Consider the following 57,361-nt stretch of genomic DNA (forward strand, 5'->3'; position numbering starts at 1 on the left):
GCGGTGGCGGTGTGAACCGGCTCGTCGGGATCGGGTTCCTCGTCGTCACGATGAGCCTGCCGCTGGTGCTCGACGACACGCGGCTCTCGATCTACGTCCTCATGGGCCTGGCGGTGCTCGCCGTCACCGGCATCAGCCTCCTGATGGGATACGCCGGGCAGGTCTCGCTGGGGCAGGCCGCGTTCTACGGGATCGGCGCGTACACCGCCGCGGTCCCGGCCGTGCACGGGTGGCCACCGATCGTCGGCCTGCTCGCCGCCCCGCTGGTCGCCGCCGGAGCCGCGGCGCTGCTCGGCGCGCTGCTGCTCCGGCTGCGGGGCCACTACCTCGCGTTCGCGACGCTCGCGCTGCAGCTGATCATCCTGTCGGTGGCCGCCGAGATCGAGTTCTTCGGCGGCGCGATCGGCCTGCAGGGCATCCCGCAGTTCGGAATCGGTTCGGTGACGCTCGACGAGCCCCGTGAGTACGCCTGGCTCACCTGGGCCGCGGTCGCGCTCGTGCTGCTGCTCACCGCCAACATCGTCGCCAGCCGCCCCGGCCGGGCGTTGCGTGCTCTCGCCGGCAGCGAGCAGGCCGCCGCGGCCAGCGGAGTGCCGGTGATCCGTTACAAGGTCACCGTGTTCGCGCTGTCGGCGGCGTTCGCCGGTCTGGCCGGCGGTATCTACGCGTTCTTCCTCGGCTACATCGCGCCGGGCTCGTTCACGATCGCGATGTCCGTCGAGTGGGTGGTGATGGCCGTGTTCGGCGGGCTGGGTACCCGCTGGGGCCCGGTCGTCGGCACGGTCGCGGTCACGCTCGTCGTCCAGGTGCTCAACGACCTGAGCACCCGGCCGGGCGCGCCCAGCTACGCGCCGACCGTCCTCGGGTACGCCGCGTACGCCGTCCTGCTCATCGGCGTACTGCTGTTCATGCCGGCCGGGGTGGTGCCGTGGATCGGCAATCGCCTGCGCCGGCGCCGGAAAACCCCCGACGAGCCGATTCGTATGATCCCGGAGTGGCCACCTCGACGAGAGCAGACGTCGCGGGCCACCACACCTCCATGACGACGGTCCAGCTGCCCCGCCGGCAGGCCGGGACGTCGCCCCAGCACCTCCTGGTGACCCTCCTCGGCGACTACTGGAACGGCCGCCGGGAGCACTTGCCGTCGGCGGCGCTCGTCGCGCTGGTCGAGGAGTTCGACGTCGGCGAGGTGAGCGCCCGGGCCGCGCTGCGCCGGCTGGCCCGGCGGGGCGTGCTGGAGTCCAGCAAGGTGGGGCGCAACACCTACTACGGCCTGTCCGCGTCGGCGACACGCACGATCGTCCAGAGCTCGAAGCGCATCGTCCACCTGGGAACCCGCGAGGAGTCGTGGGACGGCGTCTGGACCGTCGCGACGTTCTCGCTCCCGGAGGAGCAGCGCGACCTGCGCCACCTGCTGCGCAGCCGACTGCGGTGGCTGGGGTTCGCCCCGCTGTTCGACGGGGTGTGGGTCTCGCCGCGCGCGGCGACCGCCGAGGTGCGTGAGTTCCTCGACGAGCTCGCGATCAGCACGGCCGCGGTCATGCGGGCCGAGGAAGCGGTCGGCACCCCGCTCATCTCGGCCTGGGACCTCGACGAGATCCGGCACGCCTACGAGTCGTTCCTCGCCGACACGCTCCCGCTGCGTGAACGGCTCGACGGCGGCGACGTGGGGTCGGCCGAGGCGCTGATCGCGCGCACCCGGCTGATGGACGTCTGGCGGACGTTCCCCGCGCTCGACCCCGACCTACCCGAGCGGGTGCTGCCTGCCGACTGGCCCCGGCGGCGGGCCCGGGTGGTGTTCGGCGACCTCTACGACGCGCTCGGGCCGCTCGCCGAGGCGCGGGTGCGTCAGGTGCTCGCCCGGTTCGACGCGGCCCTGGCCCCGCTGGTGCGCCATCACACCACTACCGAGCTGACCATCTGAGCGTGCCGTTCGCGGTGTCGCGGGCCAGCTCCCGGGAGAGGGCCAGCGCGGCCGTGCGGACCGCGGGCGCGAGCCGCTCCAGGTCGAGGTGCTGCGCCCACCCGGTGATCGAGATCGCCGCGATCACCGAACGCTGGTGGTCGAACACCGGCGCGCCCACGGCCGAGACGCCGACCTCGGCCTCTTCCCGGTTGACGCCGTAGCCCCGCTCGAGCGTGCGGGCGAGCTCCTGGCGCAGCAGGCCCGGCATCACGATCGTGCGTGGCGTCAGCCGGGTCAGGCCCGCCTCCACGACCTGGCGCAGCCGGTCGGGTGACCCGTAGGCGAGGAACACCTTCCCGGTGGCCGTGCAGTGCGCGGGGAGCCGCCCGCCGACCCGCGACACGATCGGCGTCGAGCGGCGTCCACTCACCTTCTCCAGGAACAGCGTGTCGTTGCCGGCCGGCACGGTGAGGTGGATGTTCTCGTGAGTGGCCTCGTAGAGGTCCTCCAGGTACGGCAGCGCGGCCTCGCGGAGCTCGCGGTGGCGGGGCACGCGCTGGCCCAGCACGAACAGGCTCATGCCGAGCCGGTAGCCGCGGGTCGTGCGCTCCAGACCGCCCCAGGTGACCAGCTCGTTGAGCAGCCGGTACGCGGTCGGCTTCGGCAGGCCGGTGCGTTCGGACAGCTCGGAGAGGCTCAGGTCGACGTCGTCGGGCCCGAACGCGTCGAGCAGCCGCAGCCCGCGTGCCAGCACCGACTTCGGGACGACGTCACTGCCGTCCCCGCGCCCGGGTTCCATCCGCTGATCGTGGCGGCGGGCGTACCGCGCCGCAATCGTCTTCAGGTCGCCTCTGCGCTGGACCGACCGCTGGCTGCGGTGAACGCGTGCGTGGTCACCGGAACCTCGACGAGCAGGGGCTGGGTCCGGTCGCCGGCCCCGGCGACGAGGGCGCGCAACTCGTCGGTGTGGCCGACCCGCGTCGACGCCAGACCGAAGAGTCGCGCGGCGGCCTGCCAGTCGAGTCCGGGCAGGTCGAGACCCAGGTAGGTGTCCTGCTCGGTGGAGCGGCTCTTCGTGCCGTCGAGCGTGTCCTTCAGCGTGCGGTACTCGCCGTTGTTCACGACCACGAACGTCACCGGGGTGTCGTAGCGCGCGGCGCTCCACAGTCCTTGCAACCCGAACATCGCCGAACCGTCGCCGAGCACCGCGACGACCGGGCGGGCCGGATCGCCGAGGCTGCTGCCGACCGCGGCGCCGATGCCCCAGCCCAGGCCGCCGCCGACGGTGTGCACGTAGGACTTCGGGCGGTCCGGGCGGTACACCGAGCGCAGCGCGATGCCGGCCGTGATGGCCTCCTCGACCACGACCGCGTCCGGCGGCAGACCCGCCGCCAGCGCGTGCATCGCGGCCAGCGGGTCCAGCGGCGCCGGCCCGTACCGCGCCCGCGCCGCGTCGTCGACCGCGTCCCGCTCCGCCGCGGTCTCCGCCGCCACACGCGCGGCCCGCTCCCCGATCCGCGCCAGCCGCCTCTCGACCGCGGCCGCGGTCGACGCCGCGCTGTCCGCCGCCTGATCCGCGGGCCCGGCGGCGAAGGCCGTCGCCAGCGCGGTGTCGAGAGCCCCCAGCGTGGGGCCGATCGCGCCGACCAGGCCGGCGGCGACCGGGAAGTTGCGGCCGACCTCGTGCTGGTCGGAGTCGAGCTGCACGACGGCGGTGCCGTCCGGAATCGCCGGCCCCGGCGTGTAGTGGTGCGGCATGAACGCATGGCATCCGACGATCAGCACGACGTCGTGCGGCTCCAGCGCCGCCCGGATCGACGCGTCGCGCGGCGGCAGCATGCCCCGGTGCAGCACGTGCCCACCGGGGAAGTTCACCCCGTCGAACATCGGCTGCGACCACACCACCGCACCGAGCCGCTCGGCCACCGCCACCAACGCCGGCACCGCGCCCTCCCGGCCCACCCCGTCCCCGGCGATCACCACCGGGGCCGACGCCCCGGACAGCAGGCTCACCGCGTCGCCCAGGGCGGTTGCGGCGGGAAGGCCGGCCACCCGCGACGGTTCCGGAACCGCGACCGGACCGTCCTCCTCGAGGAGGTCCATCGGGACCGACACGAACACCGGACCGGCCGGCGGACGTCGGGCCAGCGCGAACGCCCGGCGCAGCAGCACCGGCAGGTCGTAGGCCTGGTGCACCTCCACCGCGGACTTCGCGACCGGAGCCGCGATCCCGACCAGATCGCCGGACAGCATCGGGTCGGCACGCAGGTGCCTGCGGTCCTGCTGACCGGCCAGCACGACCATCGGCGTCCGCGACCGGCTCGCGTTGAGCAGCCCGATCAGCCCGTTCGCCAGGCCGGCGGCGACGTGCAGGTTCACGAATGCCGTCCGCCCGGTCGCGCGGGCGTACCCGTCGGCCATCGCGACCACCGAGGCCTCCTGCAGCCCCAGCACGTACCGCAGGTCGGGGGCGTCCACGAGCGCGTCGAGAAGCGGCAGCTCAGTGGTGCCGGGATTGCCGAAGACGTACTCGACGCCTTCGCCGCGCAGGATCTCCAGCAGTGCGTCCACGGGTTTCACGTGAGCTCCTCCGAGTGCGTCGGCGACCCGGGCGGAGCGTCAGCCCGATCGCGTCGGAGGACAAGCGGGGCATTCCGGTGAATGAAAAGCGGCTGTCAGTTGGCCCAGGTGGTGTAGGCACGGACGTGGCGGGCGGGCAGCGGATGGCCGTAGTGCCACCCCTGCGCCCGGTCGACGCCCAGCCGCCGGGCCAGGCCGGCCTCGGCGATGTTCTCGATGCCCTCGACGGTCGTCGTGAGGCCGAGACGCTGCGCCAGCGCGGTGACCGTCACCAGCACGTCGGTGCCGGCCTGCGCGGCCGGGAACGGCAGCTGACGCACCGGGTCGAGCAGCGCGCCGGCGAGCTTCAGACCGTGGATCGGCAGCACGGGGAGCATCGCCAGCCGGGACAGCCCGGTGCCGAAGTCGTCGAGCGTGAGCTGGGCGCCGGTCGCGGCGAGCCCTCGCAGGACCGGGAGGTCGGCGTCGGTGAGCGAGACGTCCTCGGTGATCTCCAGGTGCAGGAGCTCCGGGGCGAGGCCGGTGCGGTCGAGCAGGTCGCGGATGTCGTCGACCAGGGCGGGATCGCGCAGCTCGGCGGGGGAGAGGTTCACGCCGACGAAGAGCGGCCTGGCCGCCTCGCGCTGCCAGCTCACCGCGGTCTCGCACGCCTCCGTGCGCAGCCGCTGACCGAGCGCGCGGAACAGCTCGGACTCCGACGCGTCGGGCAGGAACGCCGCCGGGGGCAGCGTGCCCCGGACCGGGTGCTCCCAGCGGGCCAGCGCCTCGAAGCCCAGCAGCCGCTCGTCGTCGAGCGCGACGATCGGCTGGAAATAGGGCACGACCTCGCCGCGGTTCAGTGCGGCGGGCAGCTCGGAGCGGTATCCGGTGTCGAGCACGCGCCCGGTGCGGCCGGTTCGTCCGGCGCCGGTCGTGTCCGGGGTGTCGTCGGTCGCCCTGGTCCCGGTCGTGGTGGTCTCCTCGGTGGGAAGGTTCGCGGCGGCCAGCTGGGTACGCAGAGCGCGCTCGGCGCGCTGGCGCGCGACCAGGTCGGACGTTCGGATCGCGTCCTGCTGCTCCAGCGTCCGATCGTGGGCCGCTCGCGCGAACCCCACTCCGACCGCCCCCACCAGTGACGCCAGCCGCTGCGGCAGCGCGCCGTCCGCGGGATCGACGCCCAGTTCGGCCGGCAACCGGGTGCCGAGCAGATACAACGTCCGGCCGAGCGCGTCCGGCGCGGCGAACCCGATCGTCACCACGCCCTCGCCGATCGCCCGTCCGGCCGCCGCCGAGTCCGTGAGCCCGTGCAGCGCGTCCGCGGCCTGGTCGACGAGCAGGCGTAATCGCTCGACGATCACCGTCCGGTCGTCGGCCACCCAGCTCGTGCCGCTCAGGTTGCGGGCCCACTCCCACGCGAACACCGCGATGTCGACCGCGCGGTTGTGCTCCGCGCGACCGGCTCGCTGATCAGGCGCGGACGTCACCGTGCCCGAAACCCACTCCGGACGGTCCACGCGCTGGCTCCCGGGTGTAGGCGGTGGTTGGGCGATCCTAAGACCACTGTGGCCGGTGGTTGTTTCCGAACAACGTACGTTGAGCGCTTTTCTCATACTTTCTCGTTCGACGAGCGAAGCCCCGGCCGACGAGGGCGACCGGGGCTACGTCGGTGGTGCTATGGGGTGCGGGGTGTCATGGGGCCGCAGGGTGTATCGGCGCGGGGTGCATCGGGCGCGGGGTGTTATCGGGCGCGGGCCATGCGCGGGCCGCCGAGCGGGTCGGAGCCCATCAGCGGCACGACCCGGTCACCCAGCGGGTCGTCGTCGATCAGCTGGTGGGTGCCGGTCTGCACGCCGGAGGGCTGCGCGAACCGGCCGGCCAGGTCCATCGGCGTCGCGCCGTCGAGCGACTCGGAGAACGACGACGTCAGGTAGCTGCGGATGCCGGTGAGCAGCCGCTCGGTGTCGGCGCGGGGGCGCACGACCAGCCGCACGAACTGGCTGGTGATGCCGAGCTTGTTGCCGCACTCGCGGATCAGCACGCCGTGCCGCTGCAGCAGGTAGTCGCGCAGCCGGGGCCCCTCGACCTCGGCCGGCAACTTGACCAGCACGAAGTTGCCCTGCGACGGGAAGACCTGCATGCCGGGGATGCGGCGCAGCTCGTTGATCATCTCGTAGCGGTCGCGGGCCAGCAGGCGCAGGCTCTCGCGGTACTCACCGAGGTGGTCGCGGAGCATGAACACGACGCTCTCGGCCAGCGAGTTGAGGTTCCACTTCGGTAGCCGGGACCCGATCTTCTTGACCAGCGCCGGGTTGCCGACGACGTACCCGAACCGGATGCCGTGCAGGCCGAAGTTCTTGCCGAGGCTCTTGAGCACCACGACGTTGTTGCGCAGCATGGCTTCCTGCGCGATCGACGGCCGGTGCTCGGCGTCCACGAAGTCGATGAACGACTCGTCGACGACGACCAGATCGCGGTCGGCGAGCGAGTCGACGAACCGGAGGACCTCCCACTTCGGGATGTAGTTGCCGTCCGGGTTGTTCGGGTTGCAGACCACCGCCACCCGCGAGCCGCGCTCCCGGATGAACTCGATGTACGCGTCGATGTCGAGCGCGAACCCGCCGGCCTCCGGCAGCTGGAACATGTCGACGCGCTTGCCGGTCTCGAGCGACTGGTCGGTCCAGCGGCCGAACGTCGGCACCGGGGTGGCCATGCTCTCGGTGATCAGGAGGTGGTCGATCCAGGTGATCAGCTCGGTGGAGCCGTTGCCCATGGCGATCGTCTGCGGCGGCATCTGCAGGAGGCTGGCGAGCTGGCCGGTGATCGCGCCCGCGTCGGTCGGGTAGTACTTGAGCATCGTCTCGAGCTTGGAGGCCAGCTCGGCGAACATCTCCGGGGTGGGGAAATACGGGTTGCAGGGGATGCAAAAGTCGGAAAGGTCCTCGGCACCGGCGCCCATACTGCGTGAAAGGGTGGCGTACGACGGGCTGTGGTTGCCCTGTCGGAACATGCCCAGGTCCATCGAGTGCTTCACGCAGGTCCTTCCATCGGGCCGGTCTAGGGGGTTACGCGGCTCGCAGGCGGTGCACTCTCACAGACGGGTTGCGGGGGACGGTGGTTCACCTGAGTTGCTGGTGTGAGGCACGTATTCTGCGGCGGTGAGCTTCGCCGCGACCGCCCTGGTGACCGCGCTCGGAGCGGGGTGCGCGGCGGGCACGCTGTGGCTGGCCCGCCGAGCCGAACAGGCCGAGCGCTTGACCCCGCCGGAGTCGTCCGGGGCTGGTGCGGTGGGTTCGGTGGCCGCGCGGTCGGGCGAGGTGGGGTCGCCGACTGCGGGCGCCGGTGGGGTGAGTGCGGCTGCGGCAGCGGTGGGTGCGGCTTCCGGGGGTGCGGCTTCCGGGGGTGCGGCTTCCGGGGGTGGGGCCTCGGTCGGGGGTGGGGCTTCGGGCGGGGAGGGGCGTTGGTGGGAAGCCGAGCCGTGGTGGGAGTCCCTTTCGGAGGACGAGCGGCGCTGGGTGGTCCGCAATCTCGCCGAGGCCGGTCATGCTCCCGAGGTGGACGTCGATTGACTCGTTGACAGGTTGCTCTAGTCTCCGCGCTCAACCGAGCGCCACCGCATTGGTGGTGTGCGAGTGACTGGAGGGATCGGATGCATCCGGACGGAGAGTTTGATAAGGGGTTAAATGGGGCGGTGATCGTGGCGGAGCCAGTGTCGGCTCCGGGCGACTCCGCAGTGCCGCCCGCTCCGGCGGTTTCCCCGCCTGGTGAGTCTCCAGTGAACGACGACGCACCGCCGGCCAGGAAAGCGTCGACCGCCCGCAAGACCTCCGCTCCCCGGAAGCCCTCCACCGCCCGCAAGGCGCCTGCCCCCCGGAAGGCGCCGGCCCGAAAGCCTCCCACCACTCCGACCCCTGATGCCGCCGCGGCTCCCGAGGTCGCTGCGGCTCCCGAGGCTGTCGCGGCTCCCGAGACCGCTGCGATTCCCGAGGCTGTCGCGGCTCCCGAGACCGCTGCGATTCCCGAGGCTGCGGCGGCTCTCGAGGCTGCTGCGGCGGCTCACAAGGCTGGGGCGGCTCGTGAGGCTGGGGCGGCTCGTGAGGCTGGACCGGTTCCCGAGGCTGGGGCGGCGCATGAGGCCGCGACGGCTCCTGGGGCCGCGACGGCTCCTGAGACCGCGACGGCTCCTGAGACCGCTGTGACTCCCGTGACTCCCGAAGCTCCGGCCAGGGTGAAGACTCCGGCGGCCCGGAAAGCGCCTGCTCGGAAAGTGCCTGCTCGGAAAGCCACTGCTCGGAATGCCGCTGCTCGGAAAGCGCCCGCCGCTCCGGAAACGTCTGCCACTCCGGAAACGTCTGCCGCTTCGAAAGTGTCCCCTGCGCGGAAGGCTCCGGCTCCCCGGAAAGCTCCGATCGCCCGGAAAGCTCCGGTCGCCCGGAAAGCCGCAGCGTTCGAGGAATCCCCAGTAGTTCAGACGGCCGATACGGCCGAGGCGGCTCGTGCAACCAAGGCGGCTCGTGCAACCAAGGCGGCTCGTGCAACCAAATCAGCGCCTGCAGCTGCGGTCGCTCCTGCCGCCGAGCTGACCCCGGCGATCGAAGTTGCTCCGGCGATTCAGGCAGCCCCCGCGGTTCAGGCCGCTCCCGCGGTTCAGGCAGTCCCCGCGGTTCAGGTGGATTCGGCAACCGACCTAGCTTCGGTCTCCTCGATCGAAGAGGAGCGAGTGAGCGCTCTGGCACCGGTCGGTGAGACGATCGCCCCAGAGTCCAGCGCGATTGCATCGATCGGTGCAACGGATAGCGCGGCTTCGCGGCCCAAGACCCTGATCATCGAGCGGATCCTGCGCGACCGTGAAGGCCTCTGGCGCGACGTCCTCGCCGAGCGGAATCTCAACACGGTGCTGCGTCGCATGCTGGTCAGCTCGGTGATCTCGCTCGCGCTCTACGGGCTGGTGCTCGGCGCTTCGGCCGGACCGTTGCAGGCCGTCTCGTCGGCGGTGAAGCTGCCACTGCTGTTCCTGCTCACGCTGGCGATCTGCCTTCCGACGCTGTACCTGTTCAACCTGGTGTTCGGTGCCCGGTTGTCGATCCGGCAGGCGTTGGCGCTCGTGTTGGTGGCGATCACGGTCACCGGCGCGCTGACCCTCGCGTTCGCGCCGATCAGCCTGTTCTTCCTGGTCACGTCGAGCGACTACTCGTTCTTCAAGCTCCTCAACGTCGGCATCCTGATGCTGACCGGGTTCATCGGGCTCAGTCTGATGGTCGACGGCATGCGTGGTCTGAACCGCCTCTCGGGCCACGAGCCCGCTCCGCGCCCGGAGCCCCGCACCGCCTGGGACGCCCTCGACGCCAACGTCCACGGCCACTACGCGATCCACGGCGCCCCCGGCCTCCACCCCACCCCCGGTATGCACCCCACCCCCGGTATGCAGGCCGCCCCCGGTATGCAGGCCGCCCCCGGTATGCAGGCCGCCCCCGGTATGCAGGCCACCCCCGGTATGCACCCCGCTCCAGGTACACACCCCGCACCGAGTACACACCCCGTACCGGGTACACACCCCGCGCCTCGGGTCGAGACCGCGCCCGGCGCCTTCGATCGGCCGGTCAACACCCGGCTGCTCTACGTCTGGGCGCTGCTGTTCGGGTTCGTCGGCACGCAACTGGCCTGGACCCTGCGGCCCTTCATCGGGGAGCCCAACCACCCCTTCCAGCTCTTCCGTGACATCGAGGGCAGCTTCTACTCCAACGTGCTCTCCACGATCGCTTCGCTCTTCTGAAACGACAGAAACCCGCCCCGGCGCGAAACGCCGGGGCGGGTGACACATCGATGAAGCTCGTACCGGGTGCCCGTCGGCAGGTACCCCATCGATGCGGGTGTCGCCGGCCGTCACGCGGCCGGCCGCCGGGTCAGCCCGTCGCCGCCAGACGACGACCGTCGCGCGACAGGATGCCGGTGGGAACCTCCACCGGGCGACGCGGCGCGGAGAGCTCGTACCGCGGCTTCGCGTAGAGCAGCTCACGAGCCACCGTGACGAACTCCGACGGCGCGTTGATCGCCACGACGCCGACCAGGTCGCGGCCACGGTAGTGGCAGGTCAGAACGCCGTTGCGAGCGGTCTTGCGGTGCCCGGGGCGACGCTCGAGCCGACGCACGTCGCTCTCGTCGGAGATGTCGCCGCAGACCTGGACGCGCAGGCCCAACTGCTGCGACCAGTAGCGGGGGAGCAGGATCGCCGGGTGGCTGGCCGCGTCACCGGCGAGCAGCGACCGGGCCGCCTGCTGACCCTGCTCGAGCGCGGCGATCCACTGGCCGACCCGCCCGTTCTTGCCGTTCATCCAGTAGTTCGGCCACTTCGCCAGCGCGCCGGCCGCGACGACACCCGGAACGGCGTTGCCGTCGGTGTCCAGGACGCGCAGCGCGTCGTCGCAGATCACGCCGTCGGACGTGTCGATGCCGGTGCCTTCGAGCCAGGAGATCGAGGGCTTCTCACCGGCGGTCATCACGACCATGTCGGCGTTCACGCGGTCGCCGTTGTCGAGCGTCAGCTGCCACTTGTCGCCCATGCGGTCGGCGGCCTTGACCCGGCGGCCGAGGCGCATGTCGATGCCGTCCTCGATGTGCTCCTCGGTCATCAGCTCGGCGGCCGTCGCGTCCAGCACGCCGTTGAGGACGACGTTCCGCGGGTGGATGAGCGTGACGTTCTTGCCCATGCCGCGGATGCTGCAGGCCAGCTCGGTGCCGGTGAAGCCGCCACCGACGATCGCGACGTGCTCGGCGGTGCGCAGCCCGACCCGGATGTTCCAGGCGTCCTCGATGTCGTGGACGATGTGCGGGGTCGCGTGGCCGGACCACATGCTGTTGAGCATCGGGCGGGCGCCGTTCGCGATCACCAGACCGTCGAACCGGAAGCCCTCGCCGGTGTTGGCCCAGACGACCCGCTCGTTCATGTCACAGGCGACCGCGGTGCGTCCGAGGCTCCAGTTGATCTCCCAGCGCTTGTCGGTGACGCCGATCCGCGCGTCCTTGGGGCGCTGGGTGCCGGTGATGAGGCCCTTGGAACAGGCCGGTCGGTCGTAGGAGCCGCCCGGGTCCTGGCAGAGCAGCTGGATCTGGCCGCGGAAGCCGAGACGCCGGAGCTCCTCGCCCGCCGCGGTGCCGGCGGGACCACCGCCGACGATCAGGATCCGATCGGCCGGCCCCAGATTCGCCAGTGACTTCTGGGGCGCGAGGCGGGAGATATTTGCCGCTCGCCTCTGCATCACTTACCTCCTCGGGGGCGAAGCCCCGTGACGTTGTTGAACTGGCCGGTGTTGTCCCTGCGTTCCGGTCGGTTGGGTACCGACCGCAGCGGGGGCGGAGGCGGAGGGTTCACGGGCTGACCGTGTCGCCGGCCGGGGCCACCGGGAGGGAAAGGCCCGAGCCGGCCGGTGGGCCGCGGCGCGCCGGGCCCGCTCGAAGCGCCGGCCGGGACCGGCATCGGACCGGACGGCTGGGACGGTGCCGCCGGGCTGGTGGGCATGTCCGGAACGGCCCGAGGGCCGGGGGTGGGCACGTCCGGAACGGCGCGGGGGCCGTCGACCGGGGAGACCGGCGCGATGTGCGGGACGACGGTGGTCTCGCGGTTGTCGCTGGGGACACCGGGAGCGTAGTCCTGGCCGGGGCCGGTCGTGGGGCCGATGTTGAGCTTCTGCCCGGTGCTCTCGGCGCCCGGCGGGATCGTCAGGTCGAACGGGACGCCGGGGCCGGTCATCGTGATGGCCCGGGCGGGGCAGATCTTCACCGCGTTGTAGACCTTGTCGACCTCGTGCGGCTCGACCGTCGTCCGGTAGGCCAGGCGGCCGGTGTGCTGCAGCTTGAAGACCTCCGGCGCCTCGTGCTCGCAGAACCCGAACCGGGCGCAGACGTGCGGGTCGACGTTGACGGTCGTGGTGTTGACCCGCTTCTCGTGGAGCCCCACCGCGACGGTCTCCAGCCGCTTGCCGTACTTGTTCGGGCCGACCGCGAGCCAGAAGCCGGTGGCGATCACCCAGGACGCGATGACGGCCCAGGTGACCAGGCCCTTGACCTCGGAGCCGGTGAAGACCAGGTGCGCCGCGGTGACCGTGTAGGCCGCGTAGGCGGTGGAGTGGAGCATCCGCCAGCGCGCGTGCCCGAGCCGGCGCTGCACCGGCACCGACAGCGCGATCGCGATGAACATCTCCATGCAGAGCGTGCCCAGCCCGACGCCGATCGGCTTCGTCGGGTTGATGAACGGAATGAACTCGTCGATGACGCGGACGTACGTGCCGGGAGCCGCCAGCTGGGCGAGGCCGTGGACGATACCGAGCGCGAGTCCCCCGATCGCGAACGACATGTGCATGTTCTTCAGCGACGCGTGCTTGATCCACGGCAGGGACCAGGAGCGGCCGAGCGCGGTGCCCATCAGGATGCTGATCCACAGTGCGATCGTGGAAGCGAATCCCACAGCTGCCGCGACTACGTGCACAGCGGCCGCGGCCGCGGCGTCCTCAGCGGATGCCGCCAGCAGGGCGGGTTCCATTCACGTCCTCCTCGTAGTTCCACCGGCCGTCGCGCATCTGCGTCCCTGCAAAGAGTCCGGCCGATCGGACGGGCGTCCGATCGGCCGGTGCTCCCGATCCCCTCGGGATGCGCACCGTCCTATCCGTGTGACGGGTGAGGCGGCGCGCCGGTTCAGAGGTTTTTTCTCAGCAGCGTCGACCCGAGTTGATGCACTGCACGACGCGGTTCATCAGACCCTCGTCCATGACGTTGATGAAGTCGTCGTGGTCGTTGATCGGCTTGTGCAGCTGCTCCGGGAAACCGTCGACGGCGAAGTTCGGACCGGCCGGGACGTTGTAGGTCAGCGTCATCGTCAGCTGCGGGATCGCCTTGAAGCCCGACGGGCAGGCGCCGGTACGCGGGTCCGAGAAGGCGACGTGCGAGCGGTGGTTGGCGCTGTCGGCGTTCACGCCGTCCCAGCAGTTCTGGAACGCGAACGTCCGCTGCAGGCCACGACCGCCCGGGCAGAGCGGGTACTTGTCGGTCGTGATCCGGTTGGTGAACCCGGTGCAGGTGAAGTGCGCGTTCGCGTTGGCGCCACCGTTGGTGAAGGCCTTCGCGTCACCGGTGATGATGCGCAGGAACTTCGGCATCGCCACGACCTTCTGGGTCGGGTTGCCCTTGTACTGGATGGTGAACTTCGGAGTCAGCGGAGCACCCTCGTTCAGGTCCTCCTCCAGCTCGTTGGTGAAGCGCTGCGGGGTGTCCTTGGTGATGTCGCGGACGACCGGCCAGTAGTACGTGGACTTGTCACCGTTGGTGCAGGTGGTGCCGCCGGCGGCGAGGCTCTCGTCGGTCGACTTGCCGCTGGTGGTCGTGTTGCCGGCGTACTCGTGCAGGTGGTGGGCACCGTTGTCGACACCCGGCGCGACGATCACGTTGTCGGAGTTGAAGCCGTTGGGGTTGATGCTGCAGTTCACGCGGAACGAGCCCCGCGAGCCGTTGCGGTTGCCCCGCGGCGCGGCCTGCTGGTTCGGGCGCACCTGGCGGATGTTGATGAAGTCCTCGGGAACCGGGCCCCGGGCCGGAGCCGCGGTCTCTTCGCCGTCGCCCTCGGCCGGCTCCTCGCCGTTCTGGCCGCCGCCGTTCTCGTTGCCCTCGCCCTGGCCGTCGCCCTCGCCCTGGCCGTCACCGTTGCCCTGGCCGTCACCGTTGCCCTGGCCATCGCCATTGCCCTGGCCGTCACCGTTGCCGTTGCCCTGGCCGTCGCCGTTTCCGTCGCCCTGGCCGTCACCCTCGTCGTCCGGGTTCTCGGAGTTGGCCGGATCCGCGGTGGACGATGCCTGCGGGTTGCCGCTCTGCGTCGGCTTGCCGTGGCCGTGACCCCAGTTCTGTCCGGCCTTCTTCCAGCCGTAGTTCTGCCGGTCTCCGCGGAGTCCCGCGGACGCGGTTCCGACCCCGAGGGCCACCACCATCGTCGTCACGACCGCCATGATGATCAGCGATCGGCGACGGAACTGGTTGGGGGGCCGCTTGTGCCTCTTGGGTCCAGTCATGCGGGTGTTGTCTCCTCAGTAGGGGTAGGCAGAGGTGCTCGGGTCTGCCCACCAGGGCGGTTCACAGGCCCCTCATAGATCTCGCCCTCACTACGGAGCGCGGGCGAGTCCGGTTCAACGCGATCGGCGCTGTAGACCAGCCGGAGCGCACGAGGCGCCCGGTGCCGTCCACTGTTTCCGCTGCTCAGCGGCGTACGGCGGGCGGAATATTCACGTCCGGCAACGGCCGGAGATTCGAAATTTTCGAACTTCTCCTCGACGGGTCCCGCATTTTCTGGCCACTCAGCGTCACTATCAGCCGCGTGGCGCGGTGCGGGGACCGCCGCTCGCCGGGACTCGACGGCGAGCATGCTCGCCGCCCAGGCCCGGGCGTCCACATGGTCAGGAACCGGCCCGTCGTCCAGGCAGGCTTCCTCGACCCAGTCGTCGTGCATCCAGGAGTCGTCCGGGCGGGCCGCGGTCTGCACCCGGGCCACGCCGATCCAGGCACCGGCTTCGCGGGGTATCCGCGACCGGGTGCGCCAGGACTCAGGATCTCTGAACTCGCTCATCGGATTACGCTCCTCGGCGGATCCGGCGGACGCTGACCAGACCGATGAGCGCGGCAGCGGCCAACATCGCGACGATTGCCATGGTTCGCATGCCCGGGGAGCTCTCGGAGAGGCCGCCCGAACCGCTTGTGGACGACGCCTGGGAGAGAACCGGTGCCGGCAGGTCGTCGAACGCGACCAGGCCGGTGCTCTCCAGCAGCGTCATGTGCCGCATGACGACGGTGTTCGCCGTCTGGGCGTACGCCCGGATGATCGGGTTGCGGGTACCCGTCCGCACCTGGGCGATGATGTTGAAGACCGTGCCGTGCGCGGCCCGGAGCCGGTCGGCGAACAGCCGGTCGTAATCCGCGCCGCTCGCCTTGGACAGCTCGGCCATCCAGCCCTGCTGCAGTTCCGAGGGCGTGCTCGGCAGCACGACGTCGAGGTCGGCGGCCAGCTTGCGGACCGAGTCGTCGAGCTTGCGGTGGTCGGCGGCCAGCTGCCGGCCGACGGCCTTCACGATCGGGCTCTCGGCCTTCTGCTGCGCCTGCTCGCCGGACGGGATCTCCCACAGGCCGGCCTGCCGCACCTTGATCAGGAGCTGCTTGTCGGCCTCGGTGAGCGGGATCGACCGGGCGGTGGCCAGGTCGGGGTTCGGCGGCAACGGCTCCGGGCTCTCGCTGGTGACGACCGCGTCGGACGGCTGGTCCTTCGTGGTGTCCCGGACGTTGCCGCTCCCCGTGCCGGCGTCCGACGCCGGGCTCTCCTCCGCGACCGGGACGGTCGCGACTTCGGCCGCGTGCGCGGCCGTTCCGCCGATCGCGGTGGTTCCGATCGCGATCACGCCGGTGGCGATCAACGCGACGAGAAGGGTTAGTGATCGACCAGGCAGGGCATCGGCGACGGTGCGCTGCACCCGCCGGTTACCCGGTGCGTTGTCTTTCCGACCGGTCATCGACCGCTCCCGAACGTCTGGAAGTAACAGGGGTCCCAGGGCGCCCCGGGTTTCCCCGAGGACTCGTTCTGCGCGACGAGGGCCGGCGCCGACCAGTTCAGCGCGGATCAATCGTTAAGCGGGAGATAAAGTTCGGCTGACCCGGGGTTAATGGGACGGCCGTCGTCCGCAAGTTTCTCCGTTGTTTATGAACCGCCGGTAGGCGCGGTCCGTGTTTTCGATCGCGCGACTCAGCCGGTCGCGTTCACCCCGACGCCACTGGGAGACCAGGACGATGAACGCGAGCATCCGCTCGGTCACGACACGCTCCGCCCTTGCGGCCGCTGGGCTGCTCACGGCCCTGGCGTTGACCGCGTGCGGCTCGACGTACGACGGCGCGTCGCAGAACACCGCCGCTACCGGGAAGCCGGCACCTGCGACCGCCGACGTGGTCCCGCCGGCGGACGAGGTCATTCCGAAGACCACGGAATCCGACGACAGCGAGAGTGCCGCCGGCGGTGACGCCGGCGCTTCCTCGGCCGACGTCGGCAAGAAGCCCACGACGCTCAAGCGCACGCGCACGAAGAAGATGGGCGACGTCGTCACCGACGAGCGCGGGTGGATCCTCTACCGCTTCGACAAGGACAAGCCGAAGCCGCCGGAGTCCACCTGCGAGGATGACTGCGCGAAGGTGTGGCCCCCGGTCGTCGCCGGTGACCAGAAGCTCGTTGGGCTGGACGCGGCCAAGGTGGGCGAGGTCACCCGCAAGGACGGCACGAAGCAGGTCACGCTGGGCGGCTGGCCGCTCTACTACTACCTGGGCGACAAGAAGCCGGGCGACTGGACCGGGCAGAACGTGGGCAAGGTGTGGTTCGCGGTGTCGCCCGACGGCACCAAGAACGTGACCTGCCTGCCGGAGAACCCGCCGAAGCCGCCGACGCCGCCGAAGGACACCGCCGCGCAGAGCGACGACGCCGATGCGGGGGACAGTGGGTACACCTACTGACGGGTGAGAACCACCCCATCACTGTCGGAGTTCGCCCTGGCGGCTCGCACCCGGTGCTAGTGCGGACTCCGGCCCAGCCCACCCGATCGCCGACTCGGATCGCGGTCGGGTGGGCCACTGGCCCGGTGACGCCACCACTGGGCCGGACGAGAAAGACCGCGGGGGCGGAAGGGGAACAAAGCTCAAATGGCGCGGAAGAACATGTGGTCGGCCTCCGCTGCGGTGGGCGACGCCGAACTCCGGGGCGTCCCGGAGGGGTACGCGCCTGAGCGTGACGGCACGATGGAACTCCCGCGTGCGATGCCAGGCCCGTCGTCCGGCGTGTACACGGTCGGCCGGTTGGGCGGAGCGCACCGCAAGAGCGACAAGCCGGGCCGGCAGGTCGACCCGACGGCGGGCCGCTCGAGTCGGTCCGGCCGCTCCGGACGCGCCGAGCGCGATCCCCAGGACACCGGCGAGTGGACGAGCATCTGGCCCGACGAACAGCCGACCGTGTCCCGGGCGATGCCGCAGCCCCGTCCCCAGCAGCCCCGCCCGCAGGACCCCCGCCCGCAGGAGCCGCGTCCGCAGCCGTCGTCGGGGTACGACCGCGGTCCGGCGGGCTACGACCGCGGACCCTCCGCGTACGACGCGGGCCCGGCCGGGTACGACCGCGGACCCGCGCCGCGTCCGGCGCCGACCAGCCCGGCCGGGCGCCCCGCGCCGCCGAGCCGCCCGGTGTCCAGCAGCCGCCCGGTGTCCAGCAGCCGCCCGACGTCCGGCTCGCGCACGGGCCAGCGCCGCGCCGGTGGCGAGCGCCGCGCGAAGGCCGGCTCGCGCCGGAGACCCTCGCGCCCGATGCGCTACACCGGTGCCCGCCGCAAGTTCTCCAGCTGGGCTCCGCTCGCCGGTGGTGTGCTGATGCTCGTTCTCGTGCTGGGCGCGACGATGCTCGCCGAGCGGGACCGCTACACCGGCAACTCCAGCTCCGCGCTCGGTAGCAGCAGCGCCCCGGCGAGCCAACCGGCCGCCGGGGCGAGGTCGGACCAGAAGAAGGACGACGCGACCGCGCAGGCCGCCGAGGCGGTCGCCGCCGCGATCAACAAGGACCTCGACAACCTGGGCTGCGGCCGGGTCGAGGTCGACCAGACGCTCGTCGCGTACGCCGGTGATCACGTCGACGACATGCTGACCCGCAATTACTTCAACACCACGACACCGGACGGCGACAGCTCGATCCAACGGGTGAAGAGCGTCGGCTACGACGGGACGAAGGTCGTGGAGTCCGTCGTCGCCGGTGCGGGTAATCCCGCTGAGGCGGCCCGTGCGGCGTTCCCGGCGCCGGACACCGCCGCCAACCTTCCGGCCACCGTGAAGGTGGTGTCCGGAGGCAAGCTGAGCTGCGGCTGGACCAAGGTAGGGGCGCAGGCACGGATGAACACCAAAAGCGTCGCGTACTGGTCGATCGTGCTCGGGCAGTGACCCGCGCGCCGGCCCCGGAGACAGGGGAGGGGTTTGTTGCCGGTTCCGGTCCGCATTACGTTGTGGCTCCGGTTGACTGGCTCCTGCCGTTGACCGTCCGCGTCGCCGAGAAAGTCTTCGGTTCGCCCTGAACCGGCTCTCGACGACGCACGTGTGAGAGTTGGGGTTCGTGCGACCCGATAAAGGATCACGGTCGGAGGCGTCAGTGCACATCGCTGTTCCCGCTCCGCGGCTACCCGGAGCGGCAGTACCGCCAAGTGGTCGGATGTTCGGTGGACCGGACGTCCGGCAACGCACTGCGTCAGGACCCAGGGACGGAGTGGCCAGCGGGCCCGGGCACGCCCAGCCGGTGAACGGCGCGGCGCGTGCCGACCGGGGGCCGTCCGGCCGCCAGCTGCCACCCGCCCAAGGTGAGGAGCTGATCCGGCAGATCTACGTGGAGCACGGCCGTGCGCTGCTGGCGTACGCGACCCGCCTCACCGGTGACGCCGCGGCGGCCGAGGACGTCGTCCAGGAGACGCTGGTCCGTGCCTGGAAGCACGGCGAAGCGCTTTCTGACGGATCCCGGTCAGTCCGGGGCTGGTTGCTCACGGTCGCGAGGAACATCGTCACCGACCGGGCCCGCGCCCGCCGGGCGCGACCTACCGAGGTCGCGGAGAACCCCGCGACCCCGCCGATGGAACGGGACCACTCCGACGGAGTGGTCGACACGATGGTGGTTCTCGATGGCCTGGGGACCCTCTCCGCCGAGCATCGGCGGGTACTGATCGAGGTTTATTACCGTGGACGGACGACCGCAGAGGCTGCCGAGGTGCTCGGTGTGCCCGCCGGCACCGTCAAGTCCCGGACGTACTACGCGCTGCGGGCATTACGTTCCGCGCTCGGAGATGTAGTGGGGGTGACACGATGACCGAGATGCAATGCCGCGAATTGGTCGGGGCGTACGCGGTAGGGGCACTCGAGCCACCAGAGGCGGCCCGCCTGGCCGACCATCTGCTGTCGTGCACCCGCTGCCGGCACGAACTCGACGAGGCCGAAGAAACCGCCGCGATCATGGCGGCCGTGCCGCCCGAGGCGTTCATCGACGAACCAGCCGACCCGAACGACGCGATCTTCATGCGGGCGCTGCACGACATCCGTCTGGAGGCGTTCGAGCAGTCCGGACCGCCGCCCCGCCAGGAGGCCGGGCCGCAGCTGCGGTCGGTGCCCGGCGGCCGGCAGGACAGCTTCCCCGGGTACTCCGGGCAGAAGGCACGCTCGCACCGGCGTCGGCCGCGCGCGGGAAGCGCCAGCCAGCAGCGGCGGACCCTCGCGTTCGCCGGTGCGGCGGCCGCGGCGGTGCTGGTGCTCGGCGGCGGTGTCCTGATCGGATCGGGCCTCGGTGACTCCGACGACGGAGGCACCAAGACCGCCCCGGTGGCCAAGCAGACCCAGGCGACGAGCCAGGCCGCGGATCCGGGGATCGGTTCGGCGAACCTCCCCGGCCTCGAGGGTGAGAACACCACCACCAAGGCGAAGCTCACGGTGGACGTCAGCTCGGCCGACACCGGGTACCTGAGCCTCAACCTGGACGGCAGCAACCTTCCCGCCGGCCAGGACGTCGAGATCGTCGTCTCGGACACGGTGAACAACGACACCGTCGTCGACACGGTGAAGGTCAGTGCGGCCGGTGTGCTGGACGAGACCAAGCCGGTGAAGATGGCGCCGACCGAGCTGACCACGGTCACGCTCCGGACCGCGGCCGGCGAGATCCTGGTGACCGCCAAGCGTTCCTAGACCGGGTAGCGACACTCCTCGGGTTGTGGGGATCGGTGGGGCGTCGCGACCCTTCAGTGAGCCCCGCATCGTTCTCGAAACGATGCGGGGCTCACTTGTTTCCAGGTTTGAACCACCGGAGGCCGGAAACCGTCTGGGAAGTATGAGCCGACCGCAGTCGACGTACCCCCACCAGCAGGCGGGTCGCCAGCCAGCCGATTCGTACCCGGACCGCTCGTACCCGGGCTACGGCTCCGACGACCAGGACCCCCCGAACCGCTATCCGGGCAACGACCGGGGCACCTCGAAGTCCTCGAAGTCCTCGAAGCGCAAAGCCATCATCGCCACCGTCGCCGTCGCCGTCGTGGGCGGTTCGCTCCTGGGGCTGGGTGGCGCCGAGTGGTGGAGCAGCCGTGATTCGGGGCCGAAGACCGCGCCGGCCCACTCGCTCGAGCAGATCGCCGACAAGGTCGGCTGTGAGCCGACGAGCGTCCGCAAGAGCAGCGACTTCTCGCAGGGCGTCTGCATGCTCGGCGAGACGCGCACGACGATCCTGACGTTCGAGTCGAACCAGAAGATGACGGACTGGATCGAGGCGGCCGAGGGGTACGGCGGCGCCTACCTGGTCGGCACGAAGTGGCTGGTGACCTCGAACAAGGCCGAGACGCTCGACCCGCTCGTCGACAAGCTCGGTGGCGGGCAGATCATGCTCGACTCCCACTACCAGGACTGATTCCGCTGGTCGGACTACCCGCGTCGCCCTGCTGGGGCGGCGCGGGTTCTTTCGTGTGCGGGCAGGTGCGGGGGAGACAAGCCCCGGAAAACCGAACGCGCGAGCCCCCGAGGGGTGCTCGCGTCGCGTCCAGAAATATGTAGTCGGCTCGTGCGGGCGTCAGCGGCCGCAGGAGCGGGTCCAGCGCCGGGCGCTGCGTGCGGCGCGCGCGGGGCGCGGGCCGAGCACCAGCGGGCGGGGACCGATCGCCGGGCGGACGGCCGGCAGCGTGGGTTGGGGCGCGGTCGCCTCGACCGAGAGGGGCTTGGGCAGCGTGCGGGACGGCGGGGCCGCGGACGGGAGCCAGGGTATGCCGGCGGGGGCGGCCGATTCGGTGGCTCTGGCGGCGCGGCGGTCGGCCCCCGCGCCCAGGCCACCGCGACGGCCGAGGCCACCGGGGCGGCGCGCGTTGCGGGCCCGGCCGAGCGTGCCACGCTGCGACGAGGTGATCCGGTTGAGCGTCGCGCGGCCGATCACGGTCAGCGGGCCGGTGGCCACGACCACCGCGGTGCCCGCGCCGTGGACGATGCGGCTACCCGCGTGCACCATCGAGCGGCGGTCGGCGACCGGCGTCCAGCCGCTGCCCACCGGGGCGACACACCGGGAGGACGCGAGCTCACCACCGGTCAGCGGCTCCTCGTCCACCCGCAGCTCGACGACGTCAAGCAGGCGCGCGTCGGCGGGGACCAGGTCGCCCTGGGCGAGCAGGACGATGTCACCGGGCACCAGGTCGACGGCGTGGACGCTCAGCACGCGGTCCGAGCGCAGGACACGGGCCATGAACTGCTCGCGGACCTCCTCGGTCTCGGCCTCGGCCTCGGAACGGCGGCCGAGCAGCGTGTCGACGAAGGCGCGCAGCCGGGGCCACCGCTCCTGGCTCAGCGCCGCGGGCTCCTCGGTGCCGGGCTCGACGACGTTGGGGCCGAGTGCGCCGCGCCGGCGTGCCGCCTCCTCCAGCGTGAGCCCGGTCAGCGGGTTGACGTCGAAGCGGCGGACGACCTCCTCGTGGGGGTAGGCCCACGGGTGAACCGACACCGGCCCGCGTGTCTCGGCGCTGGCCTTCACTGCTGGGCGCATGGCCGTCTCCTGTCCAAGCTTTCGGTTTGGGCACCTGGGTGACGCTGATCAACGACCCTGCGGCGGCTGACCTTAAGTTCGGCTTTGCGTTTCCTGTTTGGGAGGACGGCTCCTCTCGGGGGTTGGTTCAAAGCTCATGGGACTACGTTGACGATGTTTTGGAAGGGGCGGATGTGACGGGTGGGGCAAGGGCCACCCCGGCCTGGCCGCCACCGCCGCGACCGGGCACGATAGGGGTGCGATGACGCTCACCGAACTGCTTCCCTCCACGCCCGACCCCGACGAGATCTTCGAGGCTTTCGCCGGCTGGGCGGAGAAACAGGGCCTGACGCTCTACCCGCACCAGGAAGAAGCGCTCATCGAGATCGTCTCGGGCGCGAACGTCATCCTCTCCACGCCCACCGGGTCGGGGAAGAGCATGGTCGCCACCGGTGCGCACTTCGCGGCCCTGGCCACCGGCCGCCGCACGTACTACACGGCGCCGATCAAGGCGCTGGTGTCGGAGAAGTTCTTCGCGCTCTGCGACGTGTTCTCCCCGGCCCAGGTCGGGATGCTGACCGGCGACGCGTCGGTGAACGCCGACGCTCCGATCATCTGCTGCACGGCCGAGATCCTCGCCAACATCGCGCTGCGCGACGGCGCCGCGGCCGACGTCGGCCAGGTCGTGATGGACGAGTTCCACTTCTACGCCGAACCCGACCGCGGCTGGGCCTGGCAGGTGCCGCTGATCGAGCTGCCGCAGGCGCAGTTCCTGCTGATGTCCGCGACGCTCGGCGACGTCACCCGGTTCGTCGACGACCTCAGCCGGCGCACCGGACGCCAGACCGCGGTGGTGAGCAGCGCCGAGCGGCCGGTCCCGCTGTTCTACGAGTACGTCTCGACGCCGCTCCACGAGACCCTGACAGAACTGTTGGAAACCCGACAGGCGCCGATCTACGTGGTGCACTTCACACAGGCTGCGGCGCTCGAGCGGGCGCAGGCACTGATGAGCATCAACGTCTGCACGCGTGCGGAGAAGGACGCGATCGCGTCGGCGATCGGCAGTTTCCGGTTCAGCACCGGCTTCGGGAAGACGCTGTCGCGGCTGGTGAGGCACGGCATCGGCGTGCACCACGCGGGGATGCTGCCCAAGTACCGGCGGCTCGTCGAGACGCTCGCCCAGGCCGGGCTGTTGAAGGTGATCTGCGGTACCGACACGTTGGGCGTCGGCATCAACGTGCCGATCCGGACCGTTTTGTTCACCGGCCTGTCCAAATACGACGGGGTTAAGGTCCGGCTCCTGAAGGCCCGGGAGTTCCACCAGATCGCCGGGCGGGCCGGGCGGGCCGGGTACGACACCGTCGGCACGGTCGTCGTGCAGGCGCCGGAGCACGTGGTCGAGAACGAGCGTGCGCTGGCCAAGGCCGGCGACGACCCGAAGAAGCGGCGCAAGGTCGTGAAGAAGAAGCCGCCGGAGGGGTCGGTCGGGTACGGCAAGCCGACCTACGAGCGGCTGATCTCGGCCGAACCGGAGCCGCTGACCTCGTCGTTCACCGTGTCGCACGCGATGCTGCTCAACGTGATCGGGCGGCCGGGGGACGCGTTCGCCGCGATGCGCCACCTGCTCACCGACAACCACGAGGACGCGGCGGCGCAGCGCAAACACATCCGGCGGGCGATCGCCATCTACCGGGCGCTGCTCGCCGGCGGTGTGGTGGAGAAGCTCGACTCGCCCGACTCCGAGGGCCGCTCGGTGCGGCTCACGATCGACCTGCAGGACGACTTCGCGCTCAACCAGCCGCTGTCGCCACTCGCGCTGGCCGCGATCGAGCTGCTCGACCGCGAGTCGCCGTCGTACGCCTTGGACGTGGTGTCGGTGATCGAGTCGACGCTCGACAACCCGCGTCAGGTGCTCTCGGCCCAGCAGTTCAAGGCCCGCGGCGAGGCCGTCGCGCAGATGAAGGCCGACGGGCTGGAGTACGACGCGCGGATGGAGGCGCTGGAGGACGTCACCTACCCGAAGCCGCTGGTGGAGCTCCTCGGGCCGGCGTACGAGACCTACCGGCGCGGACATCCCTGGGTGGCCGACTACGAGCTGTCGCCGAAGTCGGTCGTGCGCGACATGTACGAGCGGGCGATGACGTTCACCGAGTACGTGTCGTTCTACTCGCTGGGGCGCTCGGAAGGGCTGGTGCTGCGGTACCTCGCCGACGCGTACCGGGCGATCCGGCAGACCGTGCCCGAAGAAGCACGCACCGAGGACCTCACCGACCTGATCGAGTGGCTCGGCGAACTCGTGCGCCAGGTCGACTCGTCGCTCATCGACGAGTGGGAGCGGCTGACGTCGCCGGGGGACGAGCTGGCCGAGGTGGCGCCGATCGAGTCCGCCCCGGTGGCCGTGACCCGCAACACGCGGGCGTTCCGGGTGCTGGTGCGCAACGCGTTGTTCCGGCGGGTGGAGCTGGCCGCGCTGCGCAACTGGTGGGAGCTCGGCGAACTGGACTCCGCGTCGGGGTGGGACACCGTGGCCTGGGAAGAGGCGATGACGCCGTACTTCGAGGAGTACGCGGGCATCGGCACGGGGCCGGATGCGCGGGGACCGGCGCTGTTGTCGATCTCGGAAGAGGCCGGGCTGTGGCTGGTGCGCCAGACGTTCGACGATCCGGCGGGGGACCGGGACTGGGGTATCTCGGCGACGGTGGATCTCTCGGCGTCGGACGAGGCCGGGGTCGCGGTGATCGAAGTGACGTCGGTGGGTCCGCTCACCGCGGAGTGAGGGGATTTCCGGCAGCCCGGCCGGTACACCTGCGGCTGCATGTTCTCCCGCCGACCGGCCGGGGTGGGAGGCCGCTCGTGGCGGAGTGAGGCTTTCCGGAGGCCGCTCGCCGCGGGGATGAGGTGAGCCGGTGTTCGTGGGGGCGCTTACCCGCGGGAGCCAGGCCGCCCGGGTGACCTGGCAGCTGCTCGTCGTGGGGTGAGGTAGCCCTGCAGGTGGCGGAAGACCGTGGCGCGGAGGATGTCGTCGGCCGGGACCTCGGTCAGGCGGCCGCCGGCCGGGTTGTAGACGAGCAGCGCGCCGGCGTCGTGGGCGACCACGAGCAGGTAGTGCGCCGGGTAGGTGTTGCCGACAAGTAACGGCACCGGGTACCCGGCGTCGACCGCGGCGAGGACGGCTCGGATGGCCGCGGACCGCTCGCGCGGCTTCGTGTCGTCGGTCCAGTGGAAGTCGTACCGGGTGCCGGTCTCGGCGGCCAGACCTCGCTGCATGCCCCACGGCGACGTACCGAGCGCCTCGGGCCAGACCGGGTTCGTGCGGCCGTGCAGGCGTCGCTGTTCCTCCCGGAACGCCTCCGGATCCCGGGTGATCTCGAGCGTGTAGATCGGGTCGGCGAGCGCACGGGCGACGACGATCGACGTCGTGCCGCAGGTGGTGCCGTCGGTCTGGGCGAACGGCTGCCCGGCGAACGTGACCGGGCCGCGCCGGGCGGGATCGACGACCGAGAGGTGCGCGCGGAGCCAGCCGGAGTCGCGCCCGCGGATCCGGCCGGCGAACGTCTCCACGGCGGCGACGGTGTGGCCGGCGGCCAATGCCTTCCACAGGTAGGCGCGCTCGAGCGGACTCCCGGCCCCGGCCAGCGTGCGCTCGAAGGCCGCACGTTCGTCGGGCGTGAGGGCGGCGCGGCGGCGGCTCGCGCGAAGCAGCTGCCAGGGCGGCAGGACCGCGAGATCGACCGGCTGTCGCGCGGCCAGATCTGCGGCTGGGTCGTTCGTGCCCGGAGTTGAGGCTGGGTCGCCCGCCTCGCGACCGAGAGCTGGGAGGCTGGGGTCCGGAGCTGGTTCGTTGGTGCTCGGATATCGGGCTCGGTGGCCCGCATCCCGACCGGTGGCCGGGTCGTCCGCACCCGGCCCTGCGGCCAGATCGCTCGCCACAGAGGCCCCCGCAGCCGAGGTTCCCGCAGCCGGGGTGCCTGCAGCCGGGGTGCCTGCCGCCGGGGTGCCTGCCGCCGGGGTGCCTGCAGCCGGGGTGCCTGCAGCCGGGGTGCCTGCAGCCGGGGTGCCTGCAGCCGGGGTGCCTGCAGCCGGGGTGCCTGCCGCCAGATCGCCCGCAGCCAGATCGCCCGCAGTCGGGGTGTCCGCGGCCGGGGTGCCCGCAGCCAGATCGCCTGCAGCCAGGCTGCCGGGGATCGGATGGTCAAGGGTCAGCCGGTCAGGGGTTGGGCCACTGCGAGTCGGGTCGCCAGGAGCCGGATCGTCAGGGTTCAGGCCGTCAGGGATCGGGCCGTCAGGGATCGGGCCGTCAGGGATAGGGCGATTACGGATCGGGACGTCCGGGTTTGGGCTGCTAGGGATCGGGCTGCCAGGGGGCGGCGCGAGCAGGGGTTCGGGGGCGGAGAGCGTCATCGCGTCGGCGGTGAGGGCGGATGCGCGGGTGCGGGCGGCGACGGCGTCGAGCTGGCTGGTCAGTGTGTCGACGGCGTCCTGACCGCGCCGGTACACCTCCAGCAGGCCGCCGATCAGCGGCCGGGCGGCGGCCGCCAGGTCGTCGAGCCGCCGGACGTCGGGCACCCGTACTCCGCGCCCGAACAGCTCGACGTGGGTGGCGTCGTGCCAGGCGGTGGTGAGCCGGGCTCGCAGCTCGCGGCGCTCGGCCCGGAGCTCGGCGCTGGTGGCGGCGTAGCGGGCGAGCGCGTCGGCCGCGTCGTCGAACGCCGGGTGTACGGATCCGACCAGGTGCGCGGTGGCGACGACGGTCTCGGCGGCGGCCGCGACGGCGCTTCCGCTCCACTCGGCCGGCCGTCCTGCGCCGGCGACCGGATCGGTGTCGACGCGCGCCCGCCGGAAGGCCCCGGCGAGATCGGCCAGCCGCACCGGATCGCCGCCGGGTGGCTCGGACACGGCGGCGATCACCGTGGCCAGCGTGCGTACCAGTGCCACCGGGCCGATTCGCCCGAGCCGCCCGAGCGAGGACCGCAGGCAGTGCAGGATCGCGCCGAGCTGGGCGTGGTCACGGACCGCCATGGCTACTCGGCCTCCCGGAACGCGGTGGCGCGGTCCGTGTCCCGCTGGTCGGGCGGGAGGAGCGGGTCGCAGAGCGTGCGGAGTACGTCCAGGTACAGCCCGAGCTCGGCATCCCGGCGCTGCAGGGTTCCGGCGGGTGCGGCGGTGCCGCTGCGCCAGTGCCGCCGGATCGCATCGAGCTCGTCGACGAGCGCGCTCGCGACCCGCCCGGCGTCGGCGAGCGTGCCGGGCGACTCGAGGAGCGCGGCGCGGTCCGCGGTCTTTTCCACCTCCTCATCGTGGCAGCCGTTCCGGCCCTCGCTCGCGTTGTCCACACCCCGATTCACGCGGGCGGTGCCAACCCGCCGGTCGGGGAGACGCGGGCGGCGGCGCGGCCGAAGTCGGCGGTGGAGAGCGTGCGTACCAGGGTGAGTGCGCGGTGGCGGGGGTCGCGGGCCGGGAGGCCGCCGTTGACCAGGTGGGTGCCGACGAGCGTCCCGCCGGCCCAGGTGCCGTCGGCGCGCAGCGCGACCCGCAGGACGCAGCCCACGCCGAGCGGTCCGGCCGTCGACAGCGTGCGGTAACCGGCGAAGTTGCCCAGGCTGTACGCGATCAGCCGCCCCCGGTAGAACTCCAGGCCCCGCAGCACGTGCGGGCTGTGCCCCACGACGAGGTCCGCGCCGGCGTCCACGACGGCGTGCGCGAACCGGATCGGGTCGCCGCGCCGTTCGCCGAGGAACGACTCCGGGCCGCGCCGGACGTGGGCCCGGTCGGCGCCCTCCGCACCGATGTGCATCTGGACGACGACGAGGTCGGCGCTCGCGGCGGCCCGGCGTACCAGGGCGGCCGCGGCCGGGACGTCGAGCACGCTGTTCGTCCACGCGTACGGTGAGAACCCGACCGTCGCCACCCGGATCCCGTGCACTGATCGGCGCGTGATCACACCGGCCGGCCCGGTGTGGTCGACGCCGTACCGGCGCAGCGCCGCGACAGTGTCGGTGAGCCCGGCGTCGCCGTAGTCACGGGCGTGGTTGTTCGCGACGTTCATCACCGTGAACCCCGCGCCACCGATCCAGCGCGCATACCCCGGCGGCACCCGGAACGCATAACAACTACGCGCCTTCGCCGCGCGCCCGACACCAGCCCCTGCAGGCCCCGCGGCCCCCGCGGGCCCCGCAGACCCTGCAGGCCCCGCAGACCCCGCCGAACGGCGCGCGCACTTCGTCGAAACGGTCCGGTCGGTGAGCGGGGACTCGAGGTTGCCGCTCACCACGTCACCGGTCAGCTCGCGGCGCACGTCGTCGAAGAACGTGCGGCCGCCGTTCGGCGGCAACTTCGGCGTCGACCCGAGGATCACGTCGCCGACGGCGGCGAAACGCACCGTCGGGGCCGGCGCCGCCGACGCCGCGGGCGGCACCATCCGGAGGAACGACGCGTCGGGCGATCCACCGCCGGGCCCGGTGGTGGTCACCGCGAGTACGCCGAGCACGGCGACGGGCAGGCCGAGCAGGAACCACCGGCCCCGGTATCCGGACGTCACAGCCGAACAATAAGGAACACCGGGCGCAGAACCGCTCGGCCGCGCCGGGTGTCGGCAACCCGTCCGGGGCCGATCGGGGCCGGACGTGGGGCTATACACTCCAGCGGCGGACGAATGGCAATCGGACAGGGGAGCGCGGACCACGATGAGCGGCTGGTCGAGCGACTCCGGTGGCGCGCACCCCGGTGGTGGCTCGCCGGGCGAGGGCGGCCCCACGCTCACCGAACCGCAGATCGTCGAAGGGCGGTCGATCCGCTTACCGGTCGGCACCGGTCCCGGTGTCCGCGTGCTCCTGCGCGAGCGGATCTCGAAGAACACCGGTCAGGCCACCGTGTTCACCGCCGAGTTGCTCGACCCGCTGCCCGAGGCGGGGGAGCCCGGCGACCCGGTCGCGATCCGGGTCGTGCTGGAGCGGCGCGGCCGGCCCGACGTCCTGCAGCGCATGCGCCGTGAGCAGCGCTACGCCACCGCGCTGCGGCACCCGTTCCTGCTGCCGGTGTTCGCGCAGGCCGAGATGCCGGAGTTCCGCCGCGAGTTCGACGGCACCTGCCTCGCGTTGGTGCAGGTCATGCCGCTCTGCGGGGAGGACCTGGAGGACCAGGTCGTCAAGTCCAACCCGCCGCGGCTGACCGCCGACCAGATCCTCTTCGACCTGGTCGGCATCGCGGACGCGCTGCACCACCTGCACACGCCGACCGGTCAGCGCGGGGTGCTGGTCCACCGCGACGTCAAACCGGCGAACATCCTGCGGTGGGATCGGCGCAGCGTCCTCGGGGACCTCGGGACGCTTCGCGACCCGCAGACCGGCAACCCCACCGGTGGGGTCGGGACGATCCCGTACATGCCGCCCGACGAGGGCACGAGCCCGACACCGGCCTGGGACATGTTCAGCTTCGGCGTGGTGCTCGCCGAGTTGCTGACGGCGCGCCGGCCCCATGACGTCGCCGAGAAGACGCCGCTGGCGTACCTGCAGGCGCACCTGCGGCACAGCCTGCGCCCCGACCTGGACGACCTGATCGAGGCGGAGGTCGGGCCGGAACGTGGCCGGGTGGTGGCCGGGCTCGTGCGGCGGTGCACCGACCCCGAGCCGCGTAACCGCCCGACCGCGGCCGCCGCCCGTGACGAGCTGCTGCCGCTGCTGACCCTCGACGAGCAGCTCCGCCTGCACGAGCTGGTCGCGTTCGACACGGTCGAGGCGCTGGACGTGATCGCGATCAGCGCGCTGCGGTTGTACGGCGACCAGCACCCGGTGACGCGATCGGCGGCCGAGCGGCTGGCGGCGACGCTCGTGGCGTCGGCCGCGGGGTTGATGGAGGAGGGGCGGCCCGGCCGGGCCAAGGACTATCTCGAGCGCGCCCGGCGGATCCAGGGTGCGCTGGCCGAGGGCGGCCCGACACCGGTCGAGCCCTCCACCGACGCACCGACCCGTCAGCAGCACTGGACCCGCACCCACTCCGACTACCCGGCAATAGCGGCCCCGGTGTCCGGCTCGGCCCCGGTCTCCGGAGCAGCCCCGGTCTCCGGCTCGGCCCCGGTCTCCTACCCGGTCTCCAGCCACCCGGTCTCCAGCCACCCCGTCTCCAGCCACCCCGTCTCCGGTAACCCCGTCTCCGGGCACCCGTCAGCCGGTGGAACCGCGGTCTACGGCGCTCCCTACGGCTACCCACCCCCCGGCCCGCCGGCTCCGCCGAAGAAAAAGAAGAAGCGCACCGCCCCGCTCCTCGCCGGCCTCGCGGTCCTGGTCGTGCTGGCCGTCGCCGGCGCCGGCATCTACCTCCTGAGACCCACCGGCGACGACGACCGGGACGTGGCCGCGCCCCGCGTCACCGCCACCCCGCTCGCCGTCGGGCCCTCCCCGGCGGTCCAGAACAAGTTCAGCGGCCACACCCAGTGGATCAACGCGGTCGCGTTCAGCCCCGACGGCACCCGGATCGCGTCCGGGAGCGGTGACAGCACGATCCGGCTCTGGAACGTCGAGGACCGCAGCCAGATCGGCGAGCCGCTCACCGGCCACACCGGCACCGTGTACCGCGTCGCGTTCAGCCCGAACAACCTGTTGGCCTCGGTCGGTGGCGACGGAGCGGTCCGGCTCTGGAACACCACCGCCGGGACGAAGGTCGGCGCCCTCACCGGCCACGCCGGTGACGCCTACGGGGTCGCGTTCTCGCCCGACGGCCGGACGATCGCCTCGTCCGGCGGCGACAAGACCGTCCGCCTCTGGGACGTCGCGAGCCAGAAGCAGATCGGGCGACCGATGACCGGTCACACCGACGAGGTGTACAGCGTCGCGTTCTCGCCCGACGGGAAGACGCTGGCCAGCAGCGGCGCCGACGACACGATCCGGCTCTGGGACGTCGCCACCCGCACTCCGATCGGCGACCCGCTGAAGCAGACCCCCGGTGACATCGACTCGATCGCGTTCAGCCCCGACGGCAGGTACGTCGCCGGCGGCGGTTCCGACAAGGTCGTCCGGATCTGGGACGTGGAGAAGCGGAGCGTGCACCAGGCGCTGCGCGGGCACACCGACAACATCTACAGCCTCGCGTACAGCCCCGACGGCCGCACCCTGGCCACCGCCGGCATCGACGACACCACCCGGCTGTGGGACCTGACGACCGGCAAGCAGATCGGGGCGCCGCTGAAGGGCACCGGCGACGTCGACGCGGTCACGTTCAGCCCGGACGGACGCCTCCTCGCCGACGGCGGCGACGAGAAGGTCGTCCGGCTCTGGGACCTCGACACGCGCCCCGTCCCGACCCCGAGCAACTGACGATGCCCCAGCCGACCGGTGGCACCTCGTGGCTCGAGGGCATCTCCGCGTTCCTCGTGCTCGTGTTCTTCGCGGCGTCGTGGTGGCGCGCACGCCGACGCCGGAACCGGCGCGACTAGCGCACCGCCGACAGCCCCCACTCGGTGTTGGCGTTCGTCGACTGCGAGCCCGCGAACCCCTCACCCGGGTTGAACACGTCCCGCCCGAAGTCGACGTCGTCGTCGTCGGCCGTGCCGCCGATCTGGTCGGCGCCCACACCCCACAGCATCGCGAAGTTGCCGCCCTGGTCCATCAGGTCCGCGGTGTCGTCGAACGCGGCGGTGTGCCAGCTGCCCAGGAAGTGTCCGATCTCGTGGGAGACCGCGTTCCCGATCGCCTGCCCCACGAACGCCACCCGGTTGCTCGAGCCGTTCAGGTAGGCCAGGAGCGACGGGTTCGACGTGTTCCGCGCCCCGCCGGGGTTGGAGATGTCGTCGAGCAGGACGAGCGCCGATTCCTCGGTGTCGAAGTTGCCGGGGTCGACCGACTGGGAGATGCCCACCGTAGAGAGCCCGGCCTCGTCGGAGCTGCCGCCGACGACCACCCGGCTGACGTTCGGTTCGCCCCACGGGTCGTGGTTGTCGCGGCTGTTGAGGATCCGGATCGCCGCCCGGCCGCCGAAGTCGTGTTCGAGGTTCTCGCGCACCGATCGGATCGTCGCGTCGATCGCCGCGTTCTCCTGGTCGCTCTTGAGGCCCCAGCGACCGAGGAACGCGCGGAACGGGGAGAGCGTGCGTACCCCGGTGCCGCCCCAGATCTTCGTGTTGACCTGGGCCCCGTCGAAGTCGAGGAAGATCGTCTGCACGGTGCTGGCGCCGCGCTTCTCCGGCCCGGGCCGGTAGACCTGCAGCGTGAGGTCGTAGCGACCGGCGCCGCTGCTGACCGCGATCGTGTGCGGCCCGGTGGCGTCGGCCACGTGCGCGAGCACCGAGTTGCCGCCGCCCGGCAGCGGGGAGGTCGGCGGGTAGATGCCGGACTGGTCCTGGCGCGAGGTGATCCGGAGGTGGTCCTCGGGGTCGCGGACCGAGAGCTCACGCGCCGAGCCGCTCACCGACGCGCCGAGCACGTCGCCCGCGCGCAGGTCGACCTGGTAGAAGTCCACGTCGTCGGCGTCCAGGCCGAACGTCACCGAGTAGGCGCCCTCGGCGCCGACGCCCTTGCCGCTGCCGGAGTCGAACGGGTCTTCCGGTACCGGCGAGTCGTAGGCGCCCACCGAGACGTAGTACTCGCCGTCGGACGGGATGTTGACCGCGAGCCGGCTGTCGAGCGTCTCGCCGTCGTCGTCGTTGAGCGCGATGGCCTTTCCGGCCTTGTTCCACAGGACGACGACCGAGTCGAGCTTCGGCTGTGTCGCGTCGTTGCTGGTGGGCGTATCGAGGTCGACGAGGAGCCGCTGGCCGGCCTTCGCGGTGGCGATGCGGTAGAAGTCGAAGTCGCCCTTCTTGTCGCCCTCGGAGCCGTGCGGTCCGTCGCCGATCCGGCCGGTGGTCGTCCGCCGCGTCTGCGAGCCGGGCAGCACGACGTTCGAGGCCAGCCGGATCGACCCGTTGTCCTCCTTGGGCGGGTCGAACTGCACGGCGGCCGGTCCCTCGGCGAGCGTGCCCACGATCCGGGCGGACGGCGTCCGGCCGTCGGCCGAGCCGAAGCGGGACAGCGTCTCGGCGGTGCCGATCTTGTCGTTGCCGCCGAGCGTCCGGGACGGCTCCTGCTCGTCGACGAACACCGGTTCGACGTCGCGGGTCGCGAGACCGCGCGGATCGCCCGTGCCCACTTTCCGGGACACCGTGCGCTGCTGACCGTCCGCGGCCATCTTCTTCCGCCAGTACGCCCAGTCGACCTTGTTCGGCTCCGGCACCAGCCCCAGGTACGGGTTGACGGCACCGGCCGCTACCGCCTTCTTCTTGGCGACGTCGGGCAGGCCCAGCTGCCGGGTGGCGTCCGGTGCGGCGGGGTGAGGGGCGGGGTCCGGTGCCGCCGCGGTCGGGCCGCCGAAGAGCAGCAGCCCGGCTACCGCACCTGCGGCGCCGACAGCGGTCAGTATCGGACGATGTCTCATGTCCCGGCCCCCCTGGTATCCGACAAAAGGAACATAACGTATTAAGCATCACTGAAACCTCTTACCCCGTGGCATCGGCGGTTGGGGCGCGAAACGGGTTCCGATTCCTCGGCGTATGGCCGAGGGAGGCGGTGACCGGCTGCACTGGGGTGGCAGACTGCTGCGGAACGGCCCATCGCTCTGTCCAGTGGAGACGCCGATGAACGAGGCAGACGCGACCGATCGGCCGAACCCGGCCGGGATCTACGACTACATCCTGGGCGGGACCGCGAACTCCGCCGTCGATCGGGCCGCTGCGGACCGGGCGCTGAAGGTGTTACCGGAGCTGGGGGAGTCGGCCTGGGCCAACCGCGGCTTCCTGCAGCGCGCGGTCGCGCGGATGGCCGACGAGTGGGGCGTCCGTCAGTTCCTCGACCTCGGGGCCGGGTTACCGACCCAGCGCAGCACCCACGAGGTGCTCGCCGAGCACTGCCCCGACGGTCGCGTCGTCTACGTCGACCGGGATCCGCTGGCGGTCGAGCGGGGCGACGTCCTGCTCCGCGGCATCGCGGGCGCCACGATGGTGCGGGCCGACATCCGGGACGTCGAGCAGGTGCTGTCCGCGCCGCGCACCCGCGAGCTGGTCGACCTCGAGCTTCCGGTCGGGATCCTGCTGGTCGCCGTCACCCAGTTCCTGCCCGACGAGGACGACCCGTGGGCGCTGGTACGTCGTTACGTCGAGGCCGTTCCGCCCGGTTCGTACGTGGCCATCTCCGCACCCACCAGCGACAAGCAGTCCGAGCGGGTGGTCGGCAACGTCCGGTCGGAGATGGCCAGGGCCGGCGCGCGTGCCGTGTCCCGTTCGCGGGCGGAGTTCACCCGTTTCTTCGAGGGCCTCGAGATCGTGCCGCCGTACCCGGGTGCCGAGCCGGTCGTCGTCCACGTCGGCCAGTGGGGAGCCGAGGATCCCGAGGTCGCGGACGACGACGGGTCGCGATGGTTCTATGCCGCCGTTGCGCGCAAGCCGTGAGGAGAGCGCTAACGTTGTTCCATGACCCCGCCGCGGAAGCCGACGCTGGAAGAGCTGCGTGTCGACGTCGATGCGCAGAGCTGGCAGCGGTCCGGCACCGGGCGCGGGGTCATCGAGGTCGCATTCGTCGATGCCCTCGAGGAGCGTTGGGTGTTGATGCGGGTCGCCGGGGACCCGGACGGGCGAGTGCTGGTCTACAGCCGCTTCGAGTGGGAGTGCTTCGTCGACGGCGTCCGTAAGGGCGAATTCGACGACGCCGTGTGAGACCCCCGGTGAGCGCGCGATGCTGACCAGTGGAGGAACGCCAGTGACCACCCTGTACGGCCCCACCGTCGCGAAAAGACGGTTGGCGCGCCGGCTGGTCGAGCTACGGGTGGAGAACAAGTACACCGCCAACCAGGTGTGCGACAAGCTCAACTGGGGGCGCGGCAAGGTCGGGCGGTTCGAGGCGAACGTCTGGAAGCGCCCGGAGATGAGCGACGTCCGGGACCTGCTGCGGATCTACGGCGTCCCCGACGCCGAGCGCGAGGAACTCGAGGCGCTCGCGATGCGGGCCCGCGACCGGGCCTGGTGGCGGGAGTACGGCGACGTCTTCGCCGACGACGAGTACGCCGGGTTCGAGTCCGACGCGCGGTGCGTCTCGCTGTACATGCCGCTGATCCTGCCCGGTCTGCTGCAGACGTCGGCCTACACCGAGGCCCACATGAACGTCGGCACGAAGTCCGAACAGTGGCGCGCCCGTGCCTTGGAGGCCCGTCAGCGCCGTCAGCGGGTGCTCGACGACGTCGACGTCGAGCTGGTGGCGGTGCTCACCGAGGCCTCACTGCTCTACCACTGGGGTACGCCGGAGGAGCGCCGCACGCAGATCAGGCATCTGGTCGCGATGAGCCTGCGGCCGAACGTCGAGATCCGGCTGTTGCGTTTCTCCGATGGACCGCACCCGGGCATGAGCAGCCTGATCAGCATCTTCGACTTCCCGGGCGACGAGCCGGGCATCGCCTTCCTGGAGAACGACGCGGCTGTGCAGCAGCTGGACTCCCGGGCCGAGGTGGAGACCTACAAGCGGATCTTCGCCGACATCCGCGCGGCCGCGCTGGAGCCGATGGCCACGACGGTGGCGTTGAAGCAGCTCTCCGACTCGTTGCCGTAAGACAGATCGGCGGGAGTTCCGGGCCGGCCGCCCCCCGGCTCGCCCGGAACTCCCGCCGATCGGTTCAGAGGCGCGCCACGCCGCCCAGCAGGGTGGACGCCGGTGCGTCGGCGTCCGGGGCGCGCCACCGGTTCACCGGGACGATGCCCGGGTCGACCAGCTCGAGTCCGCTGACCGCGGCGGTGAGCGTCTCCTCCGAGCGCAGCACCAGCGGCGTCAGCGTGCAGTCGTAGACCAGCCGGGTGATCCGTTCGGTCGTGGTGGGCGCCTCGCTCGCCGCGGCGTGCGAGAACGCCAGCAGGCTCCCCCGGGGGGCCGCGCGACGCAGCGGCCCGAGGACGCGGTCGAGCTCGCCCGGCACGAAGTGCAGCACCGCGAGGCAGAGGATCGCGACCGGCCGGTCGAAGTCGATCAGGCGCCGGGTGACCGGGTGCTCGAGGACGCCGATCGCGTCACGCAGGTCGGCGTGGATGGCCCCGACCCGCCCGGACACCCCCGTGGCCCGGGCGGTCGAGCCGACCTGGGCGGTGACGCCCGGATCGATGTCCACCGCGACGACCCGGCTCGTCGCGTCGCCGGCACAGGCCACCTCCGGTACCCCGCCCGGCGAGGCGTAGCCGGAGCCGAGGTCGAGGAACTGTGTGACGCCCTGCCCGACGGCGTACTCGACGACCCGCCGCAGGAAAGCGCGGTTCTGCTGGGCCGCTGTGACGACCTCGGGGACCGCGTCGAGCAGTGCGTCGGCGGCTTCCCGGTCGGCCGCGAGATGGTTGCGACCGCCCAGGTAATAGTCGTACATCCGGGCCGCACTGGGCCGGAAGCTGTCGACCTCGACCGGCGTGCGCGACCGAGGTGCGTGAAGCATGGACGTCATCCGCCTGACTCCTCCGACCGCGCGACTCCAAATCTGTGAAACACAGATTATGAAGGTGTGGCGGCCACGGCAACTCTCTCATGCATATTGGCGAGATTCACTGGTACCAGCCGTTTCTTGCACCGATTGGTGTCAAGGTCGCAACCCGGAAAACGAAGCACGGTGACACCCGAAGCGGGTGTCACCGTGCAATCGTTGAGCGGTCACAAGTCGTAGCGGCCGGCCTTCACGTCGTCGAGGAACGCGCCGAATGCCGCCCGGGGTACGACGTGCGCGCCGTCCTCCGGGCGGACGCTGTCGCGCACCGCGGTCACGACGGGAAAGTTGGCGGCGACCTCCACGCAACCGGTGTTCGCGCCGGTGCTTCTGGAGGCCTTGCGCCAGTGGGCGTGGGACAGGTCGGTCGGGGAGTCGTTCATGATCGTCACCGGGCCTTCCGTCTTGACAGATAGCGCGCTCCACCTTACGCCGCTCCAAACTGTGAATCACAAGAACGATTAACGTGAACCGTGTTTACCAAGTTGGTACGAAAAGGCTGCTCAGAGGCGTGATCACTGATTCGCCGGGTATCCGCCGCCCATGCACGGGGACGACATTCAGGCCCTGGCCGGACCGCTGCGCACCGCCGGCGATTTTGACCCGCTGCTCGACCGGATCGGGAACGCGCGGATCGTGATGCTCGGCGAGGCCAGCCACGGCACCCACGAGTTCTACTGCCGCCGGGCCGAACTCACCCGCCGGCTGATCGACGAGCGGGGCTTCTCGTTCGTCGCGGTGGAGGGCGACTGGCCGGACTGCGACCGGGTCGACCGGGCCGTGCGCGGCAGCGCGAGCCCGCGGCAGGCGCTCACCGAGTTCGACCGGTGGCCGACCTGGATGTGGGCCAACGAGGAGGTCTGCGACTTCGCCACCGGGCTGCGGGCCGCGAACCTCATCCGGGCGAACCCCGTCGGGTTCCACGGGCTGGACGTCTACTCGCTCTGGGAGTCTCTCGACGAGATCTGCGCCTACCTGCGTGAGCACGACCCGGCGAACCTACCCGCGGTGCTCGCCGCCATGGGCTGCCTGGCCCCGTACGGACAGGATCCGCAGCAGTACGCGTGGGCCACCGTGATGGGGTCCACCTGCGCGCCGCCGCTGGTCGAGCTGCTCACCACGCTCCGGTACCGCACCACCGACCTGGGCATCCTGCAGAACGCCGAGGCCGCGGTGGGCGCCGAGAACTACTACCGCGAGATGGTCAGCAACGGTCCCGAGTCCTGGAACGTCCGCGACGTCCACATGGTCAACACGCTCGACCGTCTGCTCCAGCACTACGGGCCGGGCTCGAAGGCCGTGGTCTGGGCCCACAACACCCACATCGGCGACGCCCGCGCCACCGACATGGCCGACGTCGGCATGGTCAACCTCGGCCAGCTCGGCCGCGAGCGCTGGGGCGACGACGCGGTGGTGCTGGTGGGCTTCGGGAGCCACCGCGGCCAGGTGCTCGCCGGCCCCGCCTGGGGCGCTCCGGTGGAGGTGATGCCGGTGCCACCGGCGCGCGCCGGTTCGTTGGAGGCGATCCTGGACGCCTCCGTGCCGGAGCCGGCGCTGTTCGTGCTGCCGTCGGGACCGCGACCGCGCTGGCTCACCGACACGCTCGCGCACCGGGCGATCGGCGTCGTCTACCGGCCGTCGCGCGAGGCCTACGGCAACTACGTGCCCACTCGCCTCGGCGATCGCTACGACGCGTTCGTCTGGCTGCCGGAGACGACCGCGCTGGCCCCGCTGCCCGCGGTCGCCGTCGGCAGTGAGCTGGAGACGTACCCCGTCGGCGTCTGATCTATCGTGGCCCGGTGAGCGCCACTCTGGTCGTCAAAGGCCTGTCCGCCGGGCACGGCGACCGCACCCTCTTCTCCGGTCTCGACCTCGTCGTCGCTCCCGGCGACGTGATCGGCGTCGTCGGGGCCAACGGCGCGGGCAAATCCACGCTGTTGCGTCTGCTGGCCGGTCTGGACACACCCCAGCAGGGCACGGTCCGCCGCACCCCGGCCACCGCGACCGTCGGGTACCTGCCGCAGGAGTCCGAGCGGCGCCCGGGCGAGAGCGTCCGGGACTTCCTCGGCCGCCGCACCGGCGTCACGCGGGCCCAGCAGGACCTGGACGAGGCCACCGAGGCGCTCAGCGAAGGCAAACCCGGCGCCGACGACGCGTACTCCGACGCGTTCGACCGCTGGCTCGCCCTCGGCGGCGCCGACCTCGCCGAGCGGGCCGACACCGTCGCCGACGACCTCGGGCTCTCGATCGACCTGGACGCCCGGATGGCCGGCCTCTCCGGCGGCCAGGCCGCCCGGGCGTCGCTGGCGTCGTTGCTGCTCAGCCGGTACGACGTCGTGCTGCTCGACGAGCCGACGAACGACCTGGACCTGGACGGGCTGGAGCGGCTCGAACGGTTCGTCGCCGAGCTGCGTACCGGCACCGTGCTCGTCAGCCACGACCGCGAGTTCCTGGCCCGCACGGTGACGTCGGTCGTCGAGCTCGACCTCGCGCAGCAGCAGATCAACACGTTCGGCGGTGGGTACGCCGCCTACCTGGAGGAGCGCGAGACCGCCAGGCGGCACGCCCGCGAGGCCTACGACGAGTACGCCGGCACCCGCGCCGGGCTGGTGGACCGGGCCCGCACCCAGCGCTCGTGGATGGAGAAGGGCGTCAAGAACGCCCGCCGCAAGGCGCCCGACAACGACAAGATCGGCCGCAAGTTCCGCACCGAGGCCACCGAGAAACAGGCCGCGAAGGCCCGGCAGACCGAGCGGCTGATCGAGCGGCTCGAGGTCGTCGAGGAGCCCCGCAAGGAGTGGGAGCTGCGGATGACGATCGCCGCGGCGCCGCGCTCCGGTGCGGTGGTCGCGACGCTGCGCGGCGTCGTCGTGCGCCGCGGCGACTTCACGCTCGGCCCGGTGAACCTGCAGCTCGACTGGGCCGACCGGGCGGTGCTCACCGGGGCCAACGGGTCGGGGAAGAGCACGCTGCTCGGCGTCCTGCTGGGAAGGATCGAGCCCGACGAGGGCACGGCCGCGCTCGGGCCGGGTGTGGTCGTGGGCGAGGTCGACCAGGCCCGGGGCCTGTTCGCCGGCGACGACACGATCCTCGACGTGTTCGCCCGGGTGCTGCCGGATCAGGTGCCGGGGGAGATCCGCACGCTGCTGGCGAAGTTCGGCCTCAAGGCCGACCACGTCCGCCGTCCGGCCGGGAGCCTCTCGCCGGGGGAGCGCACCCGGGCCGGGCTGGCGCTGCTGCAGGCCCGGGGCGTCAACCTGCTCGTGCTCGACGAGCCGACGAACCACCTCGACCTGCCGGCGATCGAGCAGCTCGAATCGGCGCTGGAGAACTACCCGGGCACGCTGCTGCTCGTCACGCACGACCGCCGGATGCTCGACGCGGTGAGCACGAACCGCCGCTTCCACGCGGTGGACGGGCAGGTGTCGGAGATCTAGTCCTCGTGGACGCCCTTCAGTGGGCTCGCCTGGAGCTCGGTCACCGGGGCGTTCCACTTCTGCCGGGCCGAACCGTCGCACGCGGCCACCACGATCTTGGTGACGCGTTGCCCGGTGTTGAACAGGTCGGGCGGGTTGGCGTCCGGATCGGTCGTGCTCAGGCAGTGCCCGGCGCTGTCGACGAGCGTGTAGCTCAGCGGGTAGCTGTCGTCGGCCTCCCGGCGGGTCCACTGCAGCGCCGCGCCGCCGGTGCCGCACGACACGACCCGGACGTACTGGCCCACCCCGACGAGCAGCGGGCTGCGCAGGCAGTACTGGGCGCCGGGCTTGGTGACGACCTGGCCGCTGACCCCGTTGGCCGGCATCGTCCACTTCTGGTTCCACGCCACGTAGGTCGGGTCCGGCGCCTGCTTGCACGGCCAGGCGATCAGAAAGGACTGGTTGACGTTCTGGTCGGTCACGTCGAGGCAGCGGCCGAACTGTTCGAGGTTCACCAGCTGGCTGTTCGTCGGGCCGGCCGCACCGGGACCCACGGTGGCGTCCGGGAAGAAGCTCTGCGTGCTGTTGTAGCTGCGCCGGCAGTTGCTGCCGGAGCCCAGCACCACCGGGCTGCCCTCGACGCCGGGGAACTTCGCGTTGAAGCAGAAGCCGTCGAGCGAGGAACCGTTCGTGGTCCCCTCGAAGTTCGCCGAGTCGTTGATGCTCCACTGCTGACGCGCCTGGACGGTCGGCGTCGTGCAGTTCGCGACCACGACCGGGTTTCCGACGGCGTGCGGCGTGGCCGAGTCCAGGCACACGCCGACCGGGAGCGCGGTCGTCCGCGAGGACAGCAGCAGGATCCGCAGCTTGTTGTCGTAGGCGAAGTTCTGGGCCGCGAGGCCGGGGCTGCAGGTCTGGAGCGTGACCGCGGTCCCCGACGCCGGGGTGGCCGACCCGGCGTCCAGGCACAGGTCGGTCTCGCTGGTGTTGGCCCGGTAGACGTGGATCATCCCGCCGGGAATGCTCTGGTTGGTCGTCCGGAACGTGTAGACGGCGGTCAGGGTCCGGCTGACCGTGGCCCCGAGCCCCGCCGAGTAGCTCCCGACCGAGCTCAGCAGCGCGTAGGCCGGCGTGCGTGCGACGCCTTGGGACGGCGCGCAGGTGATCCGGCTGGCGCCGCTGAGCCAGCTGGCGGGTTGGCCCTGCGGGTCCTGGGCGTAGTAGCGCACGCTCACCGAGTACGACCCCCGCAGGACCGAGGTCACCGTCCCGGCCAGCGACGCGCAGGGCAGTTTCGAGAGCACGCCGGCGACCGTGCCGTCGTTGGCCGAGCGGATGTGCGCCATGCCGACGTCGAGCCCGCTCTGGGCGGCGTTGAGGGCTTCGGCCCGCGCGATCTCCGTCCGGGCCAGGACGGTCTGGCGCACCACCGAGTCCAGCACCAGCGTGCTCAGCGACAGCGCCACGAGCGTCAGCAGCATGGCGATCGGGAGCGATCCGTCGTCGCGTCGTCTCACGGCAGTGCCCGGCCTTCCGCGCAGGTGGTCCTGGTGTCGACCGAGGAGGAGTTCTGCGCCGTGAACGCCACCCGGTAGCCCCGCGTCGCCCGGTTCGCCGCGCCGCCGGCGCCGATCGTCATGTCCAGTGCGAGCTGCTGATAGACCTTCGGGCTGCCCACGTCGTCGACGGTGAACGGCGTGTCCGCGGTGACGCCGCTCGCGAGCCGGGCCCAGCCGGTCGGCGTCGGGAGCGCCCCGCCCTGGTCCCAGGTCCGCTGCTGGAGCTCGCCGGTCGCCCGGTTCAGGCGCAGCTGGGTGCAGGTCGGCGTTCCGCTCCAGGTGGTGAGGAACTCGACGTAGGAATCCGCACCGACCAGGCCGGGCGCGCTGATGGCCGAGGCGTACCGCACCTCGCGGTCGAGCCGCCCGAACGCGACGGTCAGGTCCTGCTGGGCCTCGCTACCGGACTGGGTCAGGTTCGTCGTCCGGTAGAGCGCGAGGATCCCGGTCATGGCCCCGGTCATGAACAGGGCCATGACGAACATCGAGATCGCCATCTCGATGAGCGTGATCCCCGTGTCGCCGGGCCGGCGGGTCACGTGATGTTCCAGGTGATCGTCCAGCGGGCGCGTGCGCCGAGGCTGTCGGTGAGCGTGAACTGGGTGGTGTAGGTCCCCACCGTCGTCGGTTTGCCGGTGACCAGCCCGGTCGCCGACATGCTCAGCCCCGGCGGCAGGCCGGTGACGCCCCACGTGTAGGGCGCCTTGCCGCCGGTACCGGTGACCTGCTGCGAGACGGTGGCGCCCGACGCCGTGTTCAGCGGGCTGGTCGGCGCGGTGGCGAACTTCAGCCCGCTGCCGACCGCGGACACCGTGAACGCCAGCCGGATCGACGAGCCGGTCGCCGGCCTCGGCGCGGCGGCGGTCGCGGTGACCGTGAAGATGAACCGGCCCGACACGGTCGGGGTGCCGGTGATCGCCCCGGTGGCGCTGTCGATCGTCACCCCGTCGGGCAGGCCGGCCGCCGACCACACGTACGGCTTCGTCCCGCCGGTGGCCGCCGTGGACGTGTATGAGAACGCGCTGCCGACGGTGCCGGCGAGTGCCGCGCCGGGCGCGGTCACGGCCGGCCCGATCGCCCAGCTGAACGTCGTCGACTTGACGGTGTTGACCGCGTCGGTCGCGGTGACCGTCACCGACGCGGTGCCCACCGTCGTCGGCGTCCCGGTGATCTCGCCGGTCGACGTGGTGATCGAGAGACCGGCCGGCAGGCTCGTGGCCTTCCAGGTGTACGGCTTGACGCCCCAGGTCGCGTCGGGGGTCAGGGCCGGGATCGCGTAACCGACCGAGTCGGTCTGGGCCGGGATCGCGGTGAGGACGAGCACCGGGACCTTCCAGGTGAACCCCACCGACGCGGTCTTCTTGTACGAATCGGTGACCGTGATCGAGACGGCGCTGCCGGTCGCGTTCACGGTCGTCGGCGTGCCGCTGACGACCCCGGTCACCGGATCGATCGTCAGGCCCGGCGGCAGGTTCGTGGCTTTCCAGGTGAACGGGGCGGTGCCGCCGGTCAGCGCCGGCTGCAGCGGCGTGATCGGCCGGCCGCCCTGGCTGGACTGCGTCGCGATCGCGGCGAGGGTCGGCAGCGCGTTGACCGTCCAGCTGAACGTCGCGATGCCCACCAGGTCGAACGCGTCGGTGGCGGTGATCGTGGCGGAGTAGCTGCCCACCGCGGTCGGTGTTCCGCTGATCAGGCCGGCCGAGCTGATCGTCACCCCCGGCGGCAGGCCCTGGGCGGTCCAGCTCAGCGGGGTCGCGCCGCCGGTCGCGGTCACGGTCAGCGTCACCGGCACGGTGATCTCACCGACCTGCGCACCCGGGCTGACGACCGTCGGCGGCCGGGCGCTCTGCCCGCTGACGAACAGCGGGTCGGCGGCGGTGCTGCTCACCAGCGTCGTGCCGACCCGGGTGCAGAGGTTGCCCGCGCAGTTCCGGTGCGGCCAGGTGACCTCGACGACGACGCGGTAGAACTCGGCCGCGCCGAGGGACGAGACCGCGGTGCAGTCCCCGCCGGAGCGCAGCTGCCAGCAACTGCCGATGTACCAGGACTGGGTGTAGCCCAGCCCGTCGATCGTGACCGGCACCGGCGTGGCCGGCAGGAGTGCGGCCCGGCCGTCGGGGTTCGGGTCGTAGGCCTGTTGCATCGTCGCCAGCAGCGGGGAGACGACCGAGTCGGCGGCCGACCACTGCTGCAACGTGGCGGTCCGGTCCCGTCCGGTGACCAGGCTCGCGCCGCGGATCGCCCGGGCCCGTTCCAGCCCGTCGCTGACCAGCTGGACCGCGGTCGAGACGTTGCCCTGCGCCGCGGTGCGGGTGACGGTGGCGGTGAAGAACGTACCGAGCGAGGTCATCACGATCGTGACGACGCTCATCGCCACCAGCAGCTCGGCCAGCGTGAAGCCGTCGTCGGCTCCGCCCGGCCGGTCGCGTCGGTGGTCGGGACGCATCAGTTCGCAGTGGATTCCGAGGCCGTAGCGGCGCCCGGCGCGACGAACGCCTGCAGCTCGATCGTGAGCGCGATCCTCCCGCTCATGACCGGTGTTTCTTCGGCGGAGGTCAGGCTCAGCGTCTTGACCAGCACGGTCCGCGGCTGGACCCGCTGCAGCCGGTGCACGAAGGTGTCGAGCGCGCTCGCGGGCCCCTCGGTCGACACGGTGATCGGTAGCCCGTAGACCGCCCCGTCGGCGAGCGCGGACGGGGTTCCGACCGTGATGCTCTTCATCGTGGTGCCGGCCAGGGTCGCCGCCGACTGGGTGTCGCGCAGGAACGTGGTCACGTTGCCGCTGGTCGGAAGGGCTTTCCGGGCGCTGGTGTAGGCCGTGCGGTAGCTGTCCAGGTTGGCGTTCTCGGCGCGGACCTCGGCCAGCCGCCGCCGCAGCCCGGCGATCCCGTCCTCGGCCGACGCGGTGCGTTCCCGGAAGTCCGCGGCCTCGTTCAACTGCGGGCGGATCAGCAGGAACCAGCCGAGTAGGATCAGCGCCACGGCCCCGGCCACGCCGCCGATCAACCACGAGCGGTACGCGCTGATCCGCAACGCGGCCGGGTCGAAGAGCGAGCCCTCGCCGCGCAATCCCACTGCGGGAACGACCATGACGGCTCCTCTACTCGGCGTACAGCTTGCTCAGCAGGGTGGGGGAGAGGTCGGCTCTGACGCCGAACACGATCCCGTCGTCCTGCTCGGTCGCGTTGGTGAGCAGGGCACCGCTGATGCCGGAGACTTTCGCCAGGGAGTCCACGAAGGTCGCGATCGCCGCGTTGCTCGACCCCGTTCCGGTGATCGTCAGCGCGCCGATCGGACTCCCGGTCGTGCTCGGCAGCCCGGAGGAGGTCATCACTCCCTCGGACGAGCGTTGCGTCGGGTCGGTGACGGTGAGGATCAGGCCGGTCAGTCCCACGCCGGACGGCGCGGCGGCCCGGATCGAGCGCAGCACCGGCGTCCAAGTGACGTCGTCGGCCATCAGGGTCGCCAGCTGCCCCTTGATCTGGTCCGCCGCCGTCTGCGCGACGATCAGCTCGCGGTACTTGCCCTGCTGGGCCCGCAGCACGTTGGACGAGGCGGTGACCTCGTCGAAGTCACCCCTGCTCCGGACCTTCTGGGTCCAGGCCACGGCGTACACGGCCAGCACCAACAGCAGCGTCACGACGAGGATCGCGACCGCGACCAGCCGGATCTTCCCGACCTGCCGGCGCGCCACGATCTCGGGAGGCAGCAGGTTCGCGCCGAGCAAGAGCAGCTGGTCTTCCGCGGCCGTGGTGACGGGCGCCGGCGCGGGGGCGGGTGCGGGTGCGCTCACCGGGCGCCTCCCAGCGTCAGGCCCACGGCGATCGCGCAGGACGGGGACGGCGCGGTGTCGCCGACGTTCTCCCCGCGGTAGCCGCGCAGGCGCCGGAACAGGTCGGCCGCGTGCACCGGGATGTCGAGCTGGTCGGCCAGGGCCCAGCGGAGCCCCTGCAGCAGGCTGGCGCCGCCGGAGAGCACCAGACGGGCCACCTCGGCCGCGCTGCCGCCCGCGGTGAGATACGCGAACGATCCGCGGATCTCGTTCATCAGCGGCCGGATCGCCTCGTTCACCGCGTCGGCGACCTCGGCGTTCTGCTCCCGGTTGAGGCCGATCTGGCGCTTGAGCTGCTCGGCCTCCTCGGTCTCCACCCGCAGCCGGTTGGCGACGGCGGTGGTGACCTCGGCCCCGCCCCGCGGGATCGTCCGGACGATCAGCGGCTGCCCGTCGATCTGCACGATGACCTGGGTCAGCTGGGCTCCGATGTCGACGATCGCCTCGGCCTCGCCGTCGACCTGCGCGAGCGCGCGGATCAGCGCCAGCGAGGCCAAATCGACCCGGGTGACAGTCAGCCCCGCCGCCTCCACCGCGGTGACCGCGCTCAGCGTCGACGCTTTCGGCGCGGCCACCAGCAGCCCGCGCACGGTGTCGCGGTCGGACGTCTCGAGCGGGAGGAAGTCCAGCACCGCCCGGTCGACCGGCAGCGGGAGCATGTCGCCGACCTGGAACGGGAGCGAGGTACGCATCTCCTTGCGGGGCAGGTTGGCCACCGTCATCTCGCGGACGACGGTCTGCGCGCTGGTCAGGCCGAGCACCGTGTTCTTCGCCCGGAGCGGCGCCGAGGCACGCAGCCGGCGGACCGCGTCGGTCACGGCCCCCTCGTCCTGGATCACGCCGGCCTGCACCGCGCCCGGGGCCAGCGGCACCTCGCCGACGGCGGTGACCACCGCGCCCCCACGCTCCTGATCGGTCTCGACCGCCCGTACGGACGTCGAGCCGATGTCCAGGCCGATCACGCTCGTCTTTCCCATCGATGCCCCCAATCGCGACGTCCGGCTCGAGCGAACAGCGGCTCAGCCGCTCGGGAGGAGCAGCGAGCTGTACCAGACGGTGATCGGCGTGGCCGCGAACACGGCCAGGAAGCCGCCGACGAGCATGGCCGGGCCGAACGGGATCGCGGTGCGTCCGGTGGCCCGCCGGGTGGCCAGCAGGACCATGCCGACGACCCCACCGACCAGGAACCCGGCGAACGTACCGACCCAGACCGAGTTCCAGCCCAGCCAGCCGAGGTAGAGCCCCAGCAGGCCGGCCAGCTTGACGTCACCGAAGCCCATCCCGTCGGGGTAGACGAACGCCAGCAGCCAGTACCCGGCGTAGAGCGCGGCCATCGCCAGCAGGGCGCGCCCGGCGTCCTGCCAGGAGCCCGCGGCGACCGCGGCGACGAGCAACAGGATCGCGGTCACCAGGTAGGAGGGGAGGACGATCCGGTCGGGCAGCCGCATGACGTCCAGGTCGATCAGCGCGAGCGCGACCGCGATCGCGGCCAGGTACAGGTAGGCCGGCAGCTCGGGGGAGAGCCCGAACCGGGCGGTCACGGCGGCGAACAGCACGCCGGTGCCCAGCTCCACCAGCGGGTACCGGACGCTGATCGGCTCCCGGCAGTCGGCGCAGCGCCCGCGCAGCACGAGCCAGCCGAGCACCGGGACGTTGTGCCATGGCCGGATCGGCGCCGTACAGGCCGGGCAGTGCGAGGCCGGGCGCACCAGCGACTGGGCCCGGGGAACGCGGTACACCACCACGTTGAGGAACGAGCCGACGACCAGACCGAGCACACCGGCGACGGCGGCGATCACGGTGTCGTCGGGCACGAACACGGGTGGCACTCCAGTGGCTCGGAGGAGAAAGAAAGAAGTCCTGCTCCCGGCCGCGGTGGCCGGGAGCAGGACGGGCGATCACGGGTCGACGATCTTGCACTCCGGGATGTTGGGAGTGGTCTTATCCGGCCCGTACTTGATCGTCTTGCCGGTCACGCTCTTGTAGACGTAGACGTTCTTGCCGGTCGAGCTCCACCCGCAGATCGCGTAGCCGGGCTGGGTGGTGCCGCTCGCGGTGTTCGTCGTCTTCAGAATGAGCTGGTTGCCGGCGGACACCGCGATCTGATCGGCATCGGACTTGGTGCTGGGGGTGCCACCCGCCAGCGTGAGCTTCAGGGGGTTGCCCAGGGTGCCGTTGACGCTCTGCGGGTACTGGTTGCCGTTCGCCGTGTAGAACGCCTCGACCGCCGTTACGCCGTTACGCACGTCGGACTGTGCCGCCGTGTTCTGCGCGCCCTTTTTGTAGTTGTTGTAGAGCGGCACGGCGATCGCGATCAGGACGCCGATGATGACGACGACCACGAGCAGCTCGATGAGCGTGAAGCCCTCGTCGCCGGTGCGGCGCCGCGCACGGTGCCAGCGGAGCAGAGCGGTCATTCAGATCTCCTGTGGACAAGGGTTACTGAGCGCCTTGGATGTTCTGGTAAATCGTGAACATCGGTAGGTAGAGGCAGATGACCATCGCGCCGACGATGACCCCCATCAGGAGCACCATGATCGGTTCGATGGAGGCCGTGAGCGCTTCCGCGGCCGTATCGACCTCGCGATCGTAAAAATCGGCGATCTTATCCAGCATCTGACTAATTTGTCCGCTTTCTTCGCCGACCTCGATCATCTGGGCGACCATCTGCGGAAACACCGGGTGCTGGCTGATCCGGCTCGACATCGGGGCGCCGTCGCGGACGCCCCGCTCCACGTCGAGCAGGGCCGTGGTGACGACCGCGCTGCCGGTGGTCGCGCCGACCACGGACAGCGCCTGCAGCACCGGCACGCCCGCGCCGAGCAACGTGCCCAGGTTGCGCGTGAACCGGCTGATCGCGATCTTGCTCACGAGCTTGCCGACGACCGGCATCCGGAGCTTGAGCCGGTCGAACGCCAACCGGAACCCGGGCCGGGTGGCGAGCAGCCGTTTGACCACGACCGTGCCGACGACGATCACGCCGACGCTCAGCGGCCCGGACCAGATCAGCGAGTGGCTCGCGGTCACGATGACCTGGGTCGGTGCCGGGAGCGTGCCACCGAGCTGGCGGAACATGTTCTCGAACACCGGCACGATGAAGATCAGCACACCGGCCACCATCAGCAGCGCGAAGGCCAGCACGATCACCGGGTAGGTGAGCGCGCCCTTGATCTTGCCGCGCAGGGCGTCGTCCTTCTCGAAGTTGATCGCGACGCGCTCGAGCGCGTCGTCGAGGAAACCGCCGGCCTCGCCGGCCCGCACCAGCGCCACCATCAGCGTCGGGAACACCTTCGGGTGCCGCCCGAGCGCGTCCGAGAGCGGCGTGCCGCCCTCCACGTCGACCCGGGCCTCGGTCAGCGCCTTGCGCAGCGACGCCCGCGAGGTCTGCTCCTCCAGCACCGAGAGACAGCGCAGCAGCGACATGCCCGACGAGGTCATCGTCGCGAACTGGCGGGAGAAGACCGACAGGTCGCGCAGCGTGGTCCGGCTGCCGAGCCCGGGCAGGCTGATCTCGGTCTTGAGCCCGGTCCCGGCCGGCGTCACCGAGAGCGGGACCACGCCCTGCTGGCGCAGGATCTGGATCGCGGCCCCGGTGTTCGGCGCGTTGACCTTCCCGCGGGTGCGCTTCCCGCTGGTGTCGACGCTCTGGTACTCGAAGATCTTGTTCGCGCTGCCCCGGCTGGGATCGCTGAGCGTCGCGGTCATCGTCGGCCGGCCAACCGGCTGTACTCCTCGGCCGAGTGGCAGAGGTTGAGCCCTTGTTCGAACGTGATCACCTGGTGCCGGGTCCGCTCGGCCAGGTGCTGGTCGAACGACAGCATCCCGTCGGCCGACCCGGCCTGCAGGAACGTCGCGATCTGATGGTTCTTGCCCTCGCGGATCAGGTTCCGGATCGCCGGGGTGAGCGTCATGATCTCGGTGATGATCGTGCGGCCCTGGCCGTCCGCGCGCGGGGCCAGCGCCTGGCTGATCACTCCCTGGAGCGCGGACGAGAGCTGGGTGCGGATCTGCGGCTGCTGGTGGGGCGGGAAGATGTCGATCAGCCGGTCGACGGTCTGGATCGCGCTCTGCGTGTGCAGCGTCGCCAGTACCAGGTGACCGGTCTCGGCCGCGGTGAGCGCGGTGGACGCGGTCTCCAGGTCACGGAGCTCGCCGACCAGGATGATGTCCGGGTCCTGCCGCAGCGCGTGTTTCAGCGCGATCGAGAACGAGTTGGTGTCCCCGCCCACCTCACGCTGATTGACCAGGCTTCGCCGGTGCATGTGCAGGAACTCGATCGGGTCCTCGATCGTGACGATGTGCGAGGACCGGGTCCGGTTCGCGAGGTCCACCAGGGCCGCGAGCGTGGTGGTCTTGCCCGAGCCGGTGGGGCCGGTCACCAGCACCAGCCCCCGCGGGAGCTGGGCGAACCGCGCGACCGAGTCGGGCACGCCGAGTTCCTCCAGCGGCTTGATCTCGTGCGGGATCGCCCGGAACGCCGCCGCGCAGGATCCGCGCTGGAGGTAGAGGTTGACCCGGAACCGCGAGGACCCCTCGACGCTGTAGGCGAGGTCGAGTTCGTGCTCCCGCTCGAACCGGGCCCACTGGGACTCGTCGGTGGCGGCCCGGGCCAGCCCGGTGGTCTCGACCGGCGACAGCGGTTCGTAGTCCGGCAGCGGCCGGAGCGAGCCGTTGATCCGTCCGGTCGGCGGTGCGCCCGCGGTCAGGTGGAGATCGGAGCCGCGGTGCTCGACGAGCGATCGCAGCATCGCGTCGAGAGTTTTGCGGGCCGCTCCGGTGCCGTCCAGCGCCCAGCTCTGCCACAGATTCCCGCCTGGTTCCGACACCAGGTGCCCCCTCGATCGCGTGGATCCCCCGTCCCTGATCGGCGGTCCCCGGACCGAGCTGAGGACTTCAGATCGCGACCCGGAGCACCTCTTTGACCGAGGTCTGCCCGGTCGCCGCCTTGCGCAGGCCGTCGATGCGCAGGTCACGCATGCCCTCGGCCCAGGCGACCTCCCGGATCTCGCGCGCGGACGCCCGGTTCACGGCCATCCGTTCGATCTCGTCGGAGATCGGCAGCACCTCGTGGATGGCGACGCGGCTGCGGAACCCGGTGCCGCTGCAGTTGCGGCACCCCACCGGCTTCCAGAGCGACTTCGGCTGGCCCAGGTCCTCGACCGGCCAGTCGGTGCCCTTCAGCTCGGTCTCGGTCGGCTCGTACTCCTCTTTGCACCAGTCGCAGAGCCGGCGGGCCAGCCGCTGGGCGACGACGCAGTCGACCGACGATCCGACCAGGAAGGGTTCGATGCCCATCTCGATCAGCCGGGTCACCGCGCTGGGCGCGTCGTTGGTGTGCAGGGTCGAGAGCACGAGGTGACCGGTCAGCGCGGCCTCGACCGCGAGCTGCGCGGTGACCCGGTCCCGGATCTCACCGATCAGGACGACATCGGGGTCGGAGCGCAGGATGGCCGGGAGCACGGCGGCGAACGTGAGACCGGCCTTGAGGTTGACCTGGACCTGGTTGACGCCGGGCAGCCGGTACTCGACCGGGTCCTCGACCGTGATGATGTTGACGGTCGGCTTGCTGATCTCCGCGAGCGTGCCGTAGAGCGTCGTCGACTTGCCGGAGCCGGTGGGGCCGGTGACCAGCACCATCCCGTGCGGCTTGGTGAACGCGGTGGAGTAGCGCTTCAGGTTGCTGTCGGTGAAGCCCACCGAGCTCAGGTCGATCTGCATGCCGCTGCCGGTGTCGAGCACCCGCAGCACGACCTTCTCGCCCCAGACGGTCGGGAGGGTCGCGGTACGGAGGTCGACGGCGCGGTCGTTGATCTCGACCGTGATGCGGCCGTTCTGCGGCACCCGCTTCTCGGTGATGTCGACGCCGGACATGATCTTCAGGCGCGACACCAGCGCGGCCTGGACGTTGTGCGGCACGGTGTCGATCTCGTGCAGGACGCCGTCGATGCGGAAGCGGATCCGCATCTCGTTCTCGCCGGGCTCCAGGTGCAGGTCGGAGGCCCGGTTCTGGATCGCCTGGCCGATCATCGAGTTGACGTACCGCACGATCGGCGCGTCCTGGTCGCTGCTGGTCAGGCTGGAGACGCTGGCCGCCGTCGGAGCCTCCGGCCGCAGGTTCTCGGCCAGGTCGGCGAGGTCGTTCTCCTCGCGCTGCAGCTTGGCGATGAGCTTGCGCAGTTCGCTGCGGGCGACCATGACCGGCCGCACGACCATGCCCGTCGCCGCGCGGACGTCGTCCAGGGCGACGATGTCGCTCGGGTCGGTGATCGCGACCGTGATCTCGTTGCCGTCGAGCGCGAGCCCGAGAACCCGGTGCCGGACGACGAGCGCGATCGGGATCTTGGCCATCGCGACCGGGTCGATCGGGTACCCGACCAGGTCGACGCTGTTCATGCCGTAGACGTCGGCGGCGGCCGCGGTCAGCTCGGCCTCGGTGACGACGTTGTTGTTGATCAGGATGCCGCGGATCGAGCGTCCGGTCCGTTCCGCCTCCGCCGCTGCCTTGGCCAGGGCCACGGGGTCGGCACCGCGCTTCTTGAGTGCGGCTATCAGCGGGCGAAACGTAGAATTCATGACATCCTTCGCGTAAGAGTTCTTTTCCCTCATCGGCGACAGGTGTCGGGTTCTTAGCGCGACGGCGCGCTCACGACGCGGCCGCGGCGGAGACCGCGGCGAGGTCCTCCAGCAGCTCGGCGACCTCGGGGTGGATCCCGCCGAGCAGCGCCCGCTTGATCCACAGCGCCTGAAGCAGCCGTTGCCGGCTCACCGTGGGCTCGGTGTCGGCGTGCAGGCGCCCCAGCCCCTGCAGGCAGAGCGCGGCGTCGTACTGCAGCCCGTACCGGCGGTAGACGGCCAGCGCCCGCTGGTAGAGGGCGTTGGCCTCGGCGCGGGCGTCGCGGGCGGCCAGGACGTCGGCAAGGGTCTTCGCGTCCGCCGCGAGCGCGGGCGTGTCCTCCTTGCTGACGCGTTCGCGCAGTTTGAGCGCGGTGCGCGCGGCGCGCTCGGCCTCGTCGAGGTGTCCGTCGGTCCAGGCCAGGACGGCGGCGCCGCGCTCCCGGTCGGCCCAGGCGATGGTGTGCTTGCGGTGTCCGAACATCGTGGTGCTCTCAGTCGTGTCGGCGTGCCCCGCCAGTAGTAGGTTGCGCCCGGCGGGGCCTGCGCTCCACGTAGAAATGCACACTCAGGCGCTTCGTAGCGTGATTCCGGTTCCGTCGGCGCCGGTAAGGCGGAGCGTGTCGTCGAGGACCATCCGCACGGTGCCGGCGCCGAGCACCCGGAGCACGGCCCGCTCGGTGGTGTCGCGGCCGCCGCCGCAGGCCATCTTGGTGGCGACGATCGGCCCGAACTCGATCGCGTCGGGGCCGGGCGTCGCCGGGCCGCTGATCCGGTTGCAGCCGGCGTTGCCGGTCACCCTCGTGCCGTCGAATTCGAGATACGCCTCGACGTCCGGCGGCAGGCTCGCGACGGTGTCGCCGTCGACGAGGCCGGTGACGTTCCAGCGGGTGCCGACCAGCGGCGGTGAGGTCTTCATCGTGAACCGGATCTCCGTGCGTTCGGTGGTGAGCGTGAGCGTGTCGCCGTCGAGGCGCCAGGCCGGGGCGGCTTTCAGCACCCCGGCGAACCAGGAGTCCTGGTCCATCCGGGGCTGGTCGCAGCCCATGTCGGTGGTCGTCAGATCGCCGACGCGCAGGGTGTCGCCCTCGATCGTGACCGGGCCGCTCATCTGGTTGCACCCCGCCCGGACGCCGAGCGTGCGGTCGCCGGCGAACCGCAGCTCGATCCGGGTGCCGTCGACGAGCGGCCGATCGGTGCCGCCCTCGGTGACCCCGGTGGAGACGAACGTCCGGCCGGAGAACGGGTCGGCCGGGCCCGCCCGGACGACACCGCGGTCCTCCGCGGCGCAGGCGGCGAGCAACGAGACGGCGACGATTACCAGCGCGAACTTGATCATGCTCCTTGGACGTTTCCCGAGCCGCGAGGGATCCCCCGGTCGGTACGGTGGATTCATGGAGTGCCTCCGGCTCGGCCCCGAATTCTTCACTGATCCGCACGCCGACTACTCCTGGATCCGCGAACAGCGCCCGACGTCCAGAGTGATCACTCCACAGGGCAACGAGGTGTGGCTGGTCACCCGCTACGCCGACGCCAGAGCCGCCCTCGCCGATCCGGCGCTGCACAAGGACAACGCCGAGTTCCACGCGCTGGCCGAGGCCAGATACGGGCCGATCCCGCGGCACGAGATCAAGAACGAGATCAACTCGCACATGCTCGCCGCCGACCCGCCGGACCACACCAGGCTGCGCAAGCTGGTCGGCAAGGCGTTCACCGCCCGGGCGATCGCCGCGCTGCGGCCGCGGATCGAGGAGATCGCGGCGTCGCTGCTGGACGAGATGGAGGCCGGCCCCGACCGCGTCGACCTGCTGGACGCGTACGCGTTCCCGCTGCCGATCACCGTGATCTGCGAACTGCTCGGCGTCTCGATGGGCGACCGCGACGACTTCCGGGCGTGGTCGAACACGCTGCTGCAGTCGGCGGACCGGGAGGCCCACACCGCGGCCGCGAGCTCCATCGCCGCGTACCTGACGGCGCTCGTCGACGAACGCCGGGCCCACCCGACCGACGACATGCTCGGCGCGATCGTGGCCGCCTCGGCCGAGAGTGACCGGCTCTCGCGCAACGAGGCGATCTCGATGGCGTTCCTGCTGCTGATCGCCGGGCACGAGACCACCGTCAACCTGATCGGCACCGGGACCTACGCGCTGCTGCGCGACCCGGCGCAGTTCGCGGCCCTGCGGTCGGACCCCGCGCTGGTGCCGAACGCGATCGAGGAGTTCCTGCGCTGGGACGGGCCCGTGCACCTGGCCACCCTGCGGTTCACCGCGTCGCCCACGGTCATCGGCGGGGTGAGGATCCCGGCCGGTGAGGTCGTGCTCGTCTCGCTGACGTCGGCCAACCGGGACCCGGAGCGCTGGCCGGACGCCGAGACGCTCGACGTGCGGCGCCCGGCCACCAGCCACCTGGCGTTCGGCCACGGCATCCACCACTGCCTCGGCGCGCCGCTGGCCCGGCTGGAGGGCGAGGTGGCGTTCACGGCTCTGCTCTCGCGTTTCCCCGCGCTCGCGCTGGACGCGGACCCGTCCACGCTGACCTGGCGCCCTTCCACCCTGATCCGAGGGCTCGACCGGCTTCCCGTCCGCCTGCGCTGAACCGGCTCACCTCAGCCGGGTGGGGTGCCACCCACCCGGCGGGCGATCTCGGCGGCGGTGCGGCGCACGGCGTCGGCCAGGGCGTCGGGATCACCCTCGGCGACCGGGAACGTGACCGCGACCGCGGCGACCGGGTGGCCGGAGTGGTCGGTCACCGGGGCCGCCACCGACGCGAAGCCCGGCGTGACCTCACCGTCCTCGGTGGCGTACCCGGCCTTGGTCACCGCGGTGAGCAGCCGGCGCAACTCGGCGTAGTTCGTCGGGCCGAGCTCGTGCCGCCGGACGAACGCGCCGGCGTCCGGGAAGAGGGCACGCACCGCGGGCTTCGGCAGCACCGCGAGCATCGCCCGGCCGCTCGCGGTCAGCTGCGCGGGTAGCCGGACGCCCACGTCGGTGACCAGGGGCGGGCGGCCGGGGGCGCGTTCCTCGATCACGTAGATCACCTCCCGGCCGTGCAGCACGGCCAGGTGCGCGCTCTGCCCGAGCCGGTCGACGAGGGTCGCGAGCGGCACCCGGGCGAGCCGCTGCAGCGGTGCCTGGCGGGTGTACCCGGTACCGAGCTCGTAGGCGCTGACCCCGAGCGCGTAGCGCCGCTCCTCCGGCAGGTGCACCACGAACCCGGCGTCGGCCAGCGTCGCGAGCAGGTGGTAGGTCGTCGACCGGGGTAGTCGCAGGTCGCGGGCGATCGCGGCCGCACCGACCGGCCCGGCCTGCCGGGCGAAGTAACGCAGGATCGCCAGCACGTTGGCGGCAGCGGGGACCTCGGCCATAACGTCTGGGATACCAGACGACACCGCTCGCGTGGCGCTGTCGCACCGCAACTGCGGTGGTGTCCCATGGACGGCATGGGTGACGCGGTACTGGTGGGAGCGGTTCTGGTGGGGGCACGGCCTCTCGAACCGGACGACGTGGTGGCGGTGGCCAGGAACGACGCCCCGGTGGCGCTGGCGCCGTCGGCGGAGCAGGCGATCGAGGCGAGCGCCCGGGTGATCGAGGCGCTCGCCGGCGACGACACCCCGCACTACGGCGTCTCCACCGGCTTCGGCGCGCTGGCCACCAGGCACATCCCGCCCGACCGCCGGGTCGCGCTCCAGCACGGCCTGATCCGCTCGCACGCGGCCGGTTCCGGCCCCGAGGTGGAGCGCGAGGTCGTCCGCGCGCTGATGCTGCTGCGCCTGGCCACGCTCGCCACCGGCCGCACCGGCGTCCGGCTCTCCACCGCGCGGGCCTACGCCGGGATGCTCAACGCGGGCATCACCCCGGTGGTGCACGAGTACGGCTCGCTGGGCTGCTCGGGCGACCTCGCGCCGCTCGCGCACTGCGCGCTCGCGCTGACCGGCGAGGGGCGGGTGACCGACGCGCTCGGGAACGTCGGGGACGCCTCCGACGCGCTCGCCGAGGCCGGGCTCACCCCGGTCGCGCTCCGCGAGAAGGAGGGGCTGGCGCTGATCAACGGCACCGACGGGATGCTCGGCCAGCTGCTCCTGGCCGCCGCGGACCTGCGCCGGCTCCTGCGCACCGCCGACCTCACCGCGGCGATGAGCGTCGAGGCGCTGCTCGGTACCGACGCGGTGTTCGCCGCCGACCTGCAGGCGCTGCGCCCGCACCCGGGGCAGGCCGCGAGCGCGTCGAACCTGCGGTCGGTGCTGGCGTCCTCGGGCATCATGGCCAGCCACCGCGACCCGCACGCCTGCACGCGGGTGCAGGACGCCTACTCGCTGCGGTGCGCGCCGCAGGTGCACGGCGCGGCGCGGGACACGCTCGCGCACGCCTCGGCGGTGGCCTCGCGGGAGCTGGCCAGCGCGGTCGACAACCCGGTCGTGACCGTCGACGGCCGGGTCGAGAGCAACGGCAACTTCCACGGCGCGCCGGTCGGGTACGTGCTCGACTTCCTCGCGATCGCGGTCGCGGACGTCGCGTCGATGTCCGAGCGGCGCACCGACCGGATGCTCGACGTCGCCCGCAGCCACGGTCTGCCGCCGTTCCTCTCGCACGACGCCGGGGTCGACAGCGGCTACATGATCGCGCAGTACACGCAGGCCGCGGTGGTGTCGGAGCTCAAGCGGCTGGCCGCGCCGGCGTCGGTGGACTCGATCCCGTCGTCGGCGATGCAGGAGGACCACGTCTCGATGGGCTGGTCGGCCGCGCGGAAGCTCCGGCGCGCGATCGACGGCCTGACCCGCGTGCTCGCGATCGAGCTGCTCACCGCCGCGCGCGCCCTCGACCTGCGCGCCCCGCTCACCCCCGCCCCGGCCACCGCGGCGGTCGTCGCCCGCCTGCGCGAGTCCGCGCCGGGCCCCGGCCCCGACCGCTACCTGGCCCCGGAGATCGAGTCCGCCGTCGCGCTGGTGACGAGCGGCGCCGCGATCGCCGCGGCCGAGACGACCACCGGCCCACTGGCCTGACCACCTGCGAAAGGACCGCCTGATGGACGGCGCACGACCCGTACGCGCGGCGCGCGGAACCTCGCTCACCGCGGGGAGCTGGCAGACCGAGGCTCCGCTGCGCATGCTCATGAACAACCTCGACCCCGAGGTGGCCGAACGCCCCGACGACCTCGTCGTCTACGGCGGCACGGGCCGCGCGGCCCGCAACTGGGCCAGCTTCGACGCGATGGTGCGCACGCTCACCACGCTCAAGGACGACGAGACGATGCTCGTCCAGTCGGGCAAGCCGGTCGGCGTCATGCGCACCCACGAGTGGGCGCCGCGCGTGCTGCTCGCGAACTCGAACCTCGTCGGGGACTGGGCCACCTGGCCCGAGTTCCGCCGCCTCGAGCAGCTCGGGTTGACGATGTACGGCCAGATGACCGCCGGTTCCTGGATCTACATCGGTACCCAGGGCATCC

49 protein-coding genes (2 of these 49 running past the window's edge) are annotated in these 57,361 nt (G+C 71.5%); 20 read left to right on the forward strand and 29 right to left on the reverse strand.

The window, feature by feature from the left end; all coding sequences use genetic code 11:
* The 3 genes in view from CRYAR_RS10350 to CRYAR_RS10360 are tightly spaced (each overlapping or abutting the next) and all read left to right on the forward strand, a layout consistent with a single transcriptional unit that may run on beyond the window.
* Positions 1–15: the 3' end of a branched-chain amino acid ABC transporter permease gene (locus CRYAR_RS10350; protein WP_035850171.1), read on the forward strand. It extends 840 nt beyond the left edge of the window; the window shows 15 of its 855 coding nt (coding positions 841–855); its start codon lies beyond the left edge, outside the window; the stop codon is at positions 13–15.
* Positions 12–1,043 (forward strand): branched-chain amino acid ABC transporter permease, encoded by a 1,032-nt coding sequence (locus tag CRYAR_RS10355; protein ID WP_063725695.1) that lies wholly within the window; start codon positions 12–14, stop codon positions 1,041–1,043. Before CRYAR_RS10350 ends, CRYAR_RS10355 begins: the two co-directional genes overlap by 4 nt.
* Positions 1,040–1,924: a PaaX family transcriptional regulator gene (locus CRYAR_RS10360; protein WP_035850172.1), complete on the forward strand. Its 885-nt coding sequence runs from the start codon at positions 1,040–1,042 to the stop codon at positions 1,922–1,924. The genes CRYAR_RS10355 and CRYAR_RS10360 overlap by 4 nt, the downstream gene beginning before the upstream one ends.
* On the opposite strand, the gene CRYAR_RS10365 is transcribed toward CRYAR_RS10360, so the two are convergent.
* The 4 genes from CRYAR_RS10365 to CRYAR_RS10380 form a co-directional block, all read right to left on the reverse strand.
* Positions 1,905–2,705: an IclR family transcriptional regulator gene (locus CRYAR_RS10365; protein ID WP_051569995.1), complete on the reverse strand. Its 801-nt coding sequence runs from the start codon at positions 2,703–2,705 to the stop codon at positions 1,905–1,907. The genes CRYAR_RS10360 and CRYAR_RS10365 overlap by 20 nt on opposite strands.
* Before the next feature lie 41 nt (positions 2,706–2,746).
* The gene (locus CRYAR_RS10370) at positions 2,747–4,486 is read right to left on the reverse strand and encodes a thiamine pyrophosphate-binding protein (protein WP_051569996.1); all 1,740 of its coding nucleotides are present in this window, start codon (positions 4,484–4,486) and stop codon (positions 2,747–2,749) included.
* Positions 4,487–4,581: 95 nt separating this feature from the next.
* Positions 4,582–5,979 carry an EAL domain-containing protein gene (locus CRYAR_RS42925; RefSeq protein WP_051569997.1) on the reverse strand — a complete coding sequence of 466 codons (1,398 nt, stop codon included), beginning with the start codon at positions 5,977–5,979 and terminating at the stop codon, positions 4,582–4,584.
* Positions 5,980–6,203: 224 nt separating this feature from the next.
* Positions 6,204–7,496: a pyridoxal phosphate-dependent aminotransferase gene (locus CRYAR_RS10380; protein ID WP_211247376.1), complete on the reverse strand. Its 1,293-nt coding sequence runs from the start codon at positions 7,494–7,496 to the stop codon at positions 6,204–6,206.
* A 124-nt stretch (positions 7,497–7,620) separates the two neighbouring features.
* Between CRYAR_RS10380 and CRYAR_RS48540 the strand changes: the two genes are divergently transcribed.
* Both CRYAR_RS48540 and CRYAR_RS10385 read left to right on the forward strand, forming a co-directional pair.
* Positions 7,621–8,031, forward strand: a complete 411-nt coding sequence (locus CRYAR_RS48540) for a hypothetical protein (RefSeq protein ID WP_157017566.1) — start codon at positions 7,621–7,623, stop codon at positions 8,029–8,031.
* Positions 8,032–9,182: 1,151 nt separating this feature from the next.
* Positions 9,183–10,235, forward strand: a complete 1,053-nt coding sequence (locus CRYAR_RS10385; protein WP_211247377.1) for a hypothetical protein — start codon at positions 9,183–9,185, stop codon at positions 10,233–10,235.
* Between the two features lie 130 nt (positions 10,236–10,365).
* Here the strand turns inward: CRYAR_RS10385 and CRYAR_RS10390 are convergent, their stop codons facing one another.
* The 4 genes from CRYAR_RS10390 to CRYAR_RS10405 all read right to left on the reverse strand — a co-directional run bounded on the left by CRYAR_RS10390 (position 10,366) and on the right by CRYAR_RS10405 (position 15,999).
* On the reverse strand, positions 10,366–11,718 hold the full coding sequence (locus CRYAR_RS10390) for an NAD(P)/FAD-dependent oxidoreductase (protein ID WP_035850173.1): 1,353 nt from the start codon (positions 11,716–11,718) through the stop codon (positions 10,366–10,368).
* Positions 11,718–12,998: a 4Fe-4S domain-containing protein gene (locus tag CRYAR_RS10395; protein WP_084700311.1), complete on the reverse strand. Its 1,281-nt coding sequence runs from the start codon at positions 12,996–12,998 to the stop codon at positions 11,718–11,720. Before CRYAR_RS10395 ends, CRYAR_RS10390 begins: the two co-directional genes overlap by 1 nt.
* A 166-nt stretch (positions 12,999–13,164) precedes the next feature.
* A complete protein-coding gene (locus tag CRYAR_RS10400; protein WP_084700313.1) occupies positions 13,165–14,514 on the reverse strand; it encodes a DUF1996 domain-containing protein in 1,350 nt (449 codons plus the stop codon).
* A gap of 555 nt (positions 14,515–15,069) precedes the next feature.
* Positions 15,070–15,999 carry a DUF4142 domain-containing protein gene (locus CRYAR_RS10405; RefSeq protein WP_084700315.1) on the reverse strand — a complete coding sequence of 310 codons (930 nt, stop codon included), beginning with the start codon at positions 15,997–15,999 and terminating at the stop codon, positions 15,070–15,072.
* A 274-nt stretch (positions 16,000–16,273) separates the two neighbouring features.
* Between CRYAR_RS10405 and CRYAR_RS10410 the strand changes: the two genes are divergently transcribed.
* From CRYAR_RS10410 to CRYAR_RS42935, 5 genes are all read left to right on the forward strand, one after another.
* Positions 16,274–16,984, forward strand: a complete 711-nt coding sequence (locus CRYAR_RS10410; protein WP_035850175.1) for a hypothetical protein — start codon at positions 16,274–16,276, stop codon at positions 16,982–16,984.
* Between the two features lie 186 nt (positions 16,985–17,170).
* Positions 17,171–18,445, forward strand: coding sequence for a CAP domain-containing protein (locus CRYAR_RS46930; protein ID WP_157017568.1), 1,275 nt, complete (start codon positions 17,171–17,173; stop codon positions 18,443–18,445).
* Positions 18,446–18,839: 394 nt separating this feature from the next.
* On the forward strand, positions 18,840–19,355 hold the full coding sequence (locus tag CRYAR_RS10420; RefSeq protein WP_035861672.1) for a sigma-70 family RNA polymerase sigma factor: 516 nt from the start codon (positions 18,840–18,842) through the stop codon (positions 19,353–19,355).
* On the forward strand, positions 19,352–20,221 hold the full coding sequence (locus CRYAR_RS42930) for an anti-sigma factor family protein (protein WP_051570001.1): 870 nt from the start codon (positions 19,352–19,354) through the stop codon (positions 20,219–20,221). The genes CRYAR_RS10420 and CRYAR_RS42930 overlap by 4 nt, the downstream gene beginning before the upstream one ends.
* A gap of 142 nt (positions 20,222–20,363) precedes the next feature.
* Complete coding sequence (locus tag CRYAR_RS42935; protein ID WP_051570002.1) at positions 20,364–20,933, forward strand: hypothetical protein; 570 nt, start codon at positions 20,364–20,366, stop codon at positions 20,931–20,933.
* Positions 20,934–21,092: 159 nt separating this feature from the next.
* Here the strand turns inward: CRYAR_RS42935 and CRYAR_RS10435 are convergent, their stop codons facing one another.
* Complete coding sequence (locus CRYAR_RS10435; RefSeq protein ID WP_084700322.1) at positions 21,093–22,049, reverse strand: P-type ATPase actuator domain-containing protein; 957 nt, start codon at positions 22,047–22,049, stop codon at positions 21,093–21,095.
* Between the two features lie 241 nt (positions 22,050–22,290).
* Here CRYAR_RS10435 and CRYAR_RS10440 point away from each other — a divergent pair, with 241 nt between their 5' ends.
* Complete coding sequence (locus tag CRYAR_RS10440) at positions 22,291–24,804, forward strand: DEAD/DEAH box helicase (protein ID WP_035850181.1); 2,514 nt, start codon at positions 22,291–22,293, stop codon at positions 24,802–24,804.
* 146 nt (positions 24,805–24,950) lie between these two features.
* Here CRYAR_RS10440 and CRYAR_RS46935 read toward each other — a convergent pair whose 3' ends face one another.
* Genes CRYAR_RS46935 through CRYAR_RS10455 form a run of 3 tightly spaced genes read right to left on the reverse strand, consistent with a single transcriptional unit; the run spans position 24,951 to position 28,566 of the window.
* A complete protein-coding gene (locus CRYAR_RS46935; RefSeq protein ID WP_051570003.1) occupies positions 24,951–27,047 on the reverse strand; it encodes a hypothetical protein in 2,097 nt (698 codons plus the stop codon).
* Positions 27,048–27,049: 2 nt separating this feature from the next.
* Positions 27,050–27,316 (reverse strand): hypothetical protein, encoded by a 267-nt coding sequence (locus CRYAR_RS10450; protein WP_157017570.1) that lies wholly within the window; start codon positions 27,314–27,316, stop codon positions 27,050–27,052.
* Positions 27,317–27,369: 53 nt separating this feature from the next.
* Complete coding sequence (locus CRYAR_RS10455; protein ID WP_051570004.1) at positions 27,370–28,566, reverse strand: CapA family protein; 1,197 nt, start codon at positions 28,564–28,566, stop codon at positions 27,370–27,372.
* 145 nt (positions 28,567–28,711) lie between these two features.
* On the opposite strand from CRYAR_RS10455, the gene CRYAR_RS42945 reads away from it, so the two are divergent.
* Positions 28,712–31,336: a WD40 repeat domain-containing serine/threonine protein kinase gene (locus CRYAR_RS42945; RefSeq protein ID WP_051570005.1), complete on the forward strand. Its 2,625-nt coding sequence runs from the start codon at positions 28,712–28,714 to the stop codon at positions 31,334–31,336.
* Positions 31,337–31,451: 115 nt separating this feature from the next.
* Here the strand turns inward: CRYAR_RS42945 and CRYAR_RS10465 are convergent, their stop codons facing one another.
* Positions 31,452–33,431, reverse strand: coding sequence for a hypothetical protein (locus tag CRYAR_RS10465; protein ID WP_035850184.1), 1,980 nt, complete (start codon positions 33,429–33,431; stop codon positions 31,452–31,454).
* 199 nt (positions 33,432–33,630) lie between these two features.
* Between CRYAR_RS10465 and CRYAR_RS10470 the strand changes: the two genes are divergently transcribed.
* Genes CRYAR_RS10470 through CRYAR_RS10480 form a run of 3 tightly spaced genes read left to right on the forward strand, consistent with a single transcriptional unit; the run spans position 33,631 to position 35,590 of the window.
* The gene (locus tag CRYAR_RS10470; RefSeq protein ID WP_063725889.1) at positions 33,631–34,440 is read left to right on the forward strand and encodes an SAM-dependent methyltransferase; all 810 of its coding nucleotides are present in this window, start codon (positions 33,631–33,633) and stop codon (positions 34,438–34,440) included.
* A 21-nt stretch (positions 34,441–34,461) separates the two neighbouring features.
* Positions 34,462–34,704: a DUF397 domain-containing protein gene (locus CRYAR_RS10475; RefSeq protein ID WP_051570006.1), complete on the forward strand. Its 243-nt coding sequence runs from the start codon at positions 34,462–34,464 to the stop codon at positions 34,702–34,704.
* Between the two features lie 43 nt (positions 34,705–34,747).
* Positions 34,748–35,590: a helix-turn-helix domain-containing protein gene (locus CRYAR_RS10480; protein ID WP_169745016.1), complete on the forward strand. Its 843-nt coding sequence runs from the start codon at positions 34,748–34,750 to the stop codon at positions 35,588–35,590.
* 64 nt (positions 35,591–35,654) lie between these two features.
* Here the strand turns inward: CRYAR_RS10480 and CRYAR_RS10485 are convergent, their stop codons facing one another.
* Both CRYAR_RS10485 and CRYAR_RS10490 read right to left on the reverse strand, forming a co-directional pair.
* Complete coding sequence (locus tag CRYAR_RS10485; RefSeq protein ID WP_084700330.1) at positions 35,655–36,464, reverse strand: SAM-dependent methyltransferase; 810 nt, start codon at positions 36,462–36,464, stop codon at positions 35,655–35,657.
* A gap of 203 nt (positions 36,465–36,667) precedes the next feature.
* On the reverse strand, positions 36,668–36,883 hold the full coding sequence (locus tag CRYAR_RS10490) for a DUF397 domain-containing protein (RefSeq protein WP_035850191.1): 216 nt from the start codon (positions 36,881–36,883) through the stop codon (positions 36,668–36,670).
* 160 nt (positions 36,884–37,043) lie between these two features.
* Here CRYAR_RS10490 and CRYAR_RS10495 point away from each other — a divergent pair, with 160 nt between their 5' ends.
* Both CRYAR_RS10495 and CRYAR_RS10500 read left to right on the forward strand, forming a co-directional pair.
* Positions 37,044–38,285, forward strand: a complete 1,242-nt coding sequence (locus tag CRYAR_RS10495) for an erythromycin esterase family protein (RefSeq protein ID WP_051570008.1) — start codon at positions 37,044–37,046, stop codon at positions 38,283–38,285.
* Positions 38,286–38,299: 14 nt separating this feature from the next.
* On the forward strand, positions 38,300–39,937 hold the full coding sequence (locus tag CRYAR_RS10500) for an ABC-F family ATP-binding cassette domain-containing protein (RefSeq protein ID WP_035850193.1): 1,638 nt from the start codon (positions 38,300–38,302) through the stop codon (positions 39,935–39,937).
* On the opposite strand, the gene CRYAR_RS10505 is transcribed toward CRYAR_RS10500, so the two are convergent.
* The 13 genes from CRYAR_RS10505 to CRYAR_RS10565 form a co-directional block, all read right to left on the reverse strand.
* Positions 39,934–41,433: an RICIN domain-containing protein gene (locus CRYAR_RS10505; RefSeq protein WP_157017572.1), complete on the reverse strand. Its 1,500-nt coding sequence runs from the start codon at positions 41,431–41,433 to the stop codon at positions 39,934–39,936. The two genes, CRYAR_RS10500 and CRYAR_RS10505, sit on opposite strands and share 4 nt — an antisense overlap.
* A complete protein-coding gene (locus CRYAR_RS10510) occupies positions 41,430–42,014 on the reverse strand; it encodes a PulJ/GspJ family protein (protein ID WP_035850197.1) in 585 nt (194 codons plus the stop codon). Before CRYAR_RS10510 ends, CRYAR_RS10505 begins: the two co-directional genes overlap by 4 nt.
* Positions 42,011–43,921 carry a putative Ig domain-containing protein gene (locus tag CRYAR_RS10515; RefSeq protein ID WP_035850200.1) on the reverse strand — a complete coding sequence of 637 codons (1,911 nt, stop codon included), beginning with the start codon at positions 43,919–43,921 and terminating at the stop codon, positions 42,011–42,013. The genes CRYAR_RS10510 and CRYAR_RS10515 overlap by 4 nt, the downstream gene beginning before the upstream one ends.
* Positions 43,921–44,565, reverse strand: a complete 645-nt coding sequence (gene pilO, locus CRYAR_RS10520) for a type 4a pilus biogenesis protein PilO (protein ID WP_084700332.1) — start codon at positions 44,563–44,565, stop codon at positions 43,921–43,923. The genes CRYAR_RS10515 and pilO overlap by 1 nt, the downstream gene beginning before the upstream one ends.
* Positions 44,566–44,575: 10 nt before the next feature.
* Entirely contained in the window at positions 44,576–45,268 is a 693-nt protein-coding gene (locus CRYAR_RS10525) for a hypothetical protein (protein WP_035850204.1), read from the reverse strand.
* Positions 45,265–46,284, reverse strand: coding sequence for a type IV pilus assembly protein PilM (pilM, locus tag CRYAR_RS10530; protein ID WP_035850206.1), 1,020 nt, complete (start codon positions 46,282–46,284; stop codon positions 45,265–45,267). The genes CRYAR_RS10525 and pilM overlap by 4 nt, the downstream gene beginning before the upstream one ends.
* 42 nt (positions 46,285–46,326) lie before the next feature.
* Positions 46,327–47,121 (reverse strand): prepilin peptidase, encoded by a 795-nt coding sequence (locus tag CRYAR_RS10535; protein ID WP_051571993.1) that lies wholly within the window; start codon positions 47,119–47,121, stop codon positions 46,327–46,329.
* Between the two features lie 84 nt (positions 47,122–47,205).
* Positions 47,206–47,724 carry a type IV pilin protein gene (locus CRYAR_RS42950; RefSeq protein WP_051570009.1) on the reverse strand — a complete coding sequence of 173 codons (519 nt, stop codon included), beginning with the start codon at positions 47,722–47,724 and terminating at the stop codon, positions 47,206–47,208.
* A 22-nt stretch (positions 47,725–47,746) separates the two neighbouring features.
* A complete protein-coding gene (locus CRYAR_RS10545; protein WP_051570010.1) occupies positions 47,747–49,012 on the reverse strand; it encodes a type II secretion system F family protein in 1,266 nt (421 codons plus the stop codon).
* Positions 49,009–50,055 carry a PilT/PilU family type 4a pilus ATPase gene (locus tag CRYAR_RS10550; RefSeq protein ID WP_084701826.1) on the reverse strand — a complete coding sequence of 349 codons (1,047 nt, stop codon included), beginning with the start codon at positions 50,053–50,055 and terminating at the stop codon, positions 49,009–49,011. Before CRYAR_RS10550 ends, CRYAR_RS10545 begins: the two co-directional genes overlap by 4 nt.
* Positions 50,056–50,200: 145 nt before the next feature.
* Positions 50,201–51,880, reverse strand: a complete 1,680-nt coding sequence (locus tag CRYAR_RS10555) for a GspE/PulE family protein (RefSeq protein WP_035850208.1) — start codon at positions 51,878–51,880, stop codon at positions 50,201–50,203.
* 70 nt (positions 51,881–51,950) lie between these two features.
* Complete coding sequence (locus CRYAR_RS10560; RefSeq protein ID WP_035850210.1) at positions 51,951–52,403, reverse strand: tetratricopeptide repeat protein; 453 nt, start codon at positions 52,401–52,403, stop codon at positions 51,951–51,953.
* Between the two features lie 84 nt (positions 52,404–52,487).
* Positions 52,488–53,258 (reverse strand): META domain-containing protein, encoded by a 771-nt coding sequence (locus CRYAR_RS10565; RefSeq protein WP_035850212.1) that lies wholly within the window; start codon positions 53,256–53,258, stop codon positions 52,488–52,490.
* Between the two features lie 55 nt (positions 53,259–53,313).
* Between CRYAR_RS10565 and CRYAR_RS10570 the strand changes: the two genes are divergently transcribed.
* The gene (locus CRYAR_RS10570; RefSeq protein ID WP_035850214.1) at positions 53,314–54,513 is read left to right on the forward strand and encodes a cytochrome P450 family protein; all 1,200 of its coding nucleotides are present in this window, start codon (positions 53,314–53,316) and stop codon (positions 54,511–54,513) included.
* An 11-nt stretch (positions 54,514–54,524) separates the two neighbouring features.
* Here CRYAR_RS10570 and CRYAR_RS10575 read toward each other — a convergent pair whose 3' ends face one another.
* On the reverse strand, positions 54,525–55,283 hold the full coding sequence (locus tag CRYAR_RS10575) for an IclR family transcriptional regulator (RefSeq protein WP_035850216.1): 759 nt from the start codon (positions 55,281–55,283) through the stop codon (positions 54,525–54,527).
* Positions 55,284–55,358: 75 nt separating this feature from the next.
* Here CRYAR_RS10575 and hutH point away from each other — a divergent pair, with 75 nt between their 5' ends.
* On the forward strand, positions 55,359–56,918 hold the full coding sequence (hutH, locus tag CRYAR_RS10580; protein WP_035861714.1) for a histidine ammonia-lyase: 1,560 nt from the start codon (positions 55,359–55,361) through the stop codon (positions 56,916–56,918).
* A 22-nt stretch (positions 56,919–56,940) separates the two neighbouring features.
* Positions 56,941–57,361: the beginning of a urocanate hydratase gene (gene hutU / locus CRYAR_RS10585; protein ID WP_035850218.1), read on the forward strand. Its footprint extends 1,238 nt past the window's final position; 421 of the gene's 1,659 nt are visible here — the first part of the coding sequence; the start codon lies at positions 56,941–56,943; the stop codon falls past the right edge of the window.

Origin of the sequence: Cryptosporangium arvum DSM 44712 (assembly GCF_000585375.1) — a bacterium.
Lineage (GTDB): Bacteria > Actinomycetota > Actinomycetes > Mycobacteriales > Cryptosporangiaceae > Cryptosporangium > Cryptosporangium arvum.

Coding starts and splice junctions, on each gene's coding strand:
- CRYAR_RS46935 (WP_051570003.1), bottom strand. CDS start 27,047: ATGGCGGTCCGTGACCACGCCCAGCTCGGCGCGATCCTGCACTGCCTG.
- CRYAR_RS10570 (WP_035850214.1), top strand. CDS start 53,314: ATGGAGTGCCTCCGGCTCGGCCCCGAATTCTTCACTGATCCGCACGCC.
- CRYAR_RS10440 (WP_035850181.1), top strand. CDS start 22,291: ATGACGCTCACCGAACTGCTTCCCTCCACGCCCGACCCCGACGAGATC.
- CRYAR_RS42950 (WP_051570009.1), bottom strand. CDS start 47,724: ATGACCGCTCTGCTCCGCTGGCACCGTGCGCGGCGCCGCACCGGCGAC.
- CRYAR_RS10360 (WP_035850172.1), top strand. CDS start 1,040: ATGACGACGGTCCAGCTGCCCCGCCGGCAGGCCGGGACGTCGCCCCAG.
- CRYAR_RS10555 (WP_035850208.1), bottom strand. CDS start 51,880: ATGAATTCTACGTTTCGCCCGCTGATAGCCGCACTCAAGAAGCGCGGT.
- CRYAR_RS10395 (WP_084700311.1), bottom strand. CDS start 12,998: ATGGAACCCGCCCTGCTGGCGGCATCCGCTGAGGACGCCGCGGCCGCG.
- CRYAR_RS10405 (WP_084700315.1), bottom strand. CDS start 15,999: ATGACCGGTCGGAAAGACAACGCACCGGGTAACCGGCGGGTGCAGCGC.
- CRYAR_RS10365 (WP_051569995.1), bottom strand. CDS start 2,705: ATGGAACCCGGGCGCGGGGACGGCAGTGACGTCGTCCCGAAGTCGGTG.
- CRYAR_RS10410 (WP_035850175.1), top strand. CDS start 16,274: ATGAACGCGAGCATCCGCTCGGTCACGACACGCTCCGCCCTTGCGGCC.
- CRYAR_RS10565 (WP_035850212.1), bottom strand. CDS start 53,258: ATGATCAAGTTCGCGCTGGTAATCGTCGCCGTCTCGTTGCTCGCCGCC.
- CRYAR_RS10435 (WP_084700322.1), bottom strand. CDS start 22,049: ATGCGCCCAGCAGTGAAGGCCAGCGCCGAGACACGCGGGCCGGTGTCG.
- CRYAR_RS10545 (WP_051570010.1), bottom strand. CDS start 49,012: ATGACCGCGACGCTCAGCGATCCCAGCCGGGGCAGCGCGAACAAGATC.
- CRYAR_RS10515 (WP_035850200.1), bottom strand. CDS start 43,921: ATGCGTCCCGACCACCGACGCGACCGGCCGGGCGGAGCCGACGACGGC.
- CRYAR_RS46930 (WP_157017568.1), top strand. CDS start 17,171: ATGGCGCGGAAGAACATGTGGTCGGCCTCCGCTGCGGTGGGCGACGCC.
- pilM (WP_035850206.1), bottom strand. CDS start 46,284: ATGGGAAAGACGAGCGTGATCGGCCTGGACATCGGCTCGACGTCCGTA.
- CRYAR_RS42935 (WP_051570002.1), top strand. CDS start 20,364: ATGAGCCGACCGCAGTCGACGTACCCCCACCAGCAGGCGGGTCGCCAG.
- pilO (WP_084700332.1), bottom strand. CDS start 44,565: ATGGTCGTTCCCGCAGTGGGATTGCGCGGCGAGGGCTCGCTCTTCGAC.
- CRYAR_RS10485 (WP_084700330.1), bottom strand. CDS start 36,464: ATGACGTCCATGCTTCACGCACCTCGGTCGCGCACGCCGGTCGAGGTC.
- hutH (WP_035861714.1), top strand. CDS start 55,359: ATGGGTGACGCGGTACTGGTGGGAGCGGTTCTGGTGGGGGCACGGCCT.
- CRYAR_RS10575 (WP_035850216.1), bottom strand. CDS start 55,283: ATGGCCGAGGTCCCCGCTGCCGCCAACGTGCTGGCGATCCTGCGTTAC.
- CRYAR_RS10465 (WP_035850184.1), bottom strand. CDS start 33,431: ATGAGACATCGTCCGATACTGACCGCTGTCGGCGCCGCAGGTGCGGTA.
- CRYAR_RS10470 (WP_063725889.1), top strand. CDS start 33,631: ATGAACGAGGCAGACGCGACCGATCGGCCGAACCCGGCCGGGATCTAC.
- CRYAR_RS10390 (WP_035850173.1), bottom strand. CDS start 11,718: ATGCAGAGGCGAGCGGCAAATATCTCCCGCCTCGCGCCCCAGAAGTCA.
- CRYAR_RS10475 (WP_051570006.1), top strand. CDS start 34,462: ATGACCCCGCCGCGGAAGCCGACGCTGGAAGAGCTGCGTGTCGACGTC.
- CRYAR_RS42930 (WP_051570001.1), top strand. CDS start 19,352: ATGACCGAGATGCAATGCCGCGAATTGGTCGGGGCGTACGCGGTAGGG.
- CRYAR_RS10495 (WP_051570008.1), top strand. CDS start 37,044: ATGCACGGGGACGACATTCAGGCCCTGGCCGGACCGCTGCGCACCGCC.
- CRYAR_RS10560 (WP_035850210.1), bottom strand. CDS start 52,403: ATGTTCGGACACCGCAAGCACACCATCGCCTGGGCCGACCGGGAGCGC.
- CRYAR_RS42945 (WP_051570005.1), top strand. CDS start 28,712: ATGAGCGGCTGGTCGAGCGACTCCGGTGGCGCGCACCCCGGTGGTGGC.
- CRYAR_RS10400 (WP_084700313.1), bottom strand. CDS start 14,514: ATGACTGGACCCAAGAGGCACAAGCGGCCCCCCAACCAGTTCCGTCGC.
- CRYAR_RS10490 (WP_035850191.1), bottom strand. CDS start 36,883: ATGAACGACTCCCCGACCGACCTGTCCCACGCCCACTGGCGCAAGGCC.
- CRYAR_RS10550 (WP_084701826.1), bottom strand. CDS start 50,055: ATGCTGCGATCGCTCGTCGAGCACCGCGGCTCCGATCTCCACCTGACC.